Annotated in this window: 48 protein-coding genes and 3 tRNA genes (1 of these 51 running past the window's edge); 34 read left to right on the top strand and 17 right to left on the bottom strand. The window is 63.6% G+C overall.

The features are described 5' to 3' along the window. The 6 genes from FLQ03_RS06970 to xerD form a co-directional block, all read left to right on the top strand. Positions 1 to 2,442, top strand: partial view of a bifunctional acetate--CoA ligase family protein/GNAT family N-acetyltransferase gene (locus FLQ03_RS06970; protein ID WP_144373235.1) — the 3' portion only. It extends 261 nt beyond the left edge of the window; 2,442 of the gene's 2,703 nt are visible here — the last part of the coding sequence; its start codon lies beyond the left edge, outside the window; the stop codon is at positions 2,440 to 2,442. A 75-nt stretch (positions 2,443 to 2,517) separates the two neighbouring features. Beyond that, positions 2,518 to 2,763: a 30S ribosomal protein S16 gene (rpsP, locus tag FLQ03_RS06965; RefSeq protein ID WP_144373234.1), complete on the top strand. Its 246-nt coding sequence runs from the start codon at positions 2,518 to 2,520 to the stop codon at positions 2,761 to 2,763. Between the two features lie 34 nt (positions 2,764 to 2,797). After that, entirely contained in the window at positions 2,798 to 3,304 is a 507-nt protein-coding gene (rimM, locus tag FLQ03_RS06960) for a ribosome maturation factor RimM (RefSeq protein WP_144373233.1), read from the top strand. After that, on the top strand, positions 3,304 to 4,074 hold the full coding sequence (trmD, locus tag FLQ03_RS06955; RefSeq protein ID WP_144373232.1) for a tRNA (guanosine(37)-N1)-methyltransferase TrmD: 771 nt from the start codon (positions 3,304 to 3,306) through the stop codon (positions 4,072 to 4,074). The genes rimM and trmD overlap by 1 nt, the downstream gene beginning before the upstream one ends. A gap of 1 nt (position 4,075) precedes the next feature. Continuing rightward, positions 4,076 to 4,435 carry a 50S ribosomal protein L19 gene (rplS, locus tag FLQ03_RS06950; protein ID WP_144373231.1) on the top strand — a complete coding sequence of 120 codons (360 nt, stop codon included), beginning with the start codon at positions 4,076 to 4,078 and terminating at the stop codon, positions 4,433 to 4,435. 84 nt (positions 4,436 to 4,519) lie between these two features. Beyond that, on the top strand, positions 4,520 to 5,413 hold the full coding sequence (xerD, locus tag FLQ03_RS06945) for a site-specific tyrosine recombinase XerD (protein ID WP_144373230.1): 894 nt from the start codon (positions 4,520 to 4,522) through the stop codon (positions 5,411 to 5,413). 73 nt (positions 5,414 to 5,486) lie between these two features. On the opposite strand, the gene FLQ03_RS06940 is transcribed toward xerD, so the two are convergent. Further along, positions 5,487 to 7,568 (bottom strand): autotransporter domain-containing protein, encoded by a 2,082-nt coding sequence (locus FLQ03_RS06940; protein ID WP_144373229.1) that lies wholly within the window; start codon positions 7,566 to 7,568, stop codon positions 5,487 to 5,489. Positions 7,569 to 7,871: 303 nt separating this feature from the next. Between FLQ03_RS06940 and flgA the strand changes: the two genes are divergently transcribed. The 5 genes from flgA to FLQ03_RS06915 all read left to right on the top strand — a co-directional run bounded on the left by flgA (position 7,872) and on the right by FLQ03_RS06915 (position 11,855). Continuing rightward, positions 7,872 to 8,378, top strand: coding sequence for a flagellar basal body P-ring formation chaperone FlgA (flgA, locus tag FLQ03_RS06935; protein WP_170252336.1), 507 nt, complete (start codon positions 7,872 to 7,874; stop codon positions 8,376 to 8,378). A 70-nt stretch (positions 8,379 to 8,448) separates the two neighbouring features. Further along, complete coding sequence (gene flgM / locus FLQ03_RS06930; protein WP_144373227.1) at positions 8,449 to 8,745, top strand: flagellar biosynthesis anti-sigma factor FlgM; 297 nt, start codon at positions 8,449 to 8,451, stop codon at positions 8,743 to 8,745. A gap of 19 nt (positions 8,746 to 8,764) precedes the next feature. After that, on the top strand, positions 8,765 to 9,229 hold the full coding sequence (flgN, locus tag FLQ03_RS06925; protein ID WP_144373226.1) for a flagellar protein FlgN: 465 nt from the start codon (positions 8,765 to 8,767) through the stop codon (positions 9,227 to 9,229). Positions 9,230 to 9,326: 97 nt separating this feature from the next. Further along, positions 9,327 to 10,244 carry a CobD/CbiB family protein gene (locus FLQ03_RS06920; RefSeq protein ID WP_144373225.1) on the top strand — a complete coding sequence of 306 codons (918 nt, stop codon included), beginning with the start codon at positions 9,327 to 9,329 and terminating at the stop codon, positions 10,242 to 10,244. Between the two features lie 105 nt (positions 10,245 to 10,349). Further along, positions 10,350 to 11,855, top strand: a complete 1,506-nt coding sequence (locus tag FLQ03_RS06915) for a DEAD/DEAH box helicase (RefSeq protein ID WP_144373224.1) — start codon at positions 10,350 to 10,352, stop codon at positions 11,853 to 11,855. An 87-nt stretch (positions 11,856 to 11,942) separates the two neighbouring features. On the opposite strand, the gene FLQ03_RS06910 is transcribed toward FLQ03_RS06915, so the two are convergent. Continuing rightward, a complete protein-coding gene (locus FLQ03_RS06910) occupies positions 11,943 to 14,165 on the bottom strand; it encodes a TonB-dependent receptor (RefSeq protein WP_144373223.1) in 2,223 nt (740 codons plus the stop codon). After that, positions 14,158 to 15,354, bottom strand: a complete 1,197-nt coding sequence (locus FLQ03_RS06905; RefSeq protein ID WP_144373222.1) for an MFS transporter — start codon at positions 15,352 to 15,354, stop codon at positions 14,158 to 14,160. The genes FLQ03_RS06910 and FLQ03_RS06905 overlap by 8 nt, the downstream gene beginning before the upstream one ends. Positions 15,355 to 15,615: 261 nt before the next feature. Here FLQ03_RS06905 and FLQ03_RS06900 point away from each other — a divergent pair, with 261 nt between their 5' ends. The 8 genes from FLQ03_RS06900 to FLQ03_RS06865 all read left to right on the top strand — a co-directional run bounded on the left by FLQ03_RS06900 (position 15,616) and on the right by FLQ03_RS06865 (position 25,865). Beyond that, a complete protein-coding gene (locus FLQ03_RS06900) occupies positions 15,616 to 17,283 on the top strand; it encodes an IucA/IucC family protein (RefSeq protein ID WP_170252335.1) in 1,668 nt (555 codons plus the stop codon). Next, positions 17,280 to 18,308 (top strand): GNAT family N-acetyltransferase, encoded by a 1,029-nt coding sequence (locus FLQ03_RS06895; protein WP_144373220.1) that lies wholly within the window; start codon positions 17,280 to 17,282, stop codon positions 18,306 to 18,308. The genes FLQ03_RS06900 and FLQ03_RS06895 overlap by 4 nt, the downstream gene beginning before the upstream one ends. After that, positions 18,305 to 20,062, top strand: coding sequence for an IucA/IucC family protein (locus tag FLQ03_RS06890; RefSeq protein WP_170252334.1), 1,758 nt, complete (start codon positions 18,305 to 18,307; stop codon positions 20,060 to 20,062). The genes FLQ03_RS06895 and FLQ03_RS06890 overlap by 4 nt, the downstream gene beginning before the upstream one ends. Positions 20,063 to 20,079: 17 nt before the next feature. Continuing rightward, positions 20,080 to 21,381, top strand: coding sequence for a lysine N(6)-hydroxylase/L-ornithine N(5)-oxygenase family protein (locus FLQ03_RS06885; protein ID WP_144373218.1), 1,302 nt, complete (start codon positions 20,080 to 20,082; stop codon positions 21,379 to 21,381). Positions 21,382 to 21,444: 63 nt separating this feature from the next. Next, a complete protein-coding gene (locus FLQ03_RS06880) occupies positions 21,445 to 22,272 on the top strand; it encodes an ABC transporter ATP-binding protein (RefSeq protein WP_170252333.1) in 828 nt (275 codons plus the stop codon). Further along, a complete protein-coding gene (locus tag FLQ03_RS06875; RefSeq protein ID WP_170252332.1) occupies positions 22,266 to 24,254 on the top strand; it encodes an iron ABC transporter permease in 1,989 nt (662 codons plus the stop codon). The genes FLQ03_RS06880 and FLQ03_RS06875 overlap by 7 nt, the downstream gene beginning before the upstream one ends. Further along, positions 24,251 to 25,015, top strand: a complete 765-nt coding sequence (gene fhuF, locus FLQ03_RS06870) for a siderophore-iron reductase FhuF (protein ID WP_144373215.1) — start codon at positions 24,251 to 24,253, stop codon at positions 25,013 to 25,015. Before FLQ03_RS06875 ends, fhuF begins: the two co-directional genes overlap by 4 nt. After that, the gene (locus FLQ03_RS06865; RefSeq protein WP_170252331.1) at positions 25,005 to 25,865 is read left to right on the top strand and encodes an ABC transporter substrate-binding protein; all 861 of its coding nucleotides are present in this window, start codon (positions 25,005 to 25,007) and stop codon (positions 25,863 to 25,865) included. Before fhuF ends, FLQ03_RS06865 begins: the two co-directional genes overlap by 11 nt. An 86-nt stretch (positions 25,866 to 25,951) precedes the next feature. Here the strand turns inward: FLQ03_RS06865 and FLQ03_RS06860 are convergent, their stop codons facing one another. The 4 genes from FLQ03_RS06860 to pdxR form a co-directional block, all read right to left on the bottom strand. Continuing rightward, positions 25,952 to 26,518: a LutC/YkgG family protein gene (locus FLQ03_RS06860; RefSeq protein ID WP_144373213.1), complete on the bottom strand. Its 567-nt coding sequence runs from the start codon at positions 26,516 to 26,518 to the stop codon at positions 25,952 to 25,954. After that, on the bottom strand, positions 26,515 to 27,897 hold the full coding sequence (locus FLQ03_RS06855; RefSeq protein WP_144373212.1) for a lactate utilization protein B: 1,383 nt from the start codon (positions 27,895 to 27,897) through the stop codon (positions 26,515 to 26,517). Before FLQ03_RS06855 ends, FLQ03_RS06860 begins: the two co-directional genes overlap by 4 nt. Next, positions 27,894 to 28,649: a (Fe-S)-binding protein gene (locus FLQ03_RS06850; RefSeq protein ID WP_144373211.1), complete on the bottom strand. Its 756-nt coding sequence runs from the start codon at positions 28,647 to 28,649 to the stop codon at positions 27,894 to 27,896. Before FLQ03_RS06850 ends, FLQ03_RS06855 begins: the two co-directional genes overlap by 4 nt. 83 nt (positions 28,650 to 28,732) lie before the next feature. After that, positions 28,733 to 30,241 (bottom strand): MocR-like pyridoxine biosynthesis transcription factor PdxR, encoded by a 1,509-nt coding sequence (pdxR, locus tag FLQ03_RS06845; RefSeq protein ID WP_144373210.1) that lies wholly within the window; start codon positions 30,239 to 30,241, stop codon positions 28,733 to 28,735. 144 nt (positions 30,242 to 30,385) lie between these two features. Here pdxR and gabP point away from each other — a divergent pair, with 144 nt between their 5' ends. Next, on the top strand, positions 30,386 to 31,777 hold the full coding sequence (gene gabP / locus FLQ03_RS06840) for a GABA permease (RefSeq protein ID WP_144373209.1): 1,392 nt from the start codon (positions 30,386 to 30,388) through the stop codon (positions 31,775 to 31,777). Between the two features lie 56 nt (positions 31,778 to 31,833). Here the strand turns inward: gabP and FLQ03_RS06835 are convergent, their stop codons facing one another. Then, positions 31,834 to 32,736 (bottom strand): cation diffusion facilitator family transporter, encoded by a 903-nt coding sequence (locus FLQ03_RS06835; protein WP_144373208.1) that lies wholly within the window; start codon positions 32,734 to 32,736, stop codon positions 31,834 to 31,836. Positions 32,737 to 32,788: 52 nt separating this feature from the next. Then, entirely contained in the window at positions 32,789 to 33,355 is a 567-nt protein-coding gene (locus FLQ03_RS06830; protein WP_144373207.1) for a hypothetical protein, read from the bottom strand. A 75-nt stretch (positions 33,356 to 33,430) separates the two neighbouring features. Here FLQ03_RS06830 and FLQ03_RS06825 point away from each other — a divergent pair, with 75 nt between their 5' ends. Continuing rightward, positions 33,431 to 34,417 (top strand): serine/threonine protein kinase, encoded by a 987-nt coding sequence (locus FLQ03_RS06825; protein WP_144373206.1) that lies wholly within the window; start codon positions 33,431 to 33,433, stop codon positions 34,415 to 34,417. Between the two features lie 60 nt (positions 34,418 to 34,477). Here FLQ03_RS06825 and FLQ03_RS06820 read toward each other — a convergent pair whose 3' ends face one another. Next, entirely contained in the window at positions 34,478 to 34,846 is a 369-nt protein-coding gene (locus FLQ03_RS06820; protein WP_144373205.1) for a response regulator, read from the bottom strand. Between the two features lie 258 nt (positions 34,847 to 35,104). Between FLQ03_RS06820 and FLQ03_RS06815 the strand changes: the two genes are divergently transcribed. From FLQ03_RS06815 to FLQ03_RS06800, 4 genes are all read left to right on the top strand, one after another. Next, positions 35,105 to 36,331 (top strand): aspartate kinase, encoded by a 1,227-nt coding sequence (locus FLQ03_RS06815; RefSeq protein WP_144373204.1) that lies wholly within the window; start codon positions 35,105 to 35,107, stop codon positions 36,329 to 36,331. Positions 36,332 to 36,396: 65 nt separating this feature from the next. Further along, positions 36,397 to 36,490: transfer RNA gene (locus FLQ03_RS06810), tRNA-Ser, on the top strand. Positions 36,491 to 36,497: 7 nt separating this feature from the next. Next, positions 36,498 to 36,574 (top strand) — tRNA-Arg (locus tag FLQ03_RS06805). 3 nt (positions 36,575 to 36,577) lie between these two features. Next, positions 36,578 to 36,653: transfer RNA gene (locus FLQ03_RS06800), tRNA-Glu, on the top strand. A 149-nt stretch (positions 36,654 to 36,802) separates the two neighbouring features. On the opposite strand, the gene FLQ03_RS06795 is transcribed toward FLQ03_RS06800, so the two are convergent. The 3 genes from FLQ03_RS06795 to FLQ03_RS06785 all read right to left on the bottom strand — a co-directional run bounded on the left by FLQ03_RS06795 (position 36,803) and on the right by FLQ03_RS06785 (position 40,519). After that, positions 36,803 to 38,053, bottom strand: coding sequence for a DUF1615 domain-containing protein (locus FLQ03_RS06795; RefSeq protein WP_144373203.1), 1,251 nt, complete (start codon positions 38,051 to 38,053; stop codon positions 36,803 to 36,805). A gap of 71 nt (positions 38,054 to 38,124) precedes the next feature. Further along, positions 38,125 to 38,865 carry a substrate-binding periplasmic protein gene (locus tag FLQ03_RS06790; RefSeq protein ID WP_170252330.1) on the bottom strand — a complete coding sequence of 247 codons (741 nt, stop codon included), beginning with the start codon at positions 38,863 to 38,865 and terminating at the stop codon, positions 38,125 to 38,127. Positions 38,866 to 38,878: 13 nt separating this feature from the next. Beyond that, entirely contained in the window at positions 38,879 to 40,519 is a 1,641-nt protein-coding gene (locus FLQ03_RS06785; RefSeq protein ID WP_170252329.1) for a methyl-accepting chemotaxis protein, read from the bottom strand. A gap of 217 nt (positions 40,520 to 40,736) precedes the next feature. Here FLQ03_RS06785 and FLQ03_RS06780 point away from each other — a divergent pair, with 217 nt between their 5' ends. Next, positions 40,737 to 43,049 (top strand): YgiQ family radical SAM protein, encoded by a 2,313-nt coding sequence (locus tag FLQ03_RS06780; protein ID WP_420855651.1) that lies wholly within the window; start codon positions 40,737 to 40,739, stop codon positions 43,047 to 43,049. 110 nt (positions 43,050 to 43,159) lie between these two features. Continuing rightward, positions 43,160 to 44,635 (top strand): protein adenylyltransferase SelO, encoded by a 1,476-nt coding sequence (locus tag FLQ03_RS06775; RefSeq protein WP_144373200.1) that lies wholly within the window; start codon positions 43,160 to 43,162, stop codon positions 44,633 to 44,635. A gap of 99 nt (positions 44,636 to 44,734) precedes the next feature. Here FLQ03_RS06775 and FLQ03_RS06770 read toward each other — a convergent pair whose 3' ends face one another. Further along, positions 44,735 to 45,913 carry a GGDEF domain-containing protein gene (locus FLQ03_RS06770; RefSeq protein WP_170252328.1) on the bottom strand — a complete coding sequence of 393 codons (1,179 nt, stop codon included), beginning with the start codon at positions 45,911 to 45,913 and terminating at the stop codon, positions 44,735 to 44,737. A 182-nt stretch (positions 45,914 to 46,095) separates the two neighbouring features. Here FLQ03_RS06770 and FLQ03_RS06765 point away from each other — a divergent pair, with 182 nt between their 5' ends. Then, entirely contained in the window at positions 46,096 to 47,025 is a 930-nt protein-coding gene (locus FLQ03_RS06765; RefSeq protein WP_144373198.1) for a 2-hydroxyacid dehydrogenase, read from the top strand. Here the strand turns inward: FLQ03_RS06765 and FLQ03_RS06760 are convergent. Then, positions 47,022 to 48,248: a GGDEF domain-containing protein gene (locus FLQ03_RS06760; protein ID WP_144373197.1), complete on the bottom strand. Its 1,227-nt coding sequence runs from the start codon at positions 48,246 to 48,248 to the stop codon at positions 47,022 to 47,024. The two genes, FLQ03_RS06765 and FLQ03_RS06760, sit on opposite strands and share 4 nt — an antisense overlap. A 70-nt stretch (positions 48,249 to 48,318) precedes the next feature. After that, a complete protein-coding gene (locus FLQ03_RS06755) occupies positions 48,319 to 48,753 on the bottom strand; it encodes a multidrug/biocide efflux PACE transporter (RefSeq protein WP_144373196.1) in 435 nt (144 codons plus the stop codon). 86 nt (positions 48,754 to 48,839) lie between these two features. On the opposite strand from FLQ03_RS06755, the gene FLQ03_RS06750 reads away from it, so the two are divergent. The 6 genes from FLQ03_RS06750 to arsB all read left to right on the top strand — a co-directional run bounded on the left by FLQ03_RS06750 (position 48,840) and on the right by arsB (position 54,565). Then, the gene (locus tag FLQ03_RS06750) at positions 48,840 to 49,706 is read left to right on the top strand and encodes a LysR family transcriptional regulator (protein WP_144373195.1); all 867 of its coding nucleotides are present in this window, start codon (positions 48,840 to 48,842) and stop codon (positions 49,704 to 49,706) included. A gap of 124 nt (positions 49,707 to 49,830) precedes the next feature. Then, positions 49,831 to 50,340 (top strand): phosphatase domain-containing putative toxin, encoded by a 510-nt coding sequence (locus tag FLQ03_RS06745; protein WP_144373194.1) that lies wholly within the window; start codon positions 49,831 to 49,833, stop codon positions 50,338 to 50,340. A 21-nt stretch (positions 50,341 to 50,361) separates the two neighbouring features. After that, the gene (locus tag FLQ03_RS06740; protein WP_144373193.1) at positions 50,362 to 51,372 is read left to right on the top strand and encodes an ArsJ-associated glyceraldehyde-3-phosphate dehydrogenase; all 1,011 of its coding nucleotides are present in this window, start codon (positions 50,362 to 50,364) and stop codon (positions 51,370 to 51,372) included. A gap of 3 nt (positions 51,373 to 51,375) precedes the next feature. After that, positions 51,376 to 52,611, top strand: coding sequence for an organoarsenical effux MFS transporter ArsJ (arsJ, locus tag FLQ03_RS06735; protein WP_144373192.1), 1,236 nt, complete (start codon positions 51,376 to 51,378; stop codon positions 52,609 to 52,611). Then, positions 52,608 to 53,504 carry an arsenate reductase/protein-tyrosine-phosphatase family protein gene (locus FLQ03_RS19730; protein WP_144373191.1) on the top strand — a complete coding sequence of 299 codons (897 nt, stop codon included), beginning with the start codon at positions 52,608 to 52,610 and terminating at the stop codon, positions 53,502 to 53,504. The genes arsJ and FLQ03_RS19730 overlap by 4 nt, the downstream gene beginning before the upstream one ends. Beyond that, complete coding sequence (gene arsB, locus FLQ03_RS06725) at positions 53,501 to 54,565, top strand: ACR3 family arsenite efflux transporter (RefSeq protein ID WP_144373190.1); 1,065 nt, start codon at positions 53,501 to 53,503, stop codon at positions 54,563 to 54,565. The genes FLQ03_RS19730 and arsB overlap by 4 nt, the downstream gene beginning before the upstream one ends. 77 nt (positions 54,566 to 54,642) lie before the next feature. Here arsB and FLQ03_RS06720 read toward each other — a convergent pair whose 3' ends face one another. After that, positions 54,643 to 55,710, bottom strand: a complete 1,068-nt coding sequence (locus FLQ03_RS06720; protein WP_144373189.1) for a PLP-dependent cysteine synthase family protein — start codon at positions 55,708 to 55,710, stop codon at positions 54,643 to 54,645. Between the last annotated feature and the right edge of the window lie 635 nt (positions 55,711 to 56,345).

Below are 56,345 nucleotides of genomic sequence, written 5' to 3'. Positions count from 1 at the left end.
GACTGCGGCAAGAAAGGGGTAAAAGGCATTCTGCTGGCCAAGGACTTCGGCGACAGCGAAGCGCAGGAGCGCGAGGCGCTGAACGAGGCAGTATCGATTGCCAAGCACTACGGCATCCGCATTCTCGGCCCCAACGTGCTGGGCCTGATGCGGCCGGTGGCCGGCTTCAACGCCAGTAACTACACCAGTAAAGTGAAAGCCGGCAACCTGGCGCTGGTGTCGCAATCGTCGGCGCTGTGTACCGCCATGCTGGACTGGGCCGACAGCAAGGGCATCGGCTTTTCCAGCGTGGTGTCGGTGGGCGAGGCGCTGGACGTGGAGTTCGGCGAGATTCTGGATTACCTGGTAGCCGACAACTTCACCCAGGGCATCCTGCTGCACGTGCACCACGTGCACGATGCCCGCCGCTTCATGAGCGCGCTGCGTGCTGCGGCACGTACCAAACCGGTGGTAGTGGTGAAATCCGGCCGCTACGAAGACGACGTGACCGGCCTGATGCATTCGTCCAACCTGGTGGAAAGCGGCGATGTGTTCGATGCCGCGCTGTCGCGTGCCGGTGTGCTGCGCGTGGCCACCATCGCCCAGCTGTTTACCGCCGCCAAGGTGCTGGCGGCCAACTACCGCGTTACCGGCAAGCGCCTTGCGATCGTGACCAACGGTATCGGCCCCGGCGTGCTGGCCGCCGACAGCGCCTATATGTACGGCGTGGAGCTGGCCAAACTGGCGCCGGCCACGCTGGAGCTGCTGAACGAGTCGCTGCCGGCCAACTGGTCGCGTGGCAACCCGGTGGACATCATCGGCGACGCCAGCCCGGTGCGCTTCCGTACCGCCGTCAAAGCCTGTCTGGATGACCCGAATGTGGACGGCGTGCTGGTGATCTTTACCCCGCAGGCGGGTACCGACCACCTCACTACCGCCCAGCTGATGGTGGGGCTGCAGCGCGAAAGCAGCAAGCCGATGTTCCTGTCGTGGCTGGGTGACGCCAAGGTGTCGGAAAGCCGGGAGCTGTTCTCCAAGGCCAAGTGCGCGCATTTCCGTGCGCCGGAATTCGCCATCGAGGTATTCCGCAACCTGGCGTCCTACCATCATAACCAGCAGATGCTGCTGCAAACGCCCGCCCCGCTGGAGGGCGAGCAGGTGGTGCCGGACGTGCTGACGGCCCGCGCGGTGATCGCCACCGCCTTGCTGGAAGGGCGTAGCGTGCTGTCCGAGCGCGAAAGCAAGGACGTGCTGGCGGCGTTCAATATTCCGGTTAACCGCACCGCGCTGGCGCGCGACGTGGACGAGGCAGTAAGGTTGGCCGCCGACATCGGCTACCCGGTAGTGCTGAAGATCGACTCGCCGGACATCATTTACAAGTCCGACGTGGGCGGCGTGGAACTGAACATTGGCAGCGAGCAGTCGCTGCGCGATGCCTACGCCAGCATCATGGCGCGGACGCTGGAGGCGCAGCCGACGGCGCGCATCGATGGCGTGTCGGTACAGGCCATGCGCAAGCGGCGCCATGCGCGCGAGCTGATGGTGGGGGTGACGGCTGATGCTTCGTTCGGGCCGGTGATCACCTTCGGTGCCGGCGGCATCGCCGTGGAAATCATGCAGGACCGGGCGCTGAGCCTGCCGCCGGTCAACCACTACCTGGTGGACCGCATGATCGACAAGACGCGCATCGGCAAGATTCTGGGGCCGTTCAAGAACATGCCCGGGGTGGATCTCGACACCTTGAAGAGCGTGCTGCTGCACGTGTCCGAGCTGGTGTGCGAGCTGCCGGAAGTGCGCGAGATGGACATCAACCCGCTGGTGGCGGACGAGTCGGGCGTGATTGCGCTGGACGCGCGCATCATCGTGCAAGCGCCCAAGCGCGGCAAACCGTATGGTCACATGGCCATCATGCCGTACCCGATGCACATGGTGCACTGTTCGATGCTGAAGGACGGCACGCCGGTGAACATCCGTCCGGTGCGGCCGGAAGACGCAGACATGACGCAGGCCTTTGTGCGCAACCTGTCGGAAGAAAGCCGCTACAACCGCTATATGTCCAGCATCAAGCAGCTGTCGCAAACCATGCTGGTGCGCTTTACCCAGCTCGATTACGACCGCGAGATGGCGCTGGCGATGACGCGCGAAACCGACGCTGGCGAAGAGCAGCTGGCGGTGGCGCGCTACGTAACCGACCCCGACAACGAGAGTTGCGAATTTGCGCTGGAGGTGGCCGACCACTGGCAGGGCAAGGGTATCGGCGTCATCCTGATGAACGCCTTGTTCGACGCCGCGCGCGAACAGGGCCTGAAAGTGATGGTGGGCGAGGTGCTGGCAGGCAACAAGGGCATGCTTAAACTCATGTCCCGATTGGGCTTTAGCGTACAGGTTCACCCCGAGGACCGGGCGCTGACCATCGTCACCAAAGACCTGCTGCAACAGCCCGATGTGCAAACACCCCAATAAGCACTTGCAGCGTAAGGGAAAAATGCCCTAGAATCGGGGGCTTTTCTACGATTCCGTATATAAGGACAATCGACAATGGTAGTAATTCGTCTCGCACGTGGCGGCTCCAAGAACCGTCCGTTCTACAACATCGTTGTTACTGACTCCCGCAACCGTCGCGATGGCCGCTTCATCGAGCGTCTGGGTTTCTACAACGCCGTAGCCAACGACAAGCAAGAGCGTGTTCGTCTGGCCATGGACCGCGTAAACTACTGGATCGGCGTTGGCGCCCAGGTGACCGACTCCGTAGCCAAACTGCTGAAAGAGCAGAAAGCTGCCTGATCTTTGATCAGACTACAGTACGGAAGCAAGGCGCATGCGTGACGCTGATCTTGTAGTAATGGGGTTTGTCCGCGGCGCCTTTGGTGTTCGTGGCTGGGTGAAAGTCCAGGCGGATACCCAATACGCCGATAGCCTGTTCGACTACCCGACGTGGTGGCTGGGCAGAAACGGCGACTGGAAGCCCTATACCTTTGCGGATGGCTCTGCCCAGCCCAAAGGTTTGGTCGTCAAGTTCGAAGGAATCGACGACCGCGAAATTGCTGCGGCGATGCGTGGCATGCAGATTGCCATTCCGCGCGACCAGCTGCCGGCAGCAGCAGATGATGAGTATTACTGGATTGATCTGATCGGCCTTGACGTGGTGAACAAGGAAGACATCGTGCTGGGCAAGGTAAGCCAGCTGATGGAAACCGGTGCCAACGACGTCCTGGTTGTCCGTGGTGAAACGGATGAGCGGCTGATACCTTTTGTGTCCGATTACATTGTCGATGTGGATCTGGCCGCAAAACGGATTACCGTGGACTGGGGCCTCGATTATTAATGCAGCTTGATGCCATTTCGCTGTTTCCCGAAATGTTCGATGCCGTGACCCGCTTCGGCGTTAGCCGGCGGGCCATCGAGCAATCGATCTGGCAGTTTGCCGCGTGGAATCCGCGCGACTTTACCAGCGACAATTACCGCACCATCGACGATCGCCCCTACGGTGGCGGCCCCGGCATGGTGATGTTGATCGAACCGCTGGAAAAAGCCATTGCGGCGGCGCGCGCGCGCCAGGCTGCGGCAGGGGTGGCACAGTCTCATGTGATCTACCTGTCGCCGCAAGGTCGTGCGCTGACACACGCCAAGGCTGCCGAGCTGGCAGCCCGTCCCGGCCTCATCCTGTTGTGCGGCCGGTACGAAGGGGTGGACGAGCGCCTGATCGCCAGCGAAGTCGACGAAGAAATATCGGTGGGTGATTACGTGTTGTCCGGCGGCGAACTGCCCGCCATGGTGCTGATGGACGCCGTTGTGCGTCTGTTGCCCGGCGCGCTGAACGACGCCCAGTCCGCGTACGAAGATTCCTTCGTCAACGGGCTGCTGGACTGCCCGCATTACACCCGCCCGGAAGAATATCGTGGCATGCGGGTGCCGGATGTGTTGATGTCCGGTAACCACGCCATGATTGCCAAGTGGCGCCTTAAGCAGTCGCTGGGCCGTACGCAAGAGCGTCGTCCCGAGCTGCTGGCAGGGCGCACATTAACGAAACAGGAATCTCGGCTGCTGGCAGAGTACCAGCAGGAACAAGATATCCTCAAAAACAAGGAGCAGTAACATGGATCTGATCCAACAACTGGAACAGGAAGAAATCGCCCGTCTGGGTAAAACCATTCCCGAATTCGCACCGGGCGACACCGTTGTCGTTCAGGTTAAGGTAAAGGAAGGTAACCGCGAGCGTCTGCAGGCTTACGAAGGCGTTGTTATCGCCATCCGTAACCGCGGTCTGAACAGCTCCTTCATCGTACGTAAACTGTCTTCCGGTGAAGGCGTTGAGCGTACCTTCCAGACCTACTCCCCGCTGCTGGCTTCCATCGAAGTTAAGCGTCGCGGTGACGTACGTCGCGCCAAGCTGTACTACCTGCGTGGTCGTACCGGCAAGTCCGCACGTATCAAGGAAAAACTGGTTCGCAAGTAATCCCTTCGGGAGCAACTTGTCGTACCCTGAAAGCGTCAGCTGCGGCTGGCGCTTTTTTTATGGTTTCAAGGTTGGCCGCATTCCATGCAACAAGCAGCAAAATCGCTTTATCTGGACGCTTTTCTCGATACCCTGTGGCTGGCCGACAACCTGTCGGCCAACACTCTGGCCGCGTATCGCCGTGACCTGCTGCGGCTGGAAGCGGCGCTGGCGCCGTACGGCCATACGCTGGATAGCGCCGACACGCCTGCGCTGGAGCAGGTGATGCTGGGCCTGATCGACACCGACAAGCCGGCCACCCGTGCCCGCCGGCTGTCTGCCGCGCGGCGCTATTACCACTACCTGTGCCAGCAGAAGCTGCGCGACGACGATCCTTCAGCGCGCTTGCAGGCGCCGCGTCTGGGCCTGCGCCTGCCGGGGGCGCTATCCGAAAATCACGTGGATGCGTTGCTGGCGGCGCCGGATACCGACACGCCGCTGGGCTTGCGCGATCGGGCCATGATCGAAACCCTGTACGCCACCGGCCTGCGTGTCAGCGAGCTGGTTGGCCTGACCCTGGGCCAGTTGTATCTGGGCGAAGGCTATGTGCGCATCATCGGCAAGGGCAACAAGGAGCGGCTGGTGCCACTGGGCGAAGTGGCCGAACACTGGCTGCGCCGCTATCTGGCGGAAAGCCGGCCACTGATCATGGGCGCAGCGCGCAGCGAGGACCTGTTTGTCAGCAACCGCAAGCAGGCGATGACACGACAAATGGCCTGGCACCTGATTACCCGCTATGGCAAACAGACCGGCATTCCGCCGCTTAGCCCGCACACGCTGCGCCACGCCTTTGCCACCCACTTGGTCAACCATGGTGCTGACTTGCGCGTGGTGCAGCTGCTGCTGGGGCACGCCAGCCTGTCTACCACGCAGATTTACACCCACGTGGCGCGCGAGCGCCTGAAAGCCCTGCACGCTGCCCACCATCCGCGTGGCTAGGCGTGGCCTTCACAGTTGGCCGCAGCATAAAAAAAGCCCGCCGAGGAAGCGGGCTGTCAGAGGGAGCCTGTGCTTAAAACGTGCTCGCCAGACCCAGGTTGTAGCGCGTGCCATTACCGCCTTGGCGGCCACTGGTGCCGGTAACCTGGACAAACGCATTCAGCCCCTTGCCCAGTGTGGCAGTGGCGCCCGCCTGCCATTCGGTCCAGTGGCTGTCGGGTTTGCTGCCGGTTACGCTGAATTCGCCAACCGTGCCGTATACCCCGCTGCGCAGTACGCGGGCATCGTCTTTCTGCTCCTGTTTCATGCTGATACTGAGGTAAGGGCTGACCGTACCCAGTGTCGCCTGCGCTTCCCAGCCGGCGTGCACCACGGTGGAATCGAGCTTCTGGGTGCCGAAATGCATGCTGGTACTTTGCTTGTTACTTTCGGTGAAGGAACTGATCTCGCCATTCTGGATGTTGACGCCCAGCATCGGGCCGGTACGCAACTGCCCTAGTTGCAGACGGTAGCCGGCGTTCAGGCGCGCCGCGTGGTGAACCGCACGGGCGTTGCCGCTTTCCACCCGCTTGACGCTGCCCAGGTCCACATTGCGGCTGGTATCGATCCTGGCGGTACCCAGCGTAGCATCGCCATCCAGCCAGAAGCTGCCTAGCCGGTAGTTGCCGCTGAACGTCATCAGCTGATGGCGACTGTCGTAGCTGCCGGCGCTGCCGACACCGGTATCAAGCTTGCCCTGGGTGAAGGCCAGCCCAAGGCTTAGGCTTGGGGTCGCCTGGTAGTCGATGCCCACGGTCAGCAGATCGCCCTTGCTGCTTTCACCATTGCGGCCAACGTCTTGCTTGCCACCGCCAAGGCTGCTGTATGCACCGACGCTGCCTTCTGCGCGAGCTTCATGATCCAGCGCGCGGGCACGCGCATCAAGCGTACTGCCGACGCGTGCTTGTGCAGCGGCCGGCACCTGGCGTAGCGCCTCGGCAAAATAGGGTGCTTGCAGCAGGCTGGCAAAATAGTTGCCCAGCAAGGCGTGGGTGGTCGGGGTAGGATGGCGGTCGTCGGCAAACAGGTAACTCAGCGTACCGCTGACGTTGGCGCTGGTGCAGACCAGCGACGACGTGGTGCCGCACGCCGGGCCGGTAACGTTATCGATACCGTAGGCGGCCGGGTTGGCCAGTACTTCGGCAAACAGCAGGTTGACGTTGGCGCGCACTACGTTGGCACCGGTAGCGGCAATGGCGCCGTCTGCCGTGGTGTTATACAGCGTGGACAGGTTGTTCAGCCCGGTTTTGCTGGTGTTGTAACCGTTGGTGACTTGAGTGAGCGTGGTATCGAATAGCGTACCACTGGTGGCGCCGCCGCTGAGCGCTGTTGCAAGCGCGGCCAGAGCCTTGTTCACCAGCGCATCCTGCGACGCACTGGTGGGCGTGGCTTCACTGCGCAACACGCCAGCAACGATGCCTTTCAGCGTATTGCGGGTGGTTTCATTAGTGGTGGCGTTGTCGATAACGGCATACAGCGCAGCCGGTGTGTTGCCGAATGCCGGCAGGTTGGGTGCAATGATCAGCGTGGCGCCGGCGTTCTTCAGCGTGGCAATCTGGGTGGCCAGGCTACCAGCTGCGGCGGAGGCGACGTTGGATGCGTTGCTGCTACCTGCTCCTGCGGCAGTGGGAATGTCGTTGCCGCCGCTCCAGACAAAGTACAGTGCATTGGGATCTGCTTTACCGCCGCGACTGCTGAGGTAGTCTTGCACTTGCTGTGGCAGGTCGCGTATATCCAGCCCGCCCGGGCCGGCACCCTGGGTGCTGCTACTATTGGGCAGGGTGGCGCCGGTCGCATACGTGACCGATTGTGCGCCACCCTGCGCAAAGTTGTTGCCCGCCGTGCCCAGCGAGCTGGCGGCATTGCTGGCTGTGACGGTCAGGCCCAGTTTGCCGGCCAGTACGTTGGCGTGGTTGGCTGCGTTATTGGTGGTCCAGCGTGCGTCGGCAGGCAGGGCGATAAAACCGCCGGAACCATTCGGGACTAATTGCCCACCAAAAGCACCAGTGTCGGTGAGGCTGTCGCCGAAGAAGTAGATATTGCTGAAGCTGCCGGCGGCGTGGGCCGTCGGGGCGAGCAGGGCGGCCGTAACGGCCAGGCGCAAGATGTGGCGCATGGTTAAGTCTCCTCGTGTTGTGTGCGGTTGGCCGCTTGTTGTTTTTAGAGCATAAGCTCGTTTGTTGGGTTTGTTTCAAACAATTGTACGAATTGTTGCCGCAGCCAGCCGGTTTGTTGTTCTGGCGTTACAATTTCAATCATGAATCGATATTTTTTTCTCCTCCTGACGGGGCTTGGCTTGCCGGCCCAGGCTGCAGAGCCATTGCGCCTGCCCGAGCGGGCTGCACAGTTGTTTCTGCAGGCAGAGCGGGGAGCGGATGGTTACGACTACCGGTTGTTGCCGGTACGGCAGAAGACGCAGATGCCGGCCTGCCCGCAGGCGCTGGTAGCCGCCTGGCCCGCAGGTAGCAGCGCACCACGCAATGCGGTAGAGGTCAGTTGTCAGGATCTGGGCTGGAGCTTGCGTTTACCGGTACAGGCCAGTGAGTTGCCGGTAGCGGTGGTGGCGACGCGTCTGCTGCGTCGCGGAGAAGTGTTGACGGCCGCCGATGTGCGGCTGGCGCCGATTGCCCGTAACCAGCAAGCGCAGGGCTTGCGCGACCTGCAGCAAGTGCTGGGCAAGATGATCGACGCCACGGTGCCGGCCGGTGCCTTGCTGCAAGGGGCGCAATTGCGTGCGCCTTATGTTGTCAAAATGAATCAGCCTGTACGCCTGCTGGCAAGGGGTGAAGGTTTCGCTGTCGGCAGTGATGCCATCGCGCTAGGCAATGCTGGCGTGGGTGAGCGTGTCAACGTGCGGGTAGGCAGCGGCAAGGTGGTTTCGGCCGTGGTTGAGGACGACGGTACGGTTTCTGTGAACGTGCCCTAAAAAAAGCGTCAAGTTTCGGATTTTTCGGGCGATAATAGGAATAACCGATTGAAAGTAGTGCAGGTGAATCATGAAAATCGACAACACAGGCAAGGTCACTGCAGGTTATTCAGTACCTAGCCGCACCAACGCCAAAGAAAGCGACGCTAGTGCCAAGGCCTCTTTGCGTGCCGACGGCGAAAGCGTTGCGATCAACCCGTTCGCCAGTCGCTTGCAGGGTATGGAGCAGGCTGCCGCCGCCGAGCCGGCTTTCGATGCCGACAAAGTGGCGTCGATCAAAGCTGCCATCGCTTCGGGTCAATTCAACATCAATCCCGAGGCAATTGCCGATAGCCTGATCGCTTCCGCCAGGGAGCTGCTGGCCTGAGCGGTAATGGACTGACGTAATGGATGTAGACGCATTTCTGGCCTTGTGCCAGTCGGAAATGGCCTTGCTGGACACGCTGCAGCAAACGTTGCAGCAGGAACAGCAGGCCATTTTGCGTATGGATGCCTTGCGCATCGACACGCTGGCAGACGCCAAACTGCAGCAACTGCAGCAACTTTCTGACGTTCGGTCGGCACGGCTGGCGCTGCAACAGGCCGCCGGCATTGCAGCGCCGGAAAGCTGGCTGCCCTGGCTACAGCAAGCCTTGCCCGAGGTGCAACAGCAATGGCAAGCGCTGGAGCTGGCCATGCTGCGCCTGAAAGCCCTGAACGAAATCAATGCCGACTTGGCGGACGAGCGCATGCAGTTTGCTGGTGCCGTTATCGACAAGCTGCGTAGTTCGATGCAGGGTGTAGATGGCTACGGTCGCCATGGCACCCTCTCCGCATCGGTAGGCGGCTCCCGCCGTCTGGGCTCGGCCTGATCGTGGCTCAAGGCCGGCGCATGCCGGCCTTCCTCCGCCGCCTGCTGCTTTTGTGGTATCTTCCTCCGCGGGCAATAACCTTTTCCTCTGCTGATCCATGACCCTGATTTCACTTATCGCCGCGCTGGCGCTGGAGCAGTTCCGTCCGCTGGGTAACCGTAACCGGGTGCTGTTGCTGTTCATCCGTTACGCCAACCATCTGGAACGCACGCTCAATGCCGGTTACAACCGGCATGGCGTACTGGCCTGGCTGTGTGCGATGGTACCAGCGCTGCTGGTGGCAGCCGGAGGGTATTACCTGTTGTACGCCATCAACCCCTTGCTGGGGCTGGTGTGGAACGTGCTGGTACTGTACCTCACCATGGGCTTCCGTCATTTTTCCAGCTATTTTTCCGAAGTGTCGCTGGCGCTGAATGACGGGCAAGAGCTGGAGGCCAAGCAGGCGCTAGCCAGCTGGACCGGCCAGCCCACCGCCGAATTGTCGGTCGGCGAGGTATCCCGCCTGGCCATCGAGCAAGGTGTGGTAGACAGCTACCGCCACGTGTTTGGCACCATGTTCTGGTTCGTGGTGCTGCCCGGCCCCAGTGGCGCCGTGCTTTACCGCTTTACCCAGTTGCTGGCGCAGAAATGGGGCAACCGCAGTGCCGACGATCTGTTTGGTCGCTTTGCAGGGCGTGCCGGCGAATGGCTGGACTGGTTGCCGGTGCGGTTGACTGCGGCCAGCTTTGCCGTGATGGGCGACTTCGAGGATGCCGTGTACTGCTGGCGTTCCCAGGCGCGTACCTGGGGCAACTACGCTACCGGCATCCTGCTGGCATCCGCTGCGGGTGCCTTGGGCGTCAAGCTGGGCGACCCGCTGCGCCAGAATTACACCCTTAATTTCCGCCCGGAGCTGGGGGTTGGCGATGACGCCGACCCGGCTTATCTGAAGAGTGCGGTAGGCCTGGTATGGCGTACCGTGCTGCTGTGGCTATTCGTGATCCTGCTGACCAGTGTGGTCAGCCTGTTCGGCTAGCGCCGGGCCTGCAGGCGCCGCCAGGCATTGGCGGCGCTTCGCTTTTTTTAACGTTTGCATAACGGTGTTGCCGCACGAGACGGCGAGACCGATGGAGTTCCTGACATGTCGTTTGCCGAGCTAGGCCTGGCACCTGAAATCCTGCGTGCCATCGACGAAATGGGGTACTCGGAAGCTACCCCCATCCAGGCCAAGGCCATTCCGTTGGTGTTGTCCGGACGCGATCTGCTGGCTGCGGCCCAGACCGGTACCGGTAAAACCGCCGCCTTCCTGTTGCCGATCCTGGAGCGTCTGAAAAAGTTTGCCAACCCCAGCGTGTCGCCGGCCATGCACCCGGTACGCGCGCTGATCCTGTCGCCTACCCGCGAGTTGGCCGACCAGATCGGCGTCAACGCCCGCGCCTACACCAAGTACCTGCCGCTGCGTAGCATCACCATTTATGGCGGCATGAACATGGACCCGCAGGTGGCCGACCTGCGTCGTGGCGTCGAGATCGTCATCGCCACGCCGGGCCGCCTGCTGGATCATATCCAGCAGAAGACCATCCAGCTGAACAAGGTGGACGTGCTGGTGCTGGACGAAGCCGACCGCATGCTGGACATGGGCTTCATCCAGGACATCCGCAAGATCATGTCGCTGCTGCCCAAAGAGCGCCAGACGCTGCTGTTCTCCGCCACCTTTGCACCGGAAATCAAGAAGTTGGCCGCCGACTTCATGCGCGACCCGCAAACGGTGGAAGTGGCGCGCCAGAACTCCACCAACGCCCAGGTAGAGCAACTGGTGTTTGCCGTAGACGCCTACCGCAAGCGCGCGCTGCTGTCCCACCTCATCCGCCAGCGCGAGATGAGCCAGGTGATCGTGTTCTGCAAGACCAAGATTTCCGCCGACCAGCTGTCGCGCGACCTGAAACGTGACGGCCACGCTGCCGAGGCCATCCACGGCGACAAGGCGCAGAGCGCCCGCCTGGAAACGCTGGAGCGCTTCAAGAGCGGCGAGGTCAAGGTACTGGTTGCCACCGACGTGGCCGCCCGTGGCCTGGATATTTCCGAGCTGCCGTTCGTCGTCAACTACGAAATGCCGAATTCGCCGGAAGACTACGTGCACCGTATCGGCCGTACCGGTCGTGCTGGCGCGTCCGGTGTGGCCATCTCGCTGATGGCGCCGGACGAAACCCGCCAGCACGAAGCCATCGAAAAACTCACCAAGCAAACGCTGACGCCGCTGCCGCCGCCGGAAGGCTTCGGTGCGCGCCCGCCGCGTGACGAGACCGATAGCGCACCGCGCCGCGAGCGCAGCGAACGGCCGGAGCGCGCCGAGCGCCAGGAACGTAGCGCGCGCCCGGAACGCACAGAACGCCCGGAGCGCAGCGAACGTGGTGAGCGCGAAGAGCGCCGCGAACGGCCCGAGCGCCATAGCCGCGATCGCCACGACCGCAACAGCAATAGCGAACGCAATGCCACCACCTATACCAGCAACCTCGACCGTCGCCGCGATGGCGACGATGGTGAAGGCGAAGGCCGCAAGGTAGTGAAGCTGGGCATTGGCGGCCGTATCCTGCCGCAACGCCAGCGCGAGATTCCAGCCCTGCTGCTGCCGCCGCGCTACAAGTAATCCATTATGTTGCTGCAGCATTGGCTGCCAGCAAAAAACCGCCGTTGCCCTTCGGGGTCCGGCGGTTTTTTCATGCCTGCGATGCGCTTAGTATTGGAGCGAATAGCTAGCACCCAAGGTGCGGCCACGGCCCTGGAAGTCGACTACCTGGCTGGCGATCAGGCTGCCATAGAAGGCTTTCGCACGTTGGCCCCAGATGGTGGTGTACTGGCGGTTGAACAGGTTCTGCACACCAAAACTCAGGGTGCCGCGTGGCAACTGGTAACTGCCCAGCAAGTCGGCGACAGTGTAACTGTGCAACTGTTGGGCTTTGCTGTCGCTTAGGCCGAAACTGTGTACGCCTTGCAGCCGGAGGTTGAGGCGATCGTGTTGCCAGCCGGTATACAGCGTCAGCTTGGAAGGGCTGGCACTGGTGATGTCCTGCTTCACATAACGGCCGTTTTCTTTCTTTTCTGTCTTGATGGCCAGGAAGTTGCCGCCAAGGCGCCACTGCTCGCCCAGGTTCACACTGGCATCGCCTTCCACGCCATAGTTGCGGGTGCGTTGGTCGAGAAGTTGTATCGCCATGCTAGTACGATCGAAGACGATATCGCGGTTGGATAGCGCGTAGAACGCTGCCAATTGGGTTTGCCAGCCGCTGCCTTGTTTGTGCCAGCCCAGCTCCAGTTGTCGGGTCTTGATGCCTTGCAGTGGCGAGGCCTCCACACTGACACCCTTATTCAGTTGCCAGCGGCCGCTATTGCCACCCACCAAAGTGTAGTTGCCTTGCCCGTAGTACTTGGCCGGATCTGGCAGCTCGAAACCTTCGGCGTAGTTAAGGTAGAGGCGTTGGCCCGATGCCGGTTTGAACACCAGTCCGGCATTGAGCAAGGTGACGGCGTAGTCGTTTTGCCCACCGCGGATGCTGTCGGCGCTGGTACCGTAACCGCTGGCCATCAAGGTCTGCTGGGTCGCAGCCACAAAGTCACCGACTTTGATCTTGGTGCGCTGGTGACGCACCCCGGCGCTGCTGGCCCAGCGTTCATTCAGCGTCCAGTCCACATTGGCAAACAGGGCCTGGGTCTGGGTACTGTAGGCGGGATAGCGGCCCGTCTCCCCCGTCTTGTTCAGTGTCAGGCCGCCGCTGCTGTAACCGGTGCGTGCGTCGAACAGTATCTGGCGCGCGTCAAAGTCTTCCTTGCCCACCTCGACACCGTAGTGCAGTTTGATGTCATCGAATGCTTTTAGCAGCACGGCTTTCAGTCCGTGGGCATCGGTCTGTTGTCGCGAGGCACTGTAGTAGGGCACGGTGGTGCTGCCTACACGGTTGCTACCCGGAAACGGGTTAAAGTCCAGCGCTTCGCTGCGGGTGCTGCCTTGCAGGTAGAAAGTCTGGCCGCCTGGTGCATCGGGTAGCTGATAGTCAAAACTGCCTTGGGTACGGCGTGTGCGCGGCGTCAGGTCTGCCTTGAAACCGTCGCGTACGGCCAGCTGCGAAGTGTTGGTACTGCCTGCCAGTGCCGCGCTCAGATTGCGGCCCAGGTACAGCGCCTTGTCGCCTTCGTAGCCGGAATCATAAAACTGTGCTGCCAGTTTCAGGCTTTGGCCACGCGGCAAGGCAATATCCACATTGCCCAGCACGTCTAATGCTTGGTTGTACTGCAGATCAGTCTGGGTGATATCCGGTTTTACTTGCGTACCGCCAGCATCGTAGGCCGCCCCGTTGCGCTGGTAGACCACCCCCAGTCTGGCGCTGACCTGCTCGTTGCCGCCTGCAACCGACTGCGCCACTCGCCAGTCCAGGTCGCCATCGTGGAAGCCACTGCGCAAGCCGACTTCGCTGCTCAGTTGCAATGTTTGGCTACCGCGTTTGGTGATGATGTTGACGATGCCGCCGGTCGCCCCGCCTCCGTAGACGGCGCTGGCGCCGGACAATACCTCGATCCGCTCGATGTTGAATGGATCGATGGCGTCGAACTGGCGGGACAGCGAGCGAGAGCCGTTGAGCGATACCCCGTCTATCATCACCTGCACGCTACGTCCGCGCAGGTTCTGCCCGTAATTGGTTCGCCCTTGCGGCCCGATATCCATGCCGGGAATCAGCTGGCCCAGTACTTCTTTCAGCGGTACGCCCGCTCGTACCTGCTCTTGTAGTGCTTCGTTCTCAATCACCCAGACAGTACGCGGCAGGTCGCTGATTCTGGCCGGTACGCTGGATGCCGTCACGGTGGTGGTGTCCAGGCTGACTGGCTCTGCGGCGGAGGAGGAGACGCTGCTTAGTGCCAGCGGGACGGCCAGCGCCAGTGGGGCGAGTATGAGTGGCTTATGCATGATGTGTTCTGCTTTTTTCAGGGTTGAAGGAAGGAGGGGCCACGTTCCAGGCCTGCGCAGCGAGCACGGAGGCCAGCAGCAGCGCCAACCAGAACGGTGATGCCGCTTGCCAGTCGTACAGCACACCGGCACCGGCGGCGGCCATGGCATAGCCGCAGGTGTGCAACATGGACAACGCGCTGGCGATAGCCGACTGCTGGTCGGCACCGGCAGATAGCGAGGCCTGCGCACTATAGGCAGGGACAAGCACGGCGGTGCCTGTACCCAGTAGTAAAAGGGCTAACCAGGCCTGCCACAGTGCGCTGCATAGCGCCAGTAGCAGGCAGGCCGCAGCCAGGCAGCCGGTGCCGCCCAGCAACAAGCCCCGGCCCGGCGAGCAGCGCGGTATCACCAGCACTTGCAGCAGCAAAATCAGCAGCGCACTGCTGCTTAGCAGCCACCCCAGCTGCTGCGATACCGTTAACGCATCCAGTGCCAGCTGCCGCTCCAGCCAGGGGCCGATAGTGAATTGCACCAAGCCCATAATGGCCTGCAGCAACAGGGCGAATGCCAGCCAGCGGCGCAAGCGCTGCCAGCCTCGTGCGCGCAGAGGGCTATTGCTTGTCGTCACGGGGGCGGGCCGGCACAAAGGAAGCAGCAACAGCGGGAGCAAGGGGCACACTGCCAGCAGGAAAAACGGGCCGTTGACCGAGAGCGACAATGTGGCTGCACCCAGTGCCGGGCCTAGCAGCCGGCCTGTGTTAAGGCCTGCAGACAGGCGCGACAGTACCGGCAGCCGGTTATCGGCGTCGCTCAGTGCGGCCAACCAAGCCTGGCATGCCGGAAGCAAGGCACTGACCGTCATGCCGTACAACACGCGCCCCAGCAGCAGCGTTTCTTGCTGCCATGCCCAGTCAGGCCCCTGTTGCAGCTGCCACCACAGCAGACCATGACTGACGCTAAAACCCAGCAATGCGATAGCCAGCACCCGTCGGCGTCCAAGCCAAGCGGTCAGCCAGCCCCAGAGCGGCACACCCAGCAAGAACAAGCCCGATCCGAGCGCCAGCGTACTCCCCACTGTCGCCATGTCCAGGCCGCTGCGGTTCAGGATCAAAGGCAAAAAAGCAAACAGCGTGGTCTGACCCAGCCCCATGGTCAGCGCAGCACTGGCCAGAATGGCCAGCGTGGTGGCAGGCACGCATTTGTTCACGCTTTATTTCCTTGTGTTGGCTCAATGTATCGATAGTTGTTGACATCATATCTGAATTGCAATTACAAATACAAACCATTCTCATTTGATTTTTTGTCGGCATGATCATGGCGGCAAATAGCAACCAATGCTGGCTTATTGCTGGAGATAACGATGGATCAATGCCATTGCGTGAATGATGTCGCCTCGCTGAACGCGTTTGCGAATGCCTTATGGCGGGAATGGCCGCATGCCAGGCTGCAGCACACGGCAGCGGGCGAGATGCAACTGGTTCTGCCACTTACCCAGCCTGGCGGCACGTTGCATTTGCCTGTTCGCCAGGCCAGTCTCGCGGGGCGGCACCGTTTTGATGGCCGTGTGCTATGGCAAACCAGCGCAGGTTTGCAGCCGCTGGATTTCACTCGCATGGTGGCCTTGCTGGCTGCCGAGCCAACGCTGGCGCCCGGTAGTCATCACCGCACGCGACGTCTGTTCTTGCGCCGGGTGCTGGATAGTGCGGCCAACATCGACCGGGCCGAGTCTGCGCGCGTTGACGCCATGACGGGTCTGGCCTGGCCGCAGGCCGACTATCTGGCAGCGGAGCAAGGCCTGATTTACGGCCATGCCGTTCATCCCACCCCGAAAAGCCGTGACGAGTTCACCGCGGATGACGTAGTGCGCTACAGCCCGGAGCTGGCGGGCCGTACGCCGTTAGCCTGGTTTGCAGTGCGCGAAGAGGCGCTGTGGTGCAGCGCGGTGGACGGCAGCGACGCCAAGGCGCAGCTGCAGGCTGTACTGCAGGCTGACCCGGCGATGGCGGCGTATTGTCAGCGTTTTGCTGCGTGCGACGGCTGGACGTTGCTGCCGGTTCATCCCTGGCAGGCTAACGTTTTGCGCCAGCATGCGGCGTACCGGCACTGGCTGGCTCGCGGTAGCCTGCACGATCTGGGCGAGGCGGGTGGCGACTGGTTTCCTACCTCGTCATTACGCACGCTATACGCTCCGCAGGCGCCGGCCATGCTGAAATTTTCCTTGTCGGTACGCCTCACCAACTCACGCCGCGTCCTGCAGCCGGCAGAGGTTGGGCGTGGCAGGCTGATTCATGCGGCCTTCGCCAGCAGCCTGGGGCAGCGCTTGCAGCAGCAGTGCCCCACGCTGCGCATCCTGCACGAGACGGCTGCCTTGGCATTGGCATGGCCCGATGGCCAACCGCTGGCCGAAAGCTTTGTCATCCTGCGCGATAACCCCTTCCGTAGCGGCAGTACCCATTACGTGATGGCCACCCTGTGCCAGGACGGCATGCAGGGCATGTCGTCCATGGTGAGCCGCCTGGTGCAAACGCTGGCGGGGCAGAGGGGGCAAGCGCTGTCCGAGGTGACTACCCAGTGGTTTGACCGTTTCCTGCACTGCGCACTCACCCCGTTCCTGATCGCCCAGGCCCGCTACGGTTTCCTGTTCAGTGCCCATGCACAGAACACGGTACTGGCCATAGAGGGCGGCTGGCCCGCCGGGATCTGGTTCCGTGACTGCCAGGGCACCACTTTCCGTCCGGAAACCATCGCCGCGCTGGCCGGTGAGGTGCCGGGCATCAAAGCGGCAAGCGAACTGGCCTTCGACGAAAACATGACGAACCGCCTGTTCGGTTATTACCTGATCGTGAATACCGTGTTCGGCTTGATTACCGCGCTGGCGGCGGACGGCTGCGCGGACGAGCTGGCCTTGTTACGCCAGCTGCGTCACCACCTGGTGTTACTGCGGCGCGAGCCGCTGGCTTACCCGCATTTCATCGATTACCTGCTGCACAGCCCGCAGCTGATGGCCAAAGGCAACTTCATGATCTGCCTGTGCGATGTCAACGAAACCACCGATGCCGGCGCGTCTTTCCGTTCCTACGTGCCGCTGAGCAACCCGCTTTCCCTCCCGGAAGTGACCGGAGCCCACCCCGCATGAATGCCTTTGCCTTGATGATTGCCCGTGGCCAACTCGCCGATGCCGTACTGGATGATGGCCAGCTGGTCTGCTTGCTGAACGACGAGCCGCTTTGCCGACTGCAACTGCAAACGGTTGATACGCATCACCTGCGTCTGCTTGGCACCATACCGGCATTGCCCGGCCTGTCGCCGGATTGCCTGCTGCCTGCGCTCGCGCAACTGTTTTGCCGCCAGGGGGCGCTGCAAACGGTCAGCCTGCAATTGGCGGTTGACGCCGACTTTGCCCGCCAGGCTGTCCGTAGCGGGGTAGCCTCGCAATGGCTGGCAGACGGCAGCCTGCTGTGCAGTCGTGCCGCCTTCTGGCAGCACAGCCGTTTGTGGCTAACCCAGCCTTCCTCGGCGGGCATGCCTTTGGAGTACGTGATGAGCGGTGAAAAGCGCCATCCCAGGCGGCCGCCGCAGCCCGAGGGGGTGGTATATCGCCGCTACCTGCCGCAACTGGATTCAGTGTTCAGCTTGCGCGTTGCCACGCTGGCACAAGACCTGGACCACTTCCATGGCTGGATGAACCAGGACCGCGTGCATCGCTTCTGGGAGCTGGCAGGCGACCGCGACAGCCATGCCGCTTATCTGGCCGCTCAGATCGATAACCCGAAAGTAGTGCCGCTGATCGGTCAGTTCGACGACGAACCGTTTGCCTACCTGGAAAGCTACTGGGCACGCGAGGACCGTATCGCCCCGTTCTACGATGCTCAAGACTACGACCGCGGTTGTCATGTGTTGGTGGGGAACAGCCGCCACCGTGGCCCGGCCAAGGTATCCGCCTGGCTGCGTGCTACCTGCCATTACCTGTTTCTGGATGAGCCGCGCACGCAGCGCGTGGTGGGTGAACCCCGTGTGGATAACACCCATTTCATCGCCTATCTGCAGCAGCAAGGCTTTGCCAAGCTGAAAGAATTCGACTTCCCGCACAAGCGTGCCGCCATGATGGTGCTGGAGCGGGAAGCGTTCTTTGGCCAGTATGGCCCATGGGGGCAGCCATGAGCGTGCAGCCATCGCACCAGGCGCACTGGTGGCAGCTGGCCAACCGCCGTCTGCTGGAAAAAATCCTGTCCGAGTTCAGCTACGAAGGGCTGGTGTCACCGCAGTCGCAGCCTGTCGGCGACGGGCTGCTGCGCTACCAGCTGCCGCCAGAGGCCGGCGGCTGGCATTGGCTGGGGCATACCAATCTGTGGGGACAGAGCATCGTGCAGCCCGGTAGCGTGCGCGACGCCGACGGCCAGCCCGCTGGCGATGCGCTGACATTGCTGCGTAGCGTGCTGGTACCACTGCAGCTGGACGCGGTAACCCTGGCCAACTACCTGCATGAAACCCAGCAAACACTGGATGCCGATGCCCGGCTGCTGGCTGCCCGGGGCGGATTGTGCGCAGCCGACTGGCTGGCCCAGCCGGATGATGCGGTACAAGCCTTGCTGGATGGCCACCCCAAGGCCATTCCCAGCAAGGGCCGGCTGGGCTGGAGTGCCCGCGATAGCCAGCGTTATGCGCCGGAACAGCCAGCAGGCTTCCGCCTGCGTTGGCTGGCTGTCAGCACGACGCTGGCGCGCCCGGTCTACGCCGCCGGCTGGGATGCCGCCCGCCTGCTGGCCCACACCTGCGACGCCGCCGATGCCGCTCGTCTGCAGGCCAGTCTCGACAGCCTGCCCGGACACTACAGCCTGCTACCGGTGCACCCCTGGCAGTGGCAGCACCGTATTGCCAGCCAGTACGCCGCCTTGTTTGCCAACGGCCAGCTGGTCGACCTGGGCGACGGGCAGGCGCTGTATCGTGCCCAGCCGTCGCTGCGCACCCTTTACCACACGACACAGCCCAAGGCGGCCAACCTCAAGCTACCGCTGTCCATTCTCAACACCTCAGCCTATCGCGGCCTGCCGGCAACGTATCTGGCCATGACGCCGGCCCTCTCCGACAGCTTGCAGCAACTGCTGGCTACCGACCCCTTGTTGGCCGCCTGCGGTTGCCGGGCGCTTGCCGAGCCGGCGGCCCTGTTCGTGCCGCATCCGGTATACCACGGCCTGTCCGGTGTGCCGTATCAGCTGGATGAAATGCTGGGCGCCGTCTGGCGAGACAGCCCTGCCAGCCAGTGTGCGCCTGGCGAGCGGGTACTGATGGCGGCCGTCCTGCAGCAGCACGATGACCGCGGCCAACTATTGTCTGCCGTGATGATCCAGCGCAGCGGCCTCTCTGGCGAAGCCTGGCTGACCCGTCTGTGCGATGCTGCCGTAATCCCGCTGTATCACCTGCTGGCCCGCTACGGCCTGGGCTTCATCGCCCATGGCCAGAACCTGATGCTGCGCTTTGCCGGCGACGTACCGGTGGGGGTGGTGCTGAAAGACTACCAGGGCGATGTCTTCCGCGCCGAGCAGGGCTGGGGCGCCCCACCAGGCATGGCTGACAGCCTGTGGCAGGCGCTGCCGGCTATGCCGCCCCACTACCTGCTGCACAACCTGTGGACCGGCCTGTTTGCCAGCGTTTTCCGCTTTCTGGCCAGCAGCCTGCACCAGGCAGGCCTGGTTGACGAGCGGGCTTTCTACCGTTTGCTGCGCCAGCGCCTACACGCTTACCAGCAGGCCCACCCTGCGCTGACGCAACAGTTTGCGGCACTGGATCTGTTCCAGGCCGAGATGCCACGCCTGTCGCTGAACCGTGCTCGTTTTGCTGCCGGCTATGCCGATAGCGCAAGCCGGCCTATCCATGCACTGGGGCCGGCCATTGCCAACCCCCTGTGCCAACCTTGAGGCAAGTGAAAGACGTCATGGATTCCTTACTCGATGTCGCCGGCGTTGGTGCCGGCCCGTTCAATCTTAGCGTGGCCGCGTTACTGGCACCGGTGGCACGCATTCGCAGCCGTTTCTTCGACCGTCGCGCCGGTTTTGACTGGCATCCCGGCATGATGCTGCCAGGTGCCCGCTTGCAGACCTCGTTCCTGAAAGACCTGGTGACGGCTGCCGACCCTACCAGCCCTTACTCCTTTTTGGCCTACCTGGTGTCCCAGCGCCGCTTTTACCGCTTCATCAATGCCGAGTTCAGTCATGTCGAGCGCCGCGAGTTTGCCGATTACTTGCGCTGGGTGGCGCAGCAGTTACCGAATGTGCAGTTCGGCAGCACGGTGCGCGAAGTGACCCTGGCCAGCAACGGTTTCCGCCTGCGGCTGGATGATGGCAGCGCACGGGCTCGTGATCTGGTGGTGGCAACCGGCACCACGCCGCGGGTGCCAGCCTGGGCAGCACCCTGCCTGGGGGCGCGTTGCCAGCACACACAGCACTATCTGAGTGAACCGTTGCCGCTGGCAGGCCTGCACGTAGTGGTGATCGGTGGTGGCCAGAGTGGCGCCGAGGTCGTGATCGACCTGTTATCCGGCCAGCGTGGCGAGCTGGCGTCGCTGACCTGGCTGTCGCGGCGACAGACGCTGGAGGCGCTGGACGAGTCGCCGTTCGCCAACGAGTTTTTTACGCCGCATTACGTCGAGGCATTCCACCGCCTGCCTCACAGCCGCAAGCCGGCGATTGTGGCGCGCCAGAAGCTGGCCAGTGACGGCATCTCGCCAGATACCCTGCGCCAGCTGTACCAGTTGCTGTACAACCGCAGCTTCCTGCAGCAGGCAGCCAGCCCGCTGCGTATCCTGCCGCAGCGCGAGGTGTACGCCATGCAGGCGCACGGTAGCGGCTGGCAGTTGATGGCACGCAACGGTTTCGATGGTGGCAGCGAGCTGCTGCATGCAGACAGCGTGATCCTGGCTACCGGCTACCAGACGGTGCTGCCCGAGTGCCTGACCCCGTTACGCGAGCAGCTGCAGCTGGATGGCGAAGGCCGCTTTGTGCTGGCGCGCGATTTTTCGGCGCAGTGGCAAGGCCCGGCCCCGGCGCGCTTGTTTGTCCAGAACGGCGGGCGCTACAGCCACGGCATTGCCGACCCGCAACTGAGTCTGGCTGCATGGCGCGGCGCCACCATTGCCAACGCCATACTGGGCGAAGCCCGCTACGTTACCGAAGACGCTGCCTTACCCATCGAGTGGGAAAGCCGGCAGCCGCAGGCACTGGCCGACCTGGCCGGTTGAGTCACCTTTTACTTGTTGCCGGCTGGCGTGCTCACCCCAGCCGGCATGGCCGTGAACGACACCATGAACGATTTGCACGCTGCTGCGCCGACAGGCGCAGCACTTTCTGCCCGCCAGTTGCAATTGCGCCTGGGCGGGCGCCTCATTTTGCCGTCCCTGTCGCTGGCGATACCGGCCGGCCGCGTGACGGCCTTGTGCGGCCCCAATGGGTGCGGCAAGAGCACCTTGCTTCGTGCTTTAGGCGGTTTGCTGACGCCGGATGCCGGTAGCGTCTGGCTGGGGGACACCCCGCTGGCGTCGCTGACGCCACGGCAGCGCGCGCTGCGGCTGGCCATGTTGTCACAGTCTCCCGCGGTACCCGGCGGCATGACGGTGGCCGAACTGGTGGCCTGTGGCCGTTTTGCCCACACCGGGTTGGCCGCACGGGCCAGCCAGCAGGACGACGAGGCGATCGACCGTGCCTTGCAGCTGGCGGGGCTGGCGGCGTACGCCAACCGCACCGTGGCAGACTTGTCCGGTGGCGAACGGCAGCGCGCCTGGATTGCCATGGCGCTGGCGCAAGGCGGTGACGTGTTGCTGCTGGATGAGCCCACCACTTATCTGGATGTCCGTCACCAGCTGGAGGTGCTGCACCTGGTGCGGGCACTGAACCGCCGCCACGGTCTGACCGTCGTGTGGGTGCTGCATGACCTGAACCAGGCCAGCCACTTTTCTGACCACATGGTGCTGATGGCAGAGGGCAAGGTGGTGGCTGCCGGTGCCCCGGCGGAGGTGGCCACGCCTGCCTTGTTGCAGCAGGTCTTTGGCGTGCCGATGTGGCAGGGCATGGTTGACGGGCAAGCGGTTTGCCTGCCGCGCTTGCAGCCATTGCAGGAGGCCTGCCCGTGTTGAAGCTGCCATGGACCCGTCCTGCTTTTCTGATCGGTTTGTTGCTGTTGCTGCTGGGCTGGCAACTGGCCGGCCCTTTGCCGTCCGGCCGCGTGACGTTACTGGCCTGGCAGCAGGGCAGGGTGTCTGCCGACACCTTATGGCTGGCCTGGTGGCAACTGCGTCTGCCAAGGCTGGCTGCCACGGTACTGGCCGGCGCAGCGTTGGGCATGGCCGGGCATTTGCTGCAGAGCCTGTCGCGGAACCCGCTGGCTTCGCCAAGCGTGCTGGGGGTGACTGCCGGTGCGCAGCTGGGTCTGATTGTGGCGGTATTGCTGCCAGCCGGCATGGCGCTGGCTGCCGTGCCGGCAGTGTTCGGTGGTGGCCTGCTGGCGGTAGCACTGTGCTTTGTCGTCGCCGGCGGTTGGCAGGCGCACCCGTTGACGCTGGTACTGGCCGGTACCGTGGTGTCGCTATTGCTGTCGGCGGTGGTCAGTTTGCTGATGGTGCTGTTCGATCAGCACGTGGCCGGGGTGACGCTATGGAGTGCCGGCTCCCTGTTCCAGAACGGTTGGCAAGGCGTGCAGACGGTGCTGCCCTGGTTCCTGCTGGCCTGCGTGCTGGCCTGGCGCTACCGCGCTGCCTTGCCCTTGTTGGCGCTGGGGGACGATAGTGCGGCTAGCCTGGGTCTGGACGTTGGCCGCAGCCGGCGCCGCCTGTTACTGGTGGCCACTTTGCTGTCGGCGGTTGCGGTCACGCTGGCAGGCCCGGTGGCGCTGGTGGGGCTGATGGCGCCCAATCTGCTGCGTCTGGCCGGCTTGCAGCACCCGCGCCGCCTGTTGCCGGCATCTGCCCTGGCGGGGGCCATCCTGCTGGCGCTGGCCGACCCGATAGCCGACTGGCTGGCCGATACCAGTCGCAGCCTGCTGCCACTAGGGGTGGCCACGGCACTGGCCGGAACACCGCTGCTGCTGTGGCTGATCGGGCGACAGGGGCACCTGTCTTTGCCGCCGCCTGCCGCGACAGCCTGGCAACCCTATTGCCACGCCCGTCGTACGGCAAGCTGGCTGCTGCCGCTCTGCCTGCTGCTGTTGTGCGTGGCGCCGGGCGTATCGTTTACCCAGTATGTGCAAGCCTGGCAACAGCCGGATGCTCTGGCCGACTGGTGGCTGACGTTGAGATTGCCTCGCGTATTGCTGGCCGCTGGTTGCGGTGCATTGCTGGCCTGCAGTGGCGTGTTGTTGCAGGGGGTAGTGCGCAACCCGCTGGCCGGCCCGGAGCTGATGGGCCTGTCACAGGGAGCGGCGCTGATGGTACTGGCCGGGCTGGCCATGCTGGGGTCTGTTTCGCCGTGGGGGCGTCTGCTGCTGGCCTTGCTGGGAAGTGGCATCGTGCTGCTGGTGTTGCTGGCCATCAGCCGGCGCCATGCCTGGGCCCCGTTACAACTGGCCCTGGCCGGCATGGCACTGGCCACGCTGGGCGGTGCGCTGGGTAGCCTGCTGGTGGCGCAAGCCAAACTGCAGGTAGCCCAGGCCGTCACCTGGCTGGCTGGCAGTACCTATGGCCGTGGCTGGGACGAAGTCAGCCTGCTCGCCTGGGCCATGGTGTGCTGCCTGCCGCCTGCACTGTACCTGGCCCGTGCGCTGGATCTGTTGGCCTTGGGCGATGAGGTGGCGGCCAGCCTGGGGCTGGCGGTCGGGCGCAGCCGCGGCCTTGCTTTGCTGTTGGCGGCGGTTTGCAGCGCGGCGGCCGTGGCGGTCGCCGGGCCGGTCGGGTTTGTCGGCCTGGTTGCGCCGCACCTGGCCTTGCTGCTGGGCGGTCGCAACCATCGCAACCGGCTATGGTTGGCGCTGCTGCTGGGCATGGTGCTGGGCGTGCTGGCCGACTGGCTGGGGCGCAGTTTGCTGCAACCTCGTGACATGCCGTTTGGCATTGTCACCGCTTTGCTGGGGGCGCCTTATTTCTTGTGCTTGCTGGCAGCGCAACGACAGCGGAGGGTGGCATGACGCACCCGCGCCTGCAGATGCGCGGGCCGCTGGCACGCTTTGCGCACTGTGTGCAGCTGGCCGGGGAGCCGGCACCCGCTAGCACATGGCCGCTTGGCCACTTGTACCGGGCAGACAGCGTGCCGCCCATGCTGGCCGGCTACTTGCGGTCACAGCCTCCCGCACCGCGCCGTGCGCTGCTATCGCAATGGAGCAAAGGCTATCTGGCGGCCTGGCTGGTACCGCAGCTCGGTTTGCGCTACCTGGCCGGTTGGCAGTTGCCGTTGCAGGCTCAGCAACTGTGGCTGGATGCCGAGGGGGCTGTCAGTGCCTTTTGCTATGCCGACGCTGGCGGCCCCGCCGGCACGGTGGACGATGAGCAGTGCTGGCACGCCTGGCTGGAAGGATTGCTGCGGCCAACCTTGCCGCTGATGGCACGCTACGGTGGTGTGTCGGTACGGGTGTTGTGGAACAGTGCCGGCAATCTGCTGGAAGCCATCTGCCGGCAGCTGCCGCAAGGCGAGGCCTTGCAGGCACGCTGGCTACAGGCCGAGTGCTGGCCATGGCAGGCTGCCGGCGAGCGCAACCCGTTGCGCCAGCCGGTGCATTATGTGCCCCCCTTGCTGCCGGAGCGGGACACGGCACCCACCCGCTTGCGGCGCCTGTGCTGCCTGCGCTACGAGATCCCCGGTCAGGTGTATTGCGCTACCTGTCCCCATCTGACAAGACTGGAACACGATGAACTGGAAACGCTCTGGCAGCACTGGCGCCATGAAGATTGAGTTGAACCGCCGTCAGCTGCTGGCCGCTACGGCGGCGCTGGCGATGCCGGCGGTACGCGCTGGCACCGCACCGCGGGTGGTGGCGCTGGAGTACCACGCGGTGGAAATGGCGCTGGCGCTGGGCGTGACGCCGGTGGGGGTGGCCGACCCGGCGGGCTATGCTCGCTGGGTGGGGGTCGGCAAGGCGGCGTTGCGGCACAGCCAATCGGTTGGTACCCGGCAGCAGCCATCGCTGGAACGGATCGCCCAACTGCGACCGGACCTGATTGTGGCTGTCGACTTTCGCCATGCCGCGCTACAGCCTTTGCTGTCCAGCCTGGCGCCCGTATTGCTGTTGCCAAGCACGGAAGGCGACGGTTTGCAAGCGGTGTACGATGATCTGGCCCGCATGGCCCAGGCGTGTGACCGTGTGGCGGTGGGCAATGTATTGGCTGCCGGGCTGGCGGCCAGCCTGGCACAAGGGCGGCAGCGGCTGCAGTTGGGCGGATGGCATGGCCGACAGCTAGCGCCGGTACAGAGCATTGCCGGTGTGCCGCAGCTATGGGCGTTTACCGGTAACAGCGTGCCGGGCGGCCTGCTGCGCGCACTGGGGCTGGACGGCCCGTGGCAAGCGCGGAGCAGTCGCCAGGGCGTCGAGGTCCGTACCGTAGAAGACTTGCTGACGCTACAGGCAGGCTTGCTGCTGCTGAGTGACGGCAAGGCCAGTCTGAGCCAGTCACCGCTGTGGTCGCAGCTGCCGGCGGTGCGGCGCGGGGCGGTCACCCGTTTGCCCGGCGGTTTATGGCCGTTTGGCGGGCCGCTCTCCACCCGGCGCCTGGCCGAGGCCATGGTGGATGCCATGCTGGCCTAGCGGCTTGCCGTGATATGCCGTGCCCGGCATTGGCCGCAAAAAAAGCGGCCACACGGGCCGCCAAGGAAGCAACAACTTACCGCAATTCAGACAAAAATCACCAGTGCCGCCATGGCACCGTGCGCGCCCATCACCAGGCTTTGTTCGATATCGGCGGTGCGCGAGCTGCCGCTGATGAAGCCGCCAAAACCGTGCTCGCGGATGGCAATACGGCGGTAGGCGTCGCGCATGGTGTCCACGATGGCGTCGCGCGGTACCACCAGTACCAGCTTCTGGGTCAGGAAGTAGATCGAGCGCCACTGGTTGTCGGCGTGGCTGACCCATACTGCCGCGCTCTCGGCTACCGCCAGTTCGCCGGGCACGATGGCCACGTCCACGTCGTGCCAGGCGTGCGGGCTGGCGCTTTCTTCGTGGTCTGCCCGGGTAAGGTCCACCAGGCGGCCGTGTTGCGGCCAACGTTGTTGCACCACGCTCAGCACGCTGTCGCCGTCGGCCAGCTGCACGGCGTCGCCGCCCAGGTTGCGCACCAGAGTGCGGAAGGCGTCGAACTTGTCGTCAAAGGTGATGAACGGCACCGCGTCGATGTCCGGCAGCGCCGGGCCTTGCGGGCGGTTCTGGCGCAGCCGCGCCAGGATCTGTTCTCGGCTGCTCATGCTTTTTTCTCCTGACGGGCTTGCCACATTTCCTTGAAGCTTTGTTCCGGCATCTCCGGCAGCGCCCGGCCGGCGCGTGACCAGGCGCTGTGGCGGGTGAGGCTGTCCGGCACGATGGGCACCACCTTGCGCATCACCTTGCCGCCGGCGTCCATCAACGACGGGTGCTGGGTGAGGAAGCGCATCGCCAGCAGGCCCATTTTCTTGGCCGGCTTCAGCGTGCCGGCGTCGAAGGCGCGCTTGCGCTGCAGCACCAGTTGCTCGTGCAGGTTGATTTTTACCGGGCACACATTGCTGCACGAACCACAGGTAGTGCAGGCAAACGCCATGCTGCCGTGCTTTTTGATGTCGCGGCTGGGCCCCAGGGTGGAACCGATGGGGCCGGGGATGATGTAGCTGTAGCTGTGGCCGGTACTGCGGCGGTACACCGGGCAGGTGTTCATGCAGGCGCCGCAGCGGATGCAGCGCAGGCTCTGGTAGAAGTCGTCGTTGCCCAGGATGTCGCTGCGGCCGTTGTCCACGATCACGATGTGCATCTGGCCACCGGGGCGGGCGCGGTGGAAGTGCGAGGTGTAGGTGGTAATCGGCGAGCCGATGGCTGAACGCGCCAGCAGGCGGGTGAACACGCCCAGGTGTTCCAGCCGCGGAATGATTTTTTCCAGGCCCATGCTGGCGATGTGTATCGGCGGCAGCGCGGTGCCGAGGTCGGCGTTGCCTTCGTTGGTACACACCACCACGCCACCGGTTTCGGCAATGGCGAAGTTGACGCCGGTCAGGCCGGCGTCGGCGCTAAGAAAGTGTTCGCGCAGGTTGGCGCGCGCGGCGTGGGTGAGGTAGGTGGGGTCGTTATTGCCCGCCTCGGTGCCCAGCTCGCGGTGGAACAGCTCGGAAATCTGTTCTTTCTTCAGGTGAATGGCCGGCATCACGATGTGGCTGGGCGGCTCTTGCCGCAGCTGCACGATGCGCTCGCCCAGGTCGGTATCGATCACCTCGATGCCGTGCTGTTCCAGATAAGGGTTCAGCCCGCACTCTTCGGTGAGCATGGACTTGGACTTCACTAGTTTCTTCACGCCCCCGGCGGCCAGAATGCCGTGCACGATGCGGTTGTGCTCGTCAGCGTCGGCTGCCCAGTGCACGGTGACGCCGTTTTTCTCGGCGTTGGCCTGGAACTGTTGCAGGTACTCGTCCAGCCGCGACAGCGTGTGCGCCTTGATCTGCTGCGCCAGTGCGCGCAGTTGCTCCCATTCCGGCAGCTGCTTGGCCTGCATGTCGCGCTTCTGGCGTACCCACCAGATGGCGCTGTCGTGCCAGCGTGCCTGTTCGCGGTCTTGCAGGAAGGCGGCCGCCGCTTCGGCGTGGTGGATATTGTCGTGCTTCATGCTGCGCCTCCGCGACCGGTGAGGATTTCCACGATGTGCAGCGGGCGGATCGGGCGGCAGCGATGGCGGATGATGCCGCCCATGTGCATCAGGCACGACGGGTCGGCGCCAACGATGTACTGCGCGCCGGTGGCTTCGTGCTGCGCCACGCGGTCTTCGCCCATGGCTACCGACACTTCCGGCTCGTCCACGCTGAAGGTGCCGCCAAAGCCGCAGCACTCGTCGCGGCGCTCCGGTTGCTTGACCTCGATGCCGTCTACCAGCTGCAGGATGCGCTCCAGTCGCGACTGGTAAGGAATCATCAGCTCCGACGGTGCGGCGTGACCCAGCTCGCGCAGGCCGTGGCAGCTTTGGTGAATGGATACCGTGTGCGGGAAGTACACCGGCTTCGGCAGTTTTTCCACCTTCAGCACGTCTTGCAGGAATTCCACGATTTCGTAGATGCGCGGCTGCAGCGCCTGGTAGTCGGTGTTGTCGGCGATGTACCACGGGTAGTGGTGCTTGACGTAGGCGGTACAGCTGCCGGACGGCGATACCACGTAGTCGTAATCCTTGAAGATGCCGGTAAAGCGCTGCGCGGCAGTACAGGCGCCGTGGCTGTCGCCGTTATTGCTCAACGGTTGGCCGCAACAGGATTGTGCCAGCGGGTAGTGCACGTCTACGCCATAGCCTTCCAGCAGCTCGGCAGTAGCCATGGCCACGTGCGGGTACAGTTCGTTGACGAAACAGGGGATGAAAAGGGCGACTTTCATGGCGGTGTGCAGTTTCTCCGGCGCAATGCCCAGTAGGGCTTGTCCTGATTAAAGCCGCTGCACCGCCGGATGCCAATGCGGAATTACCCTTGCGCCGGCAGCAGGCAATGCTGACGGATGACGGCCGCCAGCACGGCAAAGTGGCGCGGGATGTCGGCCTCGTCCACATGGGCGTAGCCCAGCAGCAGGCCGGCTTGTGCCGGGCCGGCGCGGTAATACTGGCTGAGCGGCCGCGTCAGCACGCCGGCTTGCTGCGCAGCGTGGCTGACGGCCAGGTCGTCGCTGCCCGGTGGCAGGCCCAACACCAGGTGCAGGCCGGCCGAGCCGTCGTGGATGGGCAGGCTGTCGCCAAAGTGCAGGCGGATGGCGTGCAGCAGCGCCTGGCGCCGTTGCGCGTACAGCTGGCGCATGCGGCGGATGTGCGCCACGAAGTGGCCTTCGGCGATGAAGTCGGCCAGCACCGCCTGCGTCAGGTACTGGCCGCCCCGGTACAGCTCGGACAGCCCGGTCTGGAAGCTGTGCACCAGGCTTTCCGGCACCACCATATAGGCCAGGCGCAGGCCGGGGTACATCACCTTGGAAAAGGTGGCCAGGTAAATCACACGCCCGTGCTGGTCCAGCCCCTGCAGCGATGGCAGCGGTGGCCGGCCGTAGCGGAATTCGCTGTCGTAGTCGTCTTCCACGATCCAGCTGCCGTGGCGACGCGCGTGCGCCAGCAGGCGCCGCCGCCGCGCCAGGCTCATCACCGCGCCCAGCGGGTACTGGTGCGACGGCGACACAAAAATCAGCCGCGCCTCGCCGTGGCCGGCGTCTACCTGCAACCCTTCGTCGTCCACCGGCACCGGTACCGTGTCCAGCCCGGCGCTGCGCCATACGCTGTGCACGCCCCAGTAGCCCGGTTCTTCTACCCAGGCCTTGTCGCCTGGGTCGCCCAGCAACAGCGCGATCAGCTGCAGCGCGGCGTGGGCGCCGTTGGTGATGATGATCTGCTCCGGCGTGCAGCGTACGCCGCGCGAGCTGCGCAGGTAGTCGGCCAGTTGCTGGCGCAGCGCCGGCAGGCCGGGGCCAACCGAGTAGGTGAGCAGCTCGGGCTGCGGCTTGCGCCACTGGCGGTTTTGCAGCCGCATCCAGGTACGGGCCGGGAAGGTACGGATTTCCGGCACGCCGGGCATGAAGGCGCCCCACTGCCGCTGGCCGGCGCCGGCCTGGCTTACCAGGTCGTGGCCACGGCGCGATACCAGGCTATCGGCCGGGCGGGCCGGGGGCAGGGAGGCGGCCGGCTGGCCGTGCAGGCGGTCGGGGCGGGTATCCAGCACAAAGGTGCCACGGCCAACGCCGGCGCTGACGTAGCCCTCTGCGGCCAACCTTTCATAGGTGTGCAGTACGGTGTTGCGCGCCACCCCGAGCTCGTCGGCCAGCTGGCGCGAGCTGGGCAGCCGCAGCCCCGGTGGCAGGATCTCTTGCAAGATGCCGTCGCGGATCAGCCGGTACAGCTGCTGGTTGTTGCTTTCACTGTCGTCACGGCGGAATTGCAGTAGCAGCAGGTCGCTCAGTAGCGACGGCGCGCTGGCGGGCTGGGCGGGGCTGGCCATGATTGGCTCCATCAAAAAACCGGAATTGGGTCTAAGTATATCGCCATTCGGGTCGTACACTGCGCGCGGGCAGCCAAGGCTTGCCCTGACAAGAAGGCCGCTGACGGCACGTGTCACATGGACCCGATAGAGAGAAACCCCTGAATGACTGCATCTTCTTCCGGCTTGAGCCACGGGCTCAAGCAACGGCATGTCACCATGCTGTCCATTGCCGGCGTCATTGGCGCCGGCCTGTTCGTGGGCTCCGGCCACGCCATCGCTGAAGCCGGCCCCGCGGTACTGATTGCCTACGCCTTTGCCGGCCTGCTGGTGGTGCTGGTAATGCGCATGCTGGGCGAAATGGCGGTGGCCTCGCCCGATACCGGTTCGTTTTCCACCTACGCCGACCGTGCCATCGGGCACTGGGCCGGCTACATCATCGGCTGGCTGTACTGGTGGTTCTGGGTGCTGGTGATTCCGCTGGAAGCCACCGCCGCCGCCACCATCCTGCACGCCTGGTTTGCCGGCGTGCCGATGTGGGCGTTTGCGCTGGGCATTACCGTGTTGCTGACCATCACCAACCTGTTCAGCGTGAAGAACTACGGCGAGTTCGAGTTCTGGTTTGCGCTGGTGAAAGTGGTGGCCATCGTGCTGTTTCTGGCCATTGCCGGCGCGGCCATCTTCGGCCTGATTCCGGGTAGCCAGACCAGCGGTGTGGCCAACCTGATGGCGCACGGCGGCTTCATGCCTAACGGCTTCGGCGCGGTACTGGGCGCCATGCTGACCACCATGTTCACTTTCCTGGGCACCGAGATCGTCACCATTGCTGCGGCCGAGTCGGACAACCCGCAGCAGCAGATCACCAAGGCTACCAACTCGGTGGTATGGCGCATCAGCTTGTTTTATCTGGGTTCCATCTTCGTGGTGACCTCGCTGGTAGCGTGGAACGACCCGCAGCTGCCGCTGCAGGGCTCCTACCAGCGCACGCTGGAGCTGATCGGCATCCCCAACGCCAAGGCGCTGGTGGACGTGGTGGTGCTGGTGTCGGTAGCCAGCTGCCTGAACTCGGCGCTGTATACCGCCTCGCGCATGCTGTATTCGCTGGCCTCGCGCCGTGACGCCTTTGCCCTGTTCGGCGAAGTGGCGCCCAACGGTACGCCGCAGAAGGCAGTACTGGGTTCGATGGTGGTGGGCTTCCTGATGGTGATTGCCAACTACCTGGTGCCGTCCGAAGTGTTTAACGTGTTGCTGGCCACCTCCGGCACCATCGCGCTGCTGGTGTACCTGGTGATTGCGGTATCGCAACTGCGCATGCGTCAGCGCATGGAGGCGAAGGGCGAGCAGCCGGCGTTCCGCATGTGGCTGTTCCCGTGGCTGACCTGGGCGGTGATCGTATTCATCTGCGCGGTATTGCTGCTGATGGCGATCCGCCCGGATCACCGCATCGAGGTACTGGGTACCGGCATCCTGACTTTGCTGTTGGTAGTGGTGGGCTGGCTACGTTCGCGTGCACTGGGCACGCCGTGGCTGGACAGCCCGCTGCCGGCACGCAGCTGATCGACCCTGCTGTTGGACTTTGACAGCGTTGGCCCCTGCATTGCAGGGGCTTTTTTTTATGATGTGATGCGGGGAGCGGCAACCGGATCGATGTGGGTCATCACGTCCAGCACGTGGTGCTCGGCCATCACCCGTGCCCGGGCATTGGCGGCGATGTCGTGGCCCTGGTACACGGTGAGTTCGCCATCGATTTCCAGGTGCACGTCTACCAGGATCTGGTCGCCCATATGACGGGTACGCATGTCGTGCAGGCCCTGCACGCCCGGCGTGGCCAGCAGCGTGGCGCGGATGGCCTCGACGGTGTCGTCATCGGCGGCGCGGTCCATCAGCTTATTGAGCGCGTCCCAGGCAAACTGCCAGCCGGTGCGGCCAACCATGAAGCCCACCAATGCGGCCGCCAGCGGGTCCAGCCAGGTATAACCAGCCAGGTTGCCGATAATGCCGACCGCCACCACCAGTGAGGAGGCGGCGTCGGCGCGGGCGTGCCAGGCGTTGGCCACCAGCATGCTGGAGCGGACTTCGGTGGCGATTTTCAGCATGTAGCGGAACAGCAGCTCCTTGCTGGCCAGCGTGAACAGCGCGGCATACAGCGCGGCCTGATGCACCGCTGCCAGCGGCGTGGCACCGGTGAGCTTGTTGCCAGCGCTCAGCAGCATGCTGCAGCCGGCAGCCAGCAACAGCAGCCCCAGCACCAACGAGGCGGCGGTTTCGTAACGCTGATGGCCGTACTGGTGGTCGGCATCCGGCGCCTTGTGGCTGTGTTTGCGCGCCAGCAGCGCGACAAAGTCGGCAATCAGGTCGGACAGCGAGTGCAGCGCATCGGCCACCAGTGCCTGCGACCCCGCCCACAAGCCGGTGATCAGCTGCATGGCTGTCAGGACGATATTGACGCCCACGCTGACCCACAGGCTACGGTGGGCGGCGCGTTGCAGCGGGCTATCGGGGTGAAGGCTGGCCATAAGGTGGCTCCGGATAAAAATGCCAGCCTGCCACGGCTGGCTGAAACGGGGCTTAAGCGTCGGGCGCTTGCTCGTCCTGCGGTGTGTCGTCCAGCGGCGGCAGCTTGCCCAGCAGGTCTTGTACCAGGCTTTGCGTTAGCCACGGCGGTACGTCCTGGATCTGCCAGCCGGCTTTGTCGGCGCACAGCGCCAGCGTACGCAGGAAGCGGTGAAAGCCGGGCCGGCTCTGGCGCACATTGACCTGGTTGTTGCCGACGGTAAAGCTGATGCTGGCGTAATCCACGCCGGCTTTGGCATCCAGGCCGGTACACACCAACACGCTGCCTGCCGCCGGCAGGGCGGGGGACTGCTGGCTGAAGCCCATCCGGCCGATGCTGCTGCTATCGCGGTCGGCCAGGTCTTCCTCGTTCATCGCCATGCGGTGCTCCAGCGCAATGCGCTGTTCCGGCGTGCCGGCGCCCGGTACGCCTTCGCCCGGCACCATGCGGGCAAACAGCGCAGCGATATCGCGCAGGATGGACTGGGTGAGGTAGCGCGTCAGCCACAGCTGGTGGTTGCCGGGCTGAATCACCACCAGCAGGCGGTCTTCGGCTTCGAAGTAGGTAAACGATAGGCTCATGCCACGATGGTAAGCCCTGCACGCAGCCACTGCAAAGGTTGGCCGCCGCCGGCGCACGGCGCGCATAATGGCGGCATGGATACCTTACACCCCTATACCGCGCTGACGCCGGACCTGCTGCTGGACGCGGTGGAAAGCACCGGCCTGCGTTGCGACGGCCGCGTGCTGGCGCTGAACAGCTACGAAAACCGTGTCTATCAGGTGGGCATCGAAGACGATACCCCGCTGGTGGCCAAGTTCTACCGCCCGGGCCGCTGGCAGGATGCGCAGATTCTGGAAGAACACGCCTTTGCCGCCGAGCTGGCTGCCGCCGAGATTCCGGTGGTGGCGCCGCTGGCTTTCGACGGGCAGACGCTGCTGCAGTGGCAGGGCTTTCGCTTTGCGCTGTTCCCGCGCCGCGGCGGCCGCGCACCGGAGCTGGAAGACGAAGACACGCTGCAATGGCTGGGCCGCTTTCTGGGGCGCATCCATCTGGTAGGCCGCAGCCGGCCGTTCAGCAGCCGCCCGCGGCTGGACGTGGCCAGTTTTGGCCACCAGGCGCTGGCCGGCATCGAGGCCGGCGGCCATTTGCCCGCGCAGCTGGCCGCGGATTACTTGCGGGTAGCGCGTGAACTGCTGACGGCGGTAGAGGCAGCGTTTGCGGCGGTGCCCGATGCGGACTGGCTACGTTGCCACGGCGACTGCCACGCCGGCAACGTGATGTGGACGCCGGACGGCCCGCATTTTGTCGATCTGGACGACAGCCGCATGGCGCCGGCGGTGCAGGATATCTGGATGCTGCTTAGCGGCGAGCGCGAACAGCAGTCGTCGCAATTGGCCGCCATCCTGGCCGGCTATGAAGAGTTCTGCGATTTTGACTACCGCGAACTGCGGCTGGTGGAAGCGCTGCGCAGCCTACGCCTGCTGCATTACACCGCGTGGCTGTCGGCGCGCTGGGCCGACCCGGCGTTTCCGGCGGCGTTTCCCTGGTTCGGTAGCGACAACTACTGGCACGAGCGCCGCGGCGAGCTGGAGCAGCAACTGCAGGCCATGCAGCTGCCGCCACTGTGGGCGATGCCCTGACCACTGCACCGGCCCAGCCCTCACCCGCACACGGTTGGGGGCTTGTTACTGTTGGGCTGTTTATTGCTCCAGCAGGGTGCGGATGGCTTTCAGCAGCAGCGGCGGCTGCAGCGGCTTGGTCAGCCAGGCGGTGGCGCCGGCATCGCGGCCGGCCTGTTTCAGCGCGTCGCTAAGCTCGGTAGTGACCATGATCACCGGCAGCTGTTTAAGGGCAGGGCGCTGGCGTAGCGTGCGGATGAATTCCAGGCCATTCATCACCGGCATGTTGAGGTCGCTGACGATCAGTGCCGGGGTAATGAAATCCAGTTGCTGCAGGCCTTCCTGGCCGTTGGCCGCCTGTACTACCTTATAGCCGGCTTCGGTCAGTGCCTCGCTGGAAATCTGACGCAGCAAAGCGGAGTCATCGACGATCAGGATGATCTTTTTCATGGTGTGTCCTGTCTGCCGGCGTGGGCACCGGCTGCCGCAGTGTCTACCTTCATGCTAGTTGGCCGCATCGGGCTGTCAAATGATGCATACAGTTGGCGTGGTTTTTCAATGGGATTTTGTATCCATTGAACAGACTGCTGCTGCTTGCTGCCTTACCGCAAAAAAGGCGGCGAAATGCGGCGCAAGTGCCTTGCCAGCAGGGCCCTTATCGGGACAGAATCATTGTCCGACATCCCAACCCTATTCAAGAAAACAAACATGGCACTTATCGTACAAAAGTACGGCGGTACCTCGATGGGCTCCCCGGAGCGCATCAAGAACGTGGCCCGCCGTGTCGCCAAATGGAAAGCCCAGGGACATGACGTGGTGGTTGTGGTTTCGGCCATGAGTGGTGAAACCAACCGCCTGATCGCGCTGGCCAAGGAAATCCAGGATTACCCGGACCCGCGCGAACTGGACGTGATCATGTCCACCGGCGAACAGGTCACCATCGGCCTGCTGGCCATGGCCCTGAACGAAATCGGCGTACCGGCCAAGAGCTACTGCGGCTGGCAAGTACGTGTGACCACCGATAGCGCCCATACCAAAGCCCGTATCCAGTCCATCGACGACGCCGCCATGCGTGCCGACCTTAGCGCCGGCCGTGTGGTGGTAGTAGCCGGTTTCCAGGGCCTGGACGAAGACGGCAACATCACCACGCTGGGTCGTGGCGGCTCCGATACCTCGGCCGTGGCCATGGCTGCCGCGCTGAACGCCGACGAATGCCAGATCTACACCGACGTGGATGGCGTGTACACCACCGACCCGCGCGTGGTGCCGGAAGCCCGCCGCCTGAAGACCATCACCTTCGAGGAGATGATCGAGATGGCCAGCCTGGGTTCCAAAGTGCTGCAGATCCGTTCGGTAGAGTTTGCCGGCAAATACAAGGTACGCCTGCGCGTGCTCTCCAGTTTCGAAGACGAGGGCGAAGGCACACTGATTACGTTTGAGGAAGATGAAAACATGGAAAAGGCCGTAGTGGCAGGTATCGCGTTTGACCGTAACGAAGCACGCATCAACGTGAAAGGCGTACCGGACAAGCCGGGCATCGCTTACCAGATCCTGGGCCCGATCGCCGACGCCAACATCGAAGTGGACATGATCATCCAGAATGTTGGCGAGAACGGTACTACCGACTTCTCCTTCACCGTGCCGCGTGGCGAATACCAGCAGGCGCTGTCCATCCTGCGTGACGTGCAGACCCACATCGGTGCCGGCAAGATCGACTCCGACGACAAGGTTGCCAAGGTGTCCATCGTCGGCGTGGGCATGCGCTCGCACTGCGGCGTGGCTTCCACCATGTTCCGTACCCTGGCGGAAGAGGGCATCAATATCCAGATGATCTCCACCTCCGAAATCAAGGTGTCGGTACTGATCGACGAGAAGTACCTGGAGCTGGCCGTACGCGTGCTGCACAAGGTGTTTGGCCTGGATCAGCCGGCCTAAGCAAAATTATTGCAAGTAGTGCTTGACAGGGGGCGTCGTGTTAATTAATATGGCGTTCTCTTGACGGAGAAATGGCCGAGAGGTCGAAGGCACTTCCCTGCTAAGGAAGCATACGGGCTTAAACCTGTATCGAGGGTTCGAATCCCTCTTTCTCCGCCAAAACCGCGCACCCGTAGCTCAGTTGGATAGAGTATTTGGCTACGAACCAAAGGGTCGGGCGTTCGAATCGCTCCGGGTGCGCCACCTGTCCCCATCGTCTAGAGGCCTAGGACACCGCCCTTTCACGGCGATAACCGGGGTTCGAATCCCCGTGGGGACGCCAGGATTCGACAAAAAAGCCACCGCAAGGTGGCTTTTTTGTTTTCTACGCCCATTCAACTGTGTGCGGCCAACCTTGGCCTGCACGGCAACAAAGACGGCAACAAAAAAGCCCTTCCGTTTGTGGAAGGGCTTTTTGCTGTTCGCTACCGCTTAACGTCGCGCCAGGCAGCGCTGGTAGCGGCCATCGACACGGTCGGCAAACCAGGCCGTGGTGAGCTTGCGGGTGATCTTGGGGCTTTGCAGGCGGATTTCCGGCATGATCTCGCGCGCCACCTTGCGGCCCTGGCTTTGGTCGGCCAGTTGCATTACGCGGCCATACAGCGCGGTCTGGGTGAAGCCGGCGCTCTTTTCCTGCTTCAGGTCGCGCAGCATGTCGGCCTCGCTCAAGCCCAGACGGCCGCGCAGCTTGGCCAGCGCCAGCTGGGTGCTGCTGCTGTCGCTGCCGGGCTGGCCGTTCTTGTAGCGTAACAAGTCGCCGTCCAGCGCCAGCTTGTTGCCGCTCAGCTTGGCTACCGCTTGCTGGAAAGCGGCATTGCGGCTGGCGTAGCGGCCGGCGTTGAAGTCGGCAAAACGGTAGCGCATCTCGCTATACGGAGCCGGGTATTGCAGCAGGATGGCGCTGCCAAAGTAGACGCCACCACGGCGGCTGAATACTTCATCGCGGATGCTGCCGTTGCGCGCGTACGGATAAGGCCAGGCTTTGACGTGGGCCTCGGCAAACTCCACGCTGACCTGCATCGGCCCGCCAGTGCGGATCGGGTTTTTCATGCCCATTGGCAGACCCAGCTTTTGCCCTTCGGCCGACATGTCCTCGAACAGGTCGTTCATTTCTTTCTCGGTGCGCAGATTGTCGATGCGCTCCTTGTAGCTCTGGCCGTTCGGCGACTTTTTCAGCAAAGCGGTTTTCACTACCGGTAGCGGCACGTAGTAGTTGCCGGCCTTGTCGCCAATTTTTTCCCATACGATCCTGGACAAGCCGGGTACCACCGGGTCGGCCTGGAAGGTGGATTCCTGCTCGATGACGGCGATGACGGCGCAGTAGTTTTCGGCGCTGTGCGGAATCTGCAAGGCGCTGAACGCCGATACCAGGTCGTCGCGCCAGCCCTGGCGCGGCTTTACGTAATCGGGCAGCAGCTTGTCCACCAGTGCCTTGGGGTTGGCTGCCACCGGTTTGGGCGGTACGACAGGTGGCACCACCACAACCGGCGGTGTCACCACCGGCTGGCTGCTGGCCGGAGGCTGCGGCAGCGGCTGGCTGGCTGCCGGCGGCAACGGGGCGGCGGGCTGGTTTTGCTGCAGGATGGGGGTCGGTACCGGCTGGCTGGCCAGCGGGCCCGGCGTGGTGGCAGCACAGGCGCTGAGCAGGGCGCAGCTGCCTAGCAAGGTGAGGGTATTCTTCATGGTTGGTCGCGCAGGAAACGATGCGGCATTCTAGCCCAGCTGTGCCGGGCCGCCATCAGCAACGTGCGGGCCTAGCTGTAGCGCTTGAGAATGCGCTGGTAGTCGCCGTTCTGCTGGATCTGCTTCAGCCCCTGGTTGAAGGCGTCGCGCAGCGCCGGTTGGCGGAACAGTACCCGGTAGGGCAGCTTGATGAAAATGTCGTGGTAGGTCACCGGCAGCGCTTGCTCGTTGAAGTCGGCCTGCATCCGCTTGTTCATGTAGTTGAAGATGCGGTAGTCGGCCACCACCACGTCGACACTGCCGCGGTACAGCAGCCGGTTCTGGTCGATCTGGTTGCCGGTTTCGTGGTAGTCGGGGTGGCGGGCGGTTAGCGCAGCAAACTCGCTACCCAGGTACTGGCCAGCCAGCGGAAACGCCGACACGCTGTGGTTGGCCAGGTCGGCAATCTTGTTGATCTCCAGCCGGCGCTGGCTCAGCGTGATGGCCTTGTCTTCGTAGCTGATGTAAACGTCCGAATAGGCCCCCTTGGCGCCCGATTCCGGCACGATGGTGGCTACCGCATCGATACGGCGGTCGGCCAACGCCTGTGGTAGCCGCTTTTGCGACAGGAACACCGGCTGCATTTCGTAGCGTTGTGCCTTCAGGGCGGCGCGGATGATGTCCAGCTCGATGCCGGCTTCCAGCTGCGGAATCACGTACGGCTCCAGTGATTCGCCAAATGCCACCACCACACTGCGCCCGGGCGGGCTGGCCAAGGCCAGGCCGGACAGTAACAGCAGGGTGAGGGCGGGGAACAATCGTGGTACCGGCATGGTATGTCCTGGTTTAAAGGGTGAAGCGGCGGCTGGCATGTTCCAGCTTTTGCGTGGTGTCGTCGGCGGCGCGGATCAGGCGGTACAGCCGGCTGACCGACTCTTGCTGGTTGTGCGTATCCTGCAGCACCTGGCTCAGCTCGTGTTGAACCTGCTGCCGCGTTTGCTGGCTGGCCTGGATCTGGTCGACCACATGCTGCAAGGCCTGGCCCAGTGCGGTAATGCTGTGCTGCAGCGCGCTGAGGCTGTCACCGGCGTGTTGCACCTTGCCCAAGCCTTCTTCCGACTGTGCCAGGCCCTGGCGGATACTGTTGGCCGCTTCGCTGGTGGAACGCTGCACCGTGCCCAGGATGTCGCTGATGCTGGTGGTGGATTGTGAGGTGCGCTCTGCCAGTTTGCGCACTTCGTCGGCAACCACGGCAAAGCCGCGGCCGCTTTCGCCGGCGCGGGCGGCTTCGATGGCCGCGTTCAGCGCCAGCAGATTGGTCTGTTCGGCAATTTCCTGGATGGTGTTGGCCACGCCGCCGATCTGGCCGGCCTTGCGGGTGAGTTCGTCCAGCAGCTGCGTGGTTTCGCGCACGGTCTCCACTACCTGGGCCAGCATCTCGCGGCTTTGTTGCAGGTCTTGTGCGCTATTGCGGGCGGAGTCGATGGCGGCCACCGAGGTGGCGGCCGAGCTTTCGCTGTCTTGCGACAGGCGCGCCAGCGCGTCGGTCAGTGTCTGCACCTGTTGGCCCATCTGCGCGATGTTGTCCAGCTGGTTGCTGGCCAGTTGCTGTACCTGGCCGGCTTCGCTGAGGATGTCGCGCTCGTGGTGCTGCAACTCGCCGGCGGCTTGCTGCATTTGCAGGATCAGTTCGCGCAGCTGCTGGCGCATGCTCTCGGTGCTGTGCCCTAATTGCCCCAGCTCGTTACTGCCTTGTGGCGGCAGGGTGGTATCCAGCCGGCCGCTGGCCAGGCTGCCCAGCGCCTGGCGCAGCGTGTTGACGGTGCGTTGCTGCTGACGGCTGACCAGGTTCACCAGCAGCACGGCCAAGATCAGCACCACCGCCAGCGTGGCGGCCATCACCAGACGGCCCTTGCGGACCAACTGTTCGGCGTGGACTTCCTCAGTGGCTAGCAGTTCGTTTTCCAGCTTCACCAGTTTGTCGATTTCGTAGCGGTGCTGTTGGTAGGCGTTGGCCAGTTGGGTCAGCACGCTGCGGGTGTCTTGTTCGGCCAGCTTTTGGGGGAAGTACTGTTCTTTTGCCAGTTTGAAGAAATCGCGGGCACTCTGTTCGGATTTTTCCAGCAGCAGCTGCCTGCTCTTGTCGTCCAGCGGCGCGCTTTGCCAGTAGCTGCCGCGGTCATTGAACTCTTTTTCCAGCGTTTGTACCCGCTCCTGGTAGGTTTTGACGGCAGTCAGGCTCTGGCTGTGCTCGGACTGCAATACCACCAGGTAGGCTTCGATGATGTAGCGCGGCGGCGGCAGGATGTCGGCGATCAGGTCCTTGCTCTGCACGATGCGGTTGTAGGCATGGCCTTTGACGCGCAACTCCTCCAGCTGCAGCCAGGACATGGTACCCATCACCAGCAAGCCGGCACCCACGATGGAAAGTACCACCAGAAACTGGGCCCGTATCGTCAGTCGTGCTAGCCAGGACGGTGATTGCATGACAATGTTCTCCATTGGGTACTGTGTTTATTATCAAATACCAAAGAATAAGGTGCAAATTACTGACAGATAATTTGATGATATGGCGCAAGTACCTGGAAAATCCAGCCTTGCGGCAGGGTTATTCTGCGTCTATGTCGATGAAAAAAAAGCCTTTTTTCAGGTGAAAGCCTGTGCGCTTTCTGGCACAATGCGCGGTCTTCGAGAATAGACCTGCATGACAATGACGCTTCCTGCCGCACCCCAAGCCATCAACAGCTACCGCAAGTACTGGGCCCAGCGCTTTGGTACCGCCCCCTTCCTGCCCATGAGCCGCGCCGAAATGGACGAGCTGGGCTGGGATAGCTGCGACATCATCATCGTGTCCGGCGACTGCTATATCGACCACCCCAGCTTCGGCATGGCGCTGGTTGGCCGCTTGCTGGAGGCGCAGGGGTTCCGCGTGGGCATCATTGCGCAGCCGGACTGGAACAGCGCCGACGCCTTCCGCGCGCTGGGCAAGCCCAACCTGTTCTTCGGCGTGACCGCCGGCAACATGGACTCGATGATCAACCGCTACACCGCCGACCGTAAACCGCGCTCCGACGACGCCTACACCCCGCACGCCGAGCCGAACAAGCGCCCGGACCGTGCCGTTACCGTGTACGCGCAGCGCTGCCGCGAAGCCTTCCCCGGCGTAGGCGTGATGATCGGCTCCATCGAAGCCTCGCTGCGCCGCATCGCCCATTACGACTACTGGAGCGACAAGGTACGCCAGTCGGTACTGGTGACGTCCAAGGCAGACATCCTGCTGTACGGCAACGCCGAGCGTGCGCTGGTGGAGATTGCCCACCGTGCCGCCCGTGGCGAGAAGCTGTCCGAGATGCGCGACATCCGCGGTACCGCCTTCATGGTGCCGCACGGCTGGAAGCCGGACGACGAGTGGCAGGAGATGGACTCCAGCGTGGTGGACACCCCCGGCAAGGTGGACGTGATCCTGAACCCGTACCAGGAGATTCCGGAGCAGGCTGCCGAGGCCACTGCGGCCAACGACCCGGCCAAGCCGCAGGTGATCCGCATCGAGTCGCGGGAAGAGCGCCTGGCCAAGCGCCGCGCCGAACGCGCCAAGACCGTGCTGCGCATTCCGTCTTACGAGGCGGTGGCGCACGACCCGGTACTGTACGCCCATGCCAGCCGCACGCTGCACCTGGAATCCAACCCCGGTAATGCTCGTGCACTGGTACAGCTGCACGGTACGCGCGACGTATGGCTGAACGCGCCGCCGATTCCGCTGAGCACCGAAGAAATGGACTTCGTGTTCGGGCTGCCCTACGCCCGCAACCCGCACCCCAGCTACGGCGATGCCCACATCCCGGCCTGGGAGATGATCAAGTACTCGGTGAACATCATGCGCGGCTGTTTTGGTGGCTGTACCTTCTGTTCGATTACCGAGCACGAAGGCCGCATCATCCAGAGCCGTTCGGAAGAGTCCATCCTCAAGGAAATCGAGGAAATCCGCGACAAGACGCCGGGCTTCACCGGTCATATTTCCGACCTGGGCGGCCCCACCGCCAATATGTACCGGCTGTCCTGTAAAGATCCTGCCATCGAGCGTTCCTGTCGCAAGCTGTCCTGTGTGTACCCGGACATCTGCGAAAACCTCAATACCGACCACAGCCACCTGATCCAGCTGTACCGCAAGGCGCGCGCGCTGCCGGGCGTGAAGAAGATCAACATCCAGTCCGGCCTGCGGTACGACCTGGCGGTGAAATCGCCGGAGTACATCAAGGAGCTGGTACAGCACCACGTGGGCGGCTACCTGAAGATTGCGCCTGAACACACCGAAGACGGCCCGCTGTCCAAGATGATGAAGCCGGGCATGGGCGCCTACGACAAGTTCAAGGAGCTGTTCGAGCGCTTCAGCCGCCAGGCCGGCAAGGAGCAGTACCTGATTCCGTACTTCATCGCCGCCCACCCCGGCACCAGCGACGAAGACATGGTCAACCTGGCGCTGTGGCTGAAGAAGAACAACTTCCGTCTCGACCAGGTGCAAACCTTCACCCCGACGCCGATGGCGCTGGCCACCACCATGTGGCACACCCGCCGCAACCCGCTTAAGCGCCTGTCGCGCAGCTCGGAAAAGGTGGACGTGGTGCGCGACGGCTATCGCCGCAAGCTGCATAAAGCGCTGCTGCGCTACCACCACGCGGATAACTGGCAGATCATCCACGACGCGCTGGTCGACATGGGCCGCACCGACCTGATCGGCCACGCCAAGCACTGCCTGATTCCACCGACGCCGCCGGGCGACAAGGCCGCCGCCGCACGCCACCGCTTTGCCGGCCAGAGCCTGGCCGCCCGCGCCAAGGCGCAGCAGGGCCAGCCGCGCAACTACGGCGGCCAACCCGGCAAGGGCAAGCCGGCCACCGCCAAGGCCCACGCCGGCAAGCCCGCCAGCGCCAAGCCGGCAGGCAAACCGTCCGCCCCGCGTGCGGCTGCCACCGGCAAGCCACAGGCCAAGCCGGGCGGCAAGGTTGGCCGCAGCCGCTAAGCCCGCTGCCTGGCCCGTCCACAAAGCCGCCGCCAGGCGGCTTTGTGCTGTCTGGCCGCACTTTTTATCGATAATGTCGTCCAAACCGCACCCACCTGCAGGAGCCCGCCATGATCCGCCTCCCGTTTGAACACAGCTACGCCGAGGCCTTGCCGCAAGCCGGCAGCCACGTCAGCCCGGCCAGCGCCAGCGCGCCGCAACTGCACTACTGGAACACCCGCCTGGCCAGCGAGCTGGGCCTGGCGCCGGGGCTGGATGAGGCCGCGCTGGCCGCCTGTTTTTCCGGTGCCGCCGTGCCGGAAGGCGCGCAGCCGTTTGCCCAGGTCTATGCCGGCCACCAGTTTGGCGGCTATTCGCCGCAGCTGGGCGACGGCCGTGCGCTGTTGCTGGGCGAGGTGATCGACGTACAGGGCCAGCGCCGCGATATCGCGCTGAAAGGCAGCGGCCGCACGCCGTACTCGCGCCGCGGCGATGGCAAGGCGGCGCTGGAGCCGATGCTGCGCGAAGTGATCATCGGTGAGGCGATGCACGCGCTGGGCATCCCCACCACCCGCGCGCTGGCAGTAGTGGCCACCGGTGATACCGTTTACCGCGACCGCCCGTTGCCGGGGGCGGTGCTGACACGGGTGGCGGCCAGCCATATCCGTGTCGGCACTTTCGAGTACTTTGCCAACCGTGGCGATCGCGACACCTTGGCCCGGTTGGCGCAGTACACGCTGCAGCGGCATTACCCGCAGCTGCAGGATGCGGCCAACCCTTACCTGGCCATGCTGGAGGCGGTGTGCCAGCGTCAGGCCAGGCTGCTGGCGCAGTGGCTGCACGCCGGCTTCATCCACGGGGTGATGAATACCGACAACATGACGCTGTCGGGCGAAACCATCGACTACGGCCCGTGTGCCTTCATGGACGCGTACGACCCGGCCACGGTGTTCAGCTCCATCGACGAACGCGGCCGCTACGCCTACGGCAACCAGCCGGCCATCGCGCAGTGGAACCTGGCGCGGCTGGCGGAAACGCTGCTGCCGCTGCTGGATGCCGCCGATACGGATGCCGCCGTGGCGCAGGCGACCGAGGTCATCCACCGCTTCCAGGACCACTACCAGCAAGCCTGGCTGACCCAGGCGCGGCGCAAGCTGGGGCTGGCCAGCGAGCAGGCTGGCGACCAGGCGCTGGCCGACGACTGGCTGACCTTGCTGCAACAGCAGCAGGCCGATTTCACGCTGGCGTGGCGCTACCTGGCCGACGTGCTGGACGGCGATGGCGGCGTGCGGCTGGCGGCGCTGTGCACTGATGGCGCGGCACTGCAACCGTGGTTGGCGCGCTGGCAGCACCGGTTGGCCGCAGACGGTATCGACGCGCAGAGCGTTGCCCGCCACCTGCGTGCGGCCAACCCCTTGTACATTCCGCGTAACCATCTGGTGGAAGAGGCGTTGGCGGCAGCCAGCGAGTACGGCGATACCACCCTGTTGCAGCGCTTGCTGACGGTGCTGGCGGACCCGTATACCGAATGGCCGGAGCTGGCGCGCTATGCGCAGCCGGCAAGTGCCGAGCTAGCGCGTGGCTATCGCACGTTCTGCGGTACCTGAGCCTGCGCCTGGGCTGACAGGCCCGGCTGCTATGCCGGTTTTTTGTCGTAGGGTTACCGCCAGGTAAGCGTTGCCTGGCGCCCTGTGCGCCAGCCAGCGCTAGACCAGGCTGACGGCCAGTACGGCGGCTTCTACCCGGTTGCGACCGTTGTGTTTGGCCTTGTACAGCGCTTCGTCGGCCGCACCCATCAGCGCATCGATGTCCATGTGGTCCAGGCTGGCACAGGCCACGCCGAAGCTGGCGGTCAGCCGCAATGGCTTGTTGTCGAACGCCAGTTGCTGGCGCTCCAGGCTCTGGCGCAAGTCTTCCGCCATGGCCAGCCCCTCGGGCAAGGAGCTATCGCGCAGCACCATGCAAAACTCTTCCCCACCCAAGCGGTAGGCGCGGAAACGGTCGGTGGTATGCGTCATCATCTCGCGGCCAACCAGCTGCAGTACTTCGTCGCCAATGTGGTGGCCGAAGGTGTCGTTGATCGCCTTGAAGTGGTCGATATCGACAAAAATTACACATAGTCGTTGGCGGTAAGCTTTGGGGTTGTTGCCATAGCTGTTGTTAAGCGAACGACGATTGTGCAGGCCGGTGAGCGGGTCGCGGTGCGACATGGTGTGCAGTTGGCGAGTGACACGTGTACCCAGCCTGACGATGGACATCATGTTGAAGAATGCGGCCATCACCATGTACAACACGGTTTGCTGGATATTCAGGTCGCTGGCGACGGTGACTTCCGGCAAACCGTCATCCCCGATGATCAAGCGGGCCACGCTGCTACTTAGCAGATAGCCGGCAAAGGCCAGTAAGGGAAGATGCAATATCCAGGTGGACCAGCCGGGAAACTCGCGGATCGCCAGACCGTGCATTTGCCACAGGCCGACCAGCGTCACCGTGGCCAGTGTGCTGTTGAGTACGCTGATGCGGTAAGGCGCAGCGCCAGGAATCAGCCCCATCAGGAAAATGATCCAGCCTGCCGAGAAAGTAAGTAGCCAGACGTGTGCGTGGCTCATCGGGATCAGGCCAAAGAACACGCGGTTGGCATTGCTGCCGTACAGAAACCCGGCTACCAGCAGGCCGGACATGGTCGCGTAAGGCAGCGCCTCCAATACCTGTTGGCCCGGCAGGATGGCAGGAAGCAGCAAGCCGGAAGCCATGCAGAATGCAGCCAGTGTGTTTTGCCGCAGCAAAGGGCCGTGCCCTTTGAACTGGGTTTGCGACAGTAGCCAGGCGAGGGCGTACAGATACAGCTGAGTGACCAATAGCAGCCAGTGCGCATGGTATTGCATAAACATCCTTGGTAGATGGCTTATCTGTATCTATGGTTTTACTAGGGTTATCCTGCTTTTTCAACTGTATGACCATACAGCTATCATAATTATTGAAAGATGATGGTCTGACGGCTGACTACCGCTTGGCCTATGACGCGGTATTGTTTATAAGGATGTGTCTCCTTTTTGCCCGCGCCACCATGATCCTGCTGCACACACCCAACCCCAAAGAAGTGGGCGCCTATCTGCCCCTGTTCCGCGACGCCTTGCCGGCGTTCGACTTCACCACGCTGGACGCCCTGGCTGAACCCGAGCAGGTGCGCTACGTCATTACCTGGGGGCCGCCCCCTGGCTTGTTTGCCGCCTTGCCTGCGTTGGAGGGCGTGTTTGCGCTGGGTGCCGGCGTAGACAAGCTGCTAGGCCGTGAAGACCTGTCGCCCAACGTACCGATTTACCGCTTGCTGGACGGCGGCATGGCCGCGCAGATGCTGGAGTACGTGCGTTACGGGGTGTTGTCCTACCAGCGCCATATGGACGTGTACCGGCGCCAGCAGGCTGCCGGAGTGTGGAAGATGCTGCCACCACGACAGCCGCAGGATGTACGGGTAGGGGTGCTGGGCCTGGGCGAGATCGGGCTGGCGGTGGCGCGCGGCCTGCAGGCGGATGGCTACCGGGTGCAGGGCTGGAGCCGCAGCCCACGCCAGCTGGCGGACCTGCCCAGCTACCATGGTCGTGAAGGTCTGCTGTCGCTGCTGGCCGGTAGCGATGTGCTGGCTTGCGTGCTGCCTTCCACGCCGGAAACCATCGGTCTGCTGGATGAGGCGCTTCTGGCGAGGCTGCCGGCCGGTGCCATGCTGATCAATGCCGGCCGCGGCGATCTGTTGGACGAGCAGGCCTTGCTGGCGGTGCTCGATAGCGGGCAGTTGCGCTGTGCCCAGCTGGATGTGTTTGCCAGCGAACCGCTAGCGGCGGATAGCCGCCTGTGGCACCACCCCGCGGTGACCGTCACGCCGCACATCGCAGCCATTACCTTGCGACAGCAAGCCGTGGCGCAGATTGCGGCCAACCTGAACCGGTTGCAGCAAGGCTTGCCGGCGCTCGGGGTAGTGCAACGCCAGCGCGGTTATTAGCGTGGCGTGATGTCGGCCAGTGGCGGCGCCGCGCTGACGCAGTTACGGCCCTGCTGTTTGGCCGTATACATCGCCATGTCTGCCGCATCCAGCACTTGCTCCAGCCGTTGCTGGTTGGCCTGGCCTTCGGCCACGCCCAGGCTGGCGGTGAGCGCAATGTGACAATTGCCCCGGGTGAGCGGGTAGCTGGCAATATGGCGGCGCAGCGTGTCCGCCAGCGCCAGTGCCCGTGACTGGGTTTCACCTGGCAGGATCAGGGCAAACTCCTCGCCGCCCAGGCGGAACGCCTGACAATAGTCATGGCTGTATTGCTTGAGGATATGGCCGACACGCGCCAGTACTGCATCGCCGATACTGTGGCCATGACGGTCGTTGATGCGCTTGAAGTGATCGATGTCGATCACGATGACGCTATAGCAGCGAAACTGCTGCAGGTAGGGTTCGGTGAGCTGGGTGTGCAGTGCGCGCCGGTTCTGCAGGCCGGTCAGCGGGTCATGCAGTGACAACTGGTGTAGCTGTTTGGCCATGCGTGCGGCAATGCGCACGGTGGCAGTGAGGTTGAAGATGGCCGACATCACCATGAAGGCCACCGCCTGCAGCAGGTTGCTGTCATTGGTCTGGTACAGCTCGGGTACCACGGTTTCGCCCAGTAGCAGGTGCAGCACGGCGCGCATCAGGAAAAACAAGCCGAACAGGCTGGCCGCCAGATGCAGCAGCCAGGTACCCAGGCCGGGGAATTCGCGCATCGATGCCGGATGGCTGTGCCAGGTTGCCCACAAAACCAGCAGGCCGGATTGGGCAGACAGCACCACCAGCCGCCAGTCATGCCATTGCAGCCAGCCAAGCAACAAGATGGGCACGCTGGCGGCGGTACAGCCCAGCAGTAGGCGGGTATGCGACAGCACCGGTAGCCGCATGAACATCAGGCTGCTGTTGGCCCCATAGGCCAGGCCTAGCAGCAGTACCAGCGACACACCGGCATACGGCAGCGGCTGCGCCAGCTGCGCCGGTGACAGCAGCATGCACAGTAGCATGCCGCTGGCCAGGCACAGTGAAGACAGGCTGTATTGCCACAGCAGATGGCGCATGTTGCGGATCAGCAAGATAGCCAGCAGCCAGCCGACGCCGTAAAGATAAAACTGCACCACGAGCAGTAGCCACTGAGTAGGACGCATCGCCATCCATTCGTTGCGGTGGGCAGCCCGGCTGCCCTGATGCGACATTCTTGACCCGTGCCGGAGTGGCGACAACCTATCTATAAGACCCTATTGTCAGTGTTGTTGCGTGTATTCTTCACTTGCTGGCCAGGGGCGCGCGCCGCAGCCGCAGATGGTCGTAAATCCAGTTGAAAACGTAGGTATAAGGCAGGAAAAACAACAGGATGCCGATATCCAGCAGTAGCGCCTCCCAGTAGCTCACCTGCATCCACCACGCCACTACCGGTACACAAATGAACACCAGGCCGCCTTCAAACAGGATGGCGTGCAGGGTGCGTACCGCGGGGGTACGCTGCCAGCCATAGTGACGCTCCAGGCGCTCGAACATGGCGCCAAACAGCATGTTCCAGCTCATCGCCAGCGTGCTGAGCATGATGGCCAGCACGCCCATCTGTGCCGGGCTGTGCCCCAGCAGCCAGCTGCCCAGCGGCACCAGCAGCGCCATGGCGCACACTTCGTACAGCACGGCGTGCACGATGCGCTCCAGCGGGGTTTTGGTGTGAGTCTGCATGATGAAGCACCTGTATCGACGGCAATGGCAGCAGTGTGATAGGTTTTCCCGCTATCTGAAAGCTAACTACCATCGGAGAAGCCGATATGTCATTTAGCCAGGATGCGCTGATGGCGTTTGTCGCGGCAGTAGACCACGGTTCGATCTCGGCAGGTGCCAGGCAACTGGGCAAACGTCAGTCCACGCTGAGCGAAAGCCTGGCCAACCTTGAAATCGACCTCGGCCTCACGCTGTTCCAGCGTGGCAGCCGCCAATTGACCCTGACTGCCGAAGGCCAGCGCCTGTTGCCGCTGGCGCGCCAGGCGCTGGCCGCGCACGACAGTCTGCAACTGGAAGCCGCCGCCTTGCAAAGCGGCGTCGAGCCACGGCTGACGCTGGTGTTGTCCGATACCTTTCACACCGGCAGCCTGGAAGCGGCCTTGCAAGCGTTTGCCAACCAGTACCCGCATACCGAGCTGGAGTGCCTGGTGGGCGAGCAGGACGACGTGCTGGCGCTGGTACGCAGCGGCCGTGCCCAGCTGGGCCTGCTGCCCGGCATGGTTCGTGTCGGCAGCGAGTTTGCCACCCAGGTGCTGGCACAGCAGGCCAGCACCTCGCTCTACGTGGCACCAAACCACCCGCTGGCACAGGCCAGCCCGCTGGAGGCGACCGCGCTGCAAGCGCACCGTCGGCTGCAACTGCAAACCTTTAGCGCCCGCAGCGCACCGGACAGCAGTGCGGGGCGCTGCTGGTTTGCCCCCAGTTACCTGCTGCTGCTGGAAATGACGCAGCTGGGCTTTGGCTGGGCCGAGCTGCCGGACTGGCTGGTGGCGCGTTACGCACCCGAGCTCCACCCGCTGCCGCTGCCGGGTTGGCCGCAACGGCAGCCACTGTATGCGGTATGGCTGCGCCAGCAGCCCCCCGGCCCGGCGGCAGCGTGGATGCTGCGCTGTTTTGGCCAGCCTGCGGCCTGATCTCACGGACGTGTCATCTATTTGTCACCTGGCAGGGATAGACTACATTTCAACAGTTCTTGTAATATTGATTTTACTGCTGCCAGCGTGCTGCTGGCCGTAGCTACCAGACCGGAGCCTGACCATGCCGCATCCCTTTGACCTGCTTCCCCTGCCCAGCCAGCAAGGCGGGCTATTGCTTACCCCGTGCCCCGGCTTGCGTGACAGCAGCGTCAGCCAGGCCTTGGCCACCCTGCAGCTGGCGGGTGCCAGCGGCGTGATCAGCCTGATGCCGATGAGCGAACTGCAACACAACGCTGCCGACAGTATCGGTACCACTTGCGGCCAACTTGGCCTGGCTTGGTATCACCTGCCGGTGGCGGACGAAAGCGCACCCTTGGCCGATTTTGATAGCGCCTGGCAGGCTGCCGCGCCAGATCTGCTGGCCCGCTTGCGTGCTGGCGAGTACCTCGCCATCCACTGCAAGGGCGGCTCGGGTCGTACCGGTCTGATCGCCGCCCGCATCCTGATCGCCTTCGGCGTACCGCATGACGAGGCGGTAGCCCAGGTGCAGGCGCTGCGGCCCAATGCCATCCAGCACCCGGTACACCGCGCCTGGCTGGCGCAATTCAACCCGGCTGCCCCCCATTCCTGAATCTGTTTGCGAGACATCACCATGACCATCAAGATCGGTATCAACGGTTTCGGCCGCATCGGCCGCCTGGCACTGCGTGCCGCCTGGGCCTGGCCCGAGTTTGAATTCGTGCACATCAACGACCCGGCCGGTGACGCGGAAACCCACGCCCATCTGCTGAATTTTGATTCGGTGCACGGCCGCTGGGGCCACGAGGCCAGCGCGGTAGACGGCGCCATCTTCATTGACGGCAAGCGCATCAGCGTCAGCCATAACAAGGCCATTGCCGATACCGACTGGCGCGGCTGCGATGTGGTGATCGAAGCCAGCGGCAAGATGAAAACCGTGGCCGTGCTGCAGGCGTACCTGGAACAGGGGGTGAAGCGCGTGGTGGTCAGCGCGCCGGTGAAAGAGGCGGGCGCGCTGAACGTGGTGATGGGCGTCAACCAGCAGCTGTTCGACCCGGCAGTGCACCGCATCGTTACCGCCGCCTCGTGCACCACCAACTGTCTGGCGCCGGTGGTGAAGGTAATTCACGAAACCTTCGGCATCCGCCACGGCAGCATCACCACCATTCACGACCTGACCAACACGCAGAGCATTCTGGACCAGCCGCATAAAGACCTGCGCCGCGCCCGCGCCAGCGGCATGAGCCTGATCCCCACCACCACCGGTTCGGCCACCGCCATTGCCGAGATCTTCCCCGAGCTGCGCGGCCGCCTGAACGGCCACGCCGTGCGCGTGCCGCTGGCCAACGCCTCGCTCACCGACTGCGTGTTTGAAGTAGAACGCGCCACCACGGCCGAGGAGGTCAACGCCGCGCTGCAGCACGCGGCCAACCATACGCTGCAAGGCATTCTGGGCTATGAATCGCGCCCGCTGGTGTCCATCGACTACCGTACCGACCCGCGCTCTTCGATTATCGATGCGCCGTCCACCATGGTGGTGAACGGCACCCAGGTGAAGCTGTACGCCTGGTACGACAACGAATGGGGCTACGCCAACCGCACCGTGGAGCTGGCGCGGCTGGTGGGCCTGGCCGACCAGGGCTAAGCGATGCAGGCGCTTTCCACGCTATCGCCGGCCATCCGCCAGTACCTGCTGGTAACGGCCAACTACTGGGCATTCACCCTCACCGACGGCGCGCTGCGCATGCTGGTGGTGCTGCACTTTCACCAGTTGGGCTACGCCCCGTTGCAGATTGCCGCGCTGTTCTTGTTCTACGAGGTGTTCGGCGTGGTCACCAACCTGGTGGGCGGCTATCTGGGCGCACGGCTGGGGCTGAACCGCACCATGAACCTGGGCCTGGCGCTGCAGGTGCTGGCACTGCTGATGTTGGCCGCACCGGCCGCCATGCTGACCGTGCCGTACGTGATGGCCAGCCAGGCGCTGTCCGGCATTGCCAAAGACCTGAACAAGATGTCGGCCAAAAGCAGCATCAAGCTGCTGGTACCGGACGGCGAGCAGGGCACGTTGTACCGCTGGGTGGCGCTGCTGACCGGTTCCAAGAACGCGCTGAAAGGCGTGGGCTTCTTTCTGGGTGGTGCCTTGCTGGCCACGCTGGGCTTTGGCGGCGCGGTGCTGGGCATGGCCGCGGTATTAGCGGCGATCTGGCTGTTCAGCCTGTGGCAGCTGCGGCAAGACCTGGGCAAGGCCAAAGCCAAGCCGAAGTTTCGCGAGCTGCTGTCGAAAAGCCCGGCCATCAACGGGCTGTCGGCGGCGCGGCTGTTCCTGTTTGGCGCCCGCGACGTGTGGTTTGTGGTGGCGCTGCCGGTATACCTCAGCACCGTGTTTGGCTGGGATTTCTGGCAGGTAGGCGGCTTTCTGGCGGCGTGGGTCATCGGCTACGGCGTGGTGCAGACGCTGGCGCCAGCCATTACCGGCAAAAAGCAGGGCAGGGTGCCGGATGGCCGTAGCGCTTTTGCATGGGCCGCCCTGCTGGCCGGCCTGCCCGCTGCCATGGCCTTAGGGTTGGCCGCAGGCTGGCCCGCTGGCTGGGTGGTACTGGGCGGGCTGGCGCTGTTTGGCGTGCTGTTTGCGGTGAACTCGTCGCTGCATAGCTACCTCATCGTGAGCTACGCCAAGGCCGACGGTGTGTCGCTGGACGTGGGTTTTTACTATATGTCCAACGCCATGGGCCGCCTGGTCGGCACCGTGCTGTCCGGCTGGGTGTACCAGCAGTACGGTCTGGCCGCTTGCCTGTGGATTTCCACCGTATTTATTACCGTGGCCGCGCTGGTGTCGCTGGCCCTGCCGCAGCATGCGGCCAACCCTGCCCGAGAAAACGCATGAGCCTGCCCAAAGAAAGCGCCGTCAAACTGTTCGAAGCGCTGGCCTCCGGTGTGCGGCTGGATATCTACCGCCTGCTGGTACGCCAGGGCCACGAAGGCATGGTGGCCGGCCAGATTGCGGCCAACCTCGACCTGCCGGCCAATAATGTGTCGTTCCACCTGAAAGGCATGAGCCACGCCGGGCTGGTGACGGTGGCGCAGGAAGGCCGTTTTCAGCGCTACCGCGCCAACCTCGCGCTGATGCAGCAACTGCTGGCCTACCTCACCGACGAATGCTGCGCCGGCCAGCCGCAGCAGTGCCCGGAGCTGGCATTGCCGTGCTGCCCGCCGCCGGTTGCCCCGATTCCGATGCCTATCATGGAGCCTGACATCATGTCCGACCGTGTCTACAACGTGCTGTTCATCTGCAGTGGCAACAGTGCCCGCAGCATCATGGCCGAAGCCATCCTCAACCAGCTGGGCGAAGGCCGCTTCCGTGCCTTTAGCGCGGGCAGCCACCCGCGCGGCTTTGTGCACCCGCAAACGCTGGCCACGCTGCAACAGCACCAGCACGACCCGGCCAGCGCGCGCTGCAAAAGCTGGGACGAGTTTGCCGGCCCCGATGCGCCGGCAATGGATTTTGTGTTTACCGTGTGCGACGCCGCCGCCGGAGAGGTCTGCCCGGCGTGGCCCGGCCAGCCGATGACCGCGCACTGGGGCTTTGCCGACCCGGCAGCGGTAACGGGCGACGAGGCCGCGCAGCACAAAGCCTTTGTGCGCACCTACCGCGACATCACCACCCGCCTGCGCCTGTTCCTCAGCCTGCCCCTGCACAAGCTGGACCGCCTGGCGCTGCAGCATGCGGTGCACGACATTGGCCGGCCAGACACGCTGAGCAGCGAGGCACGGGCATGAGCAGCACTTGCGACACCCGGTCGCCGTCTGCGGCCAACGGCATGAGCCTGTTCGAGCGCTACCTCAGCGCCTGGGTGGCCGCCTGTATCGTGGTGGGCATCGGCCTGGGCCAGCTGTGGCCGCAGGGCTTTGCCGCGTTGGCCGCCATGGAAATCGCCCGCGTCAACCTGCCGGTGGGCGTGCTGGTGTGGGTGATGATCATCCCCATGTTGCTGAAGATCGACTTTGGCGCGCTGCACCAGGTGCGCCAGCACGTACGCGGCATCGGCGTCACCCTGTTTGTGAACTGGCTGGTCAAGCCGTTTTCCATGGCCCTGCTGGGCTGGCTGTTCGTGCGCCAGCTGTTTGCGCCGTGGCTGCCGGCCGACCAACTGGACAGCTACGTGGCCGGGCTGATCCTGCTGGCGGCCGCACCATGCACCGCCATGGTGTTTGTGTGGAGCCGGCTTACCGGGGGCGACCCGTACTTTACGCTGTCGCAAGTGGCGCTAAACGACCTGATCATGGTGTTTGCCTTTGCCCCGTTGGTTGCGCTGCTGCTGGGCGTGTCCAGCATCGCCGTGCCGTGGGCTACGCTACTGACCTCGGTGCTGTTGTACATCGTGCTGCCGGTGCTGCTGGCACAGGCGCTGCGCAAGTGGCTGCTGGCACGCGGCCCGGCTGCGTTCGAGCGGGCCATGGCCGCCATCCAGCCGTGGTCGATGGCGGCGCTGCTGCTGACGTTGGTGCTGTTGTTTGCCTTTCAGGGCCAGGCCATCCTGGCGCAGCCGCTGGTGATCGTGCTGCTGGCAGTGCCCATCCTGATCCAGGTACTGTTCAACGCTGGCCTGGCCTACTGGCTGAACCGGCGTCTGGGCGAGCAGCACAGCGTGGCCTGCCCGTCGGCACTGATTGGCGCGTCCAACTTTTTCGAGCTGGCGGTGGCCGCCGCCATCAGCCTGTTCGGCCTGCACTCCGGCGCCGCGCTGGCAACGGTAGTGGGGGTGCTGATCGAGGTGCCGGTGATGTTGCTGGTGGTACGCGTCGTCAACGCCAGCCGTGGCTGGTACCAGCAAGCTTAAGGTTGGCCGCACGGCGTCTGGGGTAGCAAAAAGCCGATGGCGAGTGCCATCGGCATTTTTGTCGGCAGCGCAGGTGTTTACTGCGGCGGCTGCCACACACCGTCGTGGAAGAAGCGGCGGTAGCTGTGCAGCCACGGCTGAATGTCGTGGCCGCCGGCGGCCAACCAGTCCGGGTTGTAGTAGCTGTTCAGGTAGCGGCTGCCGTCGTCGCAGATCATGGTGACGATGCTGCCCCGTTCGCCACGCTGCAGCATGTCGGCCATCAGCAGGCACACGCCGTAGAAGTTGGTGCCGGTGGAGCCGCCGCACTTGCGGCCCAGCACTTCTTCCAGAAAGTGGATGGCGGCGTAGCTGGCCACGTTGGGCACGCGGATCATGTGGTCGATCACAGTGGGGATGAACGACGGCTCCACCCGCGGGCGGCCAATGCCTTCCACACCGGAGCCCCCTTCGCAGCTACAGTGCGCGTCGCCGCTGACGTAGCTGGCGTAAAAGGCCGAGTTTTCCGGGTCCACCACGCATACCTGGGTCTGTTTTTGCTGGTAGCGCACGTAGCGGCCAAAGGTGGCGCTGGTGCCGCCGGTGCCGGCGCCGCACACAATCCAGCGCGGCTCCGGCTGTGGTTCCAGCGCCATCTGGCGGAAGATGGTGTCGGCAATATTGTTGTTGCCGCGCCAGTCGGTGGCGCGCTCGGCATAGGTGAACTGGTCCATGTAGTGGCCGTTCAGCTCGCGCGCCAGGCGCTGCGATTCGTCGTAGATGGTGGCCGGGTCGTCCACCAGGTGGCAGCGGCCGCCGTAGAACTCGATGGCGCGAATCTTCTCGCACGAGGTGCTGGCCGGCATCACCGCAATAAAGGGCAAGCCCAGCAGGCGGGCAAAGTAAGCCTCCGACACCGCCGTGCTGCCGCTGGACGCCTCGATCACCGGCGTGCCTTCCTTGATCCAGCCATTGCTCAGCGCATACAGAAACAGCGAGCGCGCCAGCCGGTGCTTCAGGCTGCCGGTAGGGTGGGTGGACTCGTCCTTGAAATACAGCTGGATGCCGGGTGCCGCCGGTAGCACCAGCGGAATCAGGTGGGTGTCGCTGCTACGGTTGAAATCGGCCTCGATCTTGCGAATGGCCTGCATCAGCCAGCTTGTCATGGTGTCTCCTCGCCGGCCAGGTTGGCCGCAAACGTCTTATTGGATACAAACCATTTTAGCGGGCCAAAACTGTGGCCATCAGTGGCAGCAGTGGCACAAAACGGGGATACAGTTGGGGGCTGGGCTGGGCTGGGCTGGGCTGGCCTGGGCTTGGCTTGGGTAGCGGTATGGTGGGTAAAGCGCAGCGTGCCCACCAAGTCTTTATGTGGGTAAGTAGTGGGCACAGGGTGTGGGTGTGATGGCGTAGCTTGGCTTGAGCGCAGCGAAGTTCAACGTTTACCGGGTAGCTGGCTACCCGCTTCAAAAACGCGGTAAACGTTGGGCTTCATTTCATGAAGCCCAAGCTCCCTTCTACACCAATTCCCAAATGCCACTGGGTGAATGGTCCGCGTCGCGCATGATCTGCTTACGGCGGAGCTGATTGGCGGCCCATCGCATATCGTATTGCCATGTAAAGAACAGATCACCTGACGAATGTAGTTCCATTTCGTGCTTTAGCCAGATTTGCTTCGCCACATCGACTAGGCGTGCACTACCACCAAGGTCGTGAAGTGCCTCTACTGAATCGCCCTCACTTTCCTAGATACCTCGTGAGCCTCACACTAGGCCCTACAAGGAGGTGTCATGAGCAAGCC

It is taken from the genome of Vogesella urethralis (genome assembly GCF_007644045.2).
Lineage (GTDB): Bacteria > Pseudomonadota > Gammaproteobacteria > Burkholderiales > Chromobacteriaceae > Vogesella > Vogesella urethralis.
This window is presented reverse-complemented; position numbering and strand designations above follow the sequence as displayed.

Bases quoted from the DNA above. Each gene is read 5' to 3' on its own strand.
- rpsP (WP_144373234.1), top strand. From the start codon at position 2,518: ATGGTAGTAATTCGTCTCGCACGTGGCGGCTCCAAGAACCGTCCGTTC.
- rimM (WP_144373233.1), top strand. From the start codon at position 2,798: ATGCGTGACGCTGATCTTGTAGTAATGGGGTTTGTCCGCGGCGCCTTT.
- trmD (WP_144373232.1), top strand. From the start codon at position 3,304: ATGCAGCTTGATGCCATTTCGCTGTTTCCCGAAATGTTCGATGCCGTG.
- rplS (WP_144373231.1), top strand. From the start codon at position 4,076: ATGGATCTGATCCAACAACTGGAACAGGAAGAAATCGCCCGTCTGGGT.
- xerD (WP_144373230.1), top strand. From the start codon at position 4,520: ATGCAACAAGCAGCAAAATCGCTTTATCTGGACGCTTTTCTCGATACC.
- FLQ03_RS06940 (WP_144373229.1), bottom strand. From the start codon at position 7,568: ATGCGCCACATCTTGCGCCTGGCCGTTACGGCCGCCCTGCTCGCCCCG.
- flgA (WP_170252336.1), top strand. From the start codon at position 7,872: ATGCCGGCCTGCCCGCAGGCGCTGGTAGCCGCCTGGCCCGCAGGTAGC.
- flgM (WP_144373227.1), top strand. From the start codon at position 8,449: ATGAAAATCGACAACACAGGCAAGGTCACTGCAGGTTATTCAGTACCT.
- flgN (WP_144373226.1), top strand. From the start codon at position 8,765: ATGGATGTAGACGCATTTCTGGCCTTGTGCCAGTCGGAAATGGCCTTG.
- FLQ03_RS06920 (WP_144373225.1), top strand. From the start codon at position 9,327: ATGACCCTGATTTCACTTATCGCCGCGCTGGCGCTGGAGCAGTTCCGT.
- FLQ03_RS06915 (WP_144373224.1), top strand. From the start codon at position 10,350: ATGTCGTTTGCCGAGCTAGGCCTGGCACCTGAAATCCTGCGTGCCATC.
- FLQ03_RS06910 (WP_144373223.1), bottom strand. From the start codon at position 14,165: ATGCATAAGCCACTCATACTCGCCCCACTGGCGCTGGCCGTCCCGCTG.
- FLQ03_RS06900 (WP_170252335.1), top strand. From the start codon at position 15,616: ATGCAACTGGTTCTGCCACTTACCCAGCCTGGCGGCACGTTGCATTTG.
- FLQ03_RS06895 (WP_144373220.1), top strand. From the start codon at position 17,280: ATGAATGCCTTTGCCTTGATGATTGCCCGTGGCCAACTCGCCGATGCC.
- FLQ03_RS06890 (WP_170252334.1), top strand. From the start codon at position 18,305: ATGAGCGTGCAGCCATCGCACCAGGCGCACTGGTGGCAGCTGGCCAAC.
- FLQ03_RS06885 (WP_144373218.1), top strand. From the start codon at position 20,080: ATGGATTCCTTACTCGATGTCGCCGGCGTTGGTGCCGGCCCGTTCAAT.
- FLQ03_RS06880 (WP_170252333.1), top strand. From the start codon at position 21,445: ATGAACGATTTGCACGCTGCTGCGCCGACAGGCGCAGCACTTTCTGCC.
- fhuF (WP_144373215.1), top strand. From the start codon at position 24,251: ATGACGCACCCGCGCCTGCAGATGCGCGGGCCGCTGGCACGCTTTGCG.
- FLQ03_RS06865 (WP_170252331.1), top strand. From the start codon at position 25,005: ATGAAGATTGAGTTGAACCGCCGTCAGCTGCTGGCCGCTACGGCGGCG.
- FLQ03_RS06860 (WP_144373213.1), bottom strand. From the start codon at position 26,518: ATGAGCAGCCGAGAACAGATCCTGGCGCGGCTGCGCCAGAACCGCCCG.
- FLQ03_RS06855 (WP_144373212.1), bottom strand. From the start codon at position 27,897: ATGAAGCACGACAATATCCACCACGCCGAAGCGGCGGCCGCCTTCCTG.
- FLQ03_RS06850 (WP_144373211.1), bottom strand. From the start codon at position 28,649: ATGAAAGTCGCCCTTTTCATCCCCTGTTTCGTCAACGAACTGTACCCG.
- pdxR (WP_144373210.1), bottom strand. From the start codon at position 30,241: ATGGCCAGCCCCGCCCAGCCCGCCAGCGCGCCGTCGCTACTGAGCGAC.
- gabP (WP_144373209.1), top strand. From the start codon at position 30,386: ATGACTGCATCTTCTTCCGGCTTGAGCCACGGGCTCAAGCAACGGCAT.
- FLQ03_RS06835 (WP_144373208.1), bottom strand. From the start codon at position 32,736: ATGGCCAGCCTTCACCCCGATAGCCCGCTGCAACGCGCCGCCCACCGT.
- FLQ03_RS06830 (WP_144373207.1), bottom strand. From the start codon at position 33,355: ATGAGCCTATCGTTTACCTACTTCGAAGCCGAAGACCGCCTGCTGGTG.
- FLQ03_RS06825 (WP_144373206.1), top strand. From the start codon at position 33,431: ATGGATACCTTACACCCCTATACCGCGCTGACGCCGGACCTGCTGCTG.
- FLQ03_RS06820 (WP_144373205.1), bottom strand. From the start codon at position 34,846: ATGAAAAAGATCATCCTGATCGTCGATGACTCCGCTTTGCTGCGTCAG.
- FLQ03_RS06815 (WP_144373204.1), top strand. From the start codon at position 35,105: ATGGCACTTATCGTACAAAAGTACGGCGGTACCTCGATGGGCTCCCCG.
- FLQ03_RS06795 (WP_144373203.1), bottom strand. From the start codon at position 38,053: ATGAAGAATACCCTCACCTTGCTAGGCAGCTGCGCCCTGCTCAGCGCC.
- FLQ03_RS06790 (WP_170252330.1), bottom strand. From the start codon at position 38,865: ATGCCGGTACCACGATTGTTCCCCGCCCTCACCCTGCTGTTACTGTCC.
- FLQ03_RS06785 (WP_170252329.1), bottom strand. From the start codon at position 40,519: ATGCAATCACCGTCCTGGCTAGCACGACTGACGATACGGGCCCAGTTT.
- FLQ03_RS06780 (WP_420855651.1), top strand. From the start codon at position 40,737: ATGACAATGACGCTTCCTGCCGCACCCCAAGCCATCAACAGCTACCGC.
- FLQ03_RS06775 (WP_144373200.1), top strand. From the start codon at position 43,160: ATGATCCGCCTCCCGTTTGAACACAGCTACGCCGAGGCCTTGCCGCAA.
- FLQ03_RS06770 (WP_170252328.1), bottom strand. From the start codon at position 45,913: ATGCAATACCATGCGCACTGGCTGCTATTGGTCACTCAGCTGTATCTG.
- FLQ03_RS06765 (WP_144373198.1), top strand. From the start codon at position 46,096: ATGATCCTGCTGCACACACCCAACCCCAAAGAAGTGGGCGCCTATCTG.
- FLQ03_RS06760 (WP_144373197.1), bottom strand. From the start codon at position 48,248: ATGTCGCATCAGGGCAGCCGGGCTGCCCACCGCAACGAATGGATGGCG.
- FLQ03_RS06755 (WP_144373196.1), bottom strand. From the start codon at position 48,753: ATGCAGACTCACACCAAAACCCCGCTGGAGCGCATCGTGCACGCCGTG.
- FLQ03_RS06750 (WP_144373195.1), top strand. From the start codon at position 48,840: ATGTCATTTAGCCAGGATGCGCTGATGGCGTTTGTCGCGGCAGTAGAC.
- FLQ03_RS06745 (WP_144373194.1), top strand. From the start codon at position 49,831: ATGCCGCATCCCTTTGACCTGCTTCCCCTGCCCAGCCAGCAAGGCGGG.
- FLQ03_RS06740 (WP_144373193.1), top strand. From the start codon at position 50,362: ATGACCATCAAGATCGGTATCAACGGTTTCGGCCGCATCGGCCGCCTG.
- arsJ (WP_144373192.1), top strand. From the start codon at position 51,376: ATGCAGGCGCTTTCCACGCTATCGCCGGCCATCCGCCAGTACCTGCTG.
- FLQ03_RS19730 (WP_144373191.1), top strand. From the start codon at position 52,608: ATGAGCCTGCCCAAAGAAAGCGCCGTCAAACTGTTCGAAGCGCTGGCC.
- arsB (WP_144373190.1), top strand. From the start codon at position 53,501: ATGAGCAGCACTTGCGACACCCGGTCGCCGTCTGCGGCCAACGGCATG.
- FLQ03_RS06720 (WP_144373189.1), bottom strand. From the start codon at position 55,710: ATGACAAGCTGGCTGATGCAGGCCATTCGCAAGATCGAGGCCGATTTC.